Raw genomic sequence first — 57,671 nt, forward strand, 5'->3', positions numbered from 1 at the left:
AAAAAAGGAACAAATTCAAAAAAAGTTTGCAAATAGTAGACTTTCTCGCATATAATAGCCTTAAGCAGAACATGAACGGGGGATATTGCTATGAGCAATGAAAGGGATTTTAGCAAAGAGCGCCTAAAAGCACTTAGGGAGAAGAATAAATACAGCTCTACACAGCTAGCTGATAAGGTTGGTGTACACAAAAGTTCTATAAGTGCCTTTGAGGTTGGGAAACGGAAACCATCCCTTCATGTGCTTACGAAGTTAGCAGTAGCCTTAAATACAACTACGGACTATCTCACGATGATGAGGGATGATCCTAACCCATATATACCGAATGAAGAACTTGACTCAGTTCTTAAAGAGAAGAAGATTACCTATAAAGGTAAAGAACTAACTCCAGAACAAGCGCAGAAAATCGCTGAAATGATTGACGTGCTAATAAAGTAAAGTCAAGAGCAAGTTTTTACGCTTGCTCTTTTTCTATGCCTTCATTTAATGCGTCTAGCACTTTTGTAACATCATAACCTTTAGACTCCATATCCTCCAGAAGATCATCCAGTTTAATATCTTGACCCCCAATATGCTTATCTATTTTCATAGCATGACTTGAATATTTGATTAACTCGCTAACTTCTCCCATGTGACCACCTCGTTATATTAATAATTGGAATTAATTTCTTTAATTAATATTATCGCAAAGCGCTGGCGGTTTTGTTAACCCCCTATAAACGACCAATGGGTAGCACCCTCATGTGAGAGTACTACCCATTGGTTATTTATGTTTATCCAGCATCCGGTTCTGAACTAAAAAGATGAATTCCGTTTTCGATTTTTGGTTTTTCCTTAAGATCCTGCGCATTAACTGATATTAATAACAACGTAAATATACTTAATGTAACTATAATTTTTTTCATCTTGCTACAGCACCCCTTTTTCCTAAAGTGTTTATTGCTAATTCAGGGAATTTTTTTTGAAAGTAATCATGTCTTCCTTCAAAAAGACTAATCGAATTATTAAACTTACCTATCTTAGTGGCGTAATCCTTTTCTAAAAGTCCTTCTAAGTATTTTGAAAAAGGTATTTCTCGATCAGGACAATTAATTGTATCTAAGGTTTTCTTAGATAACTCCAAGTTACCTTGTTGATAATACAGAAAAGCTTTACCGATTTCAGTAATATGTTCAATTTTATCGAAGTCTTTTTTGTGAAAAACCCTACACATAGAAAGATGTTCTTGAACCATTTTATAATCGTGTTGTCTATCTAATTTCTTATATGTCCCTGAAGCTAATTCTATATATTTCTTAAAGGTATTATAACACTCGAAAAAGTAGGATGAACCATAGGTGAATATTATAGAAGATCTAATTCGTTGACCAATAGTTAAATCATCAATTAATGGCAGAGCCATACTTCTTAACTCTTTTAAATTATTAAGTTTTAATTCTACCTTCAAAAGTAAGTCCTTTACTCGTACTACATAGATATCTTGCATAAACACGCAATTTATATAGCTTGTTTTTTCCATAAGTTTATTCAAGGATATTTTGAATTCTGGATAATTCAGTATACTTCTTTCTCTCGCAGAAATGTTATATGTCATTAATAATTCAACATATTCAAAAAGAAACTTAACTTCTTTGTTGGAATAATTAGCTTTCGCCTCAACAGCTTCTCTTTTAATATCTTTGAAATCTCTGCTGTCATTTTTCGTTTGAAGAAGCAACTTATAAAAGTGGCTATATTGTTTGATTTTGTGTTTGCTGTTCCAAGTAACGCTTAATCCTAATTCGGTCAAAATTTCTAATTCCTCAAACATTTCCTGTTCAAAAGAGACTACCATTAGTATTTTTAAATTTCTGGGGGTTGCTGTCTGTGATGTATGTTCGCAAAGATACTTAGTGATATTAATAAGGTCTCTATCATCTTTCCGTTGCGAAAGGAGCCTGGTTAACGATAGTATGTATTCATACTTAGGTTGTTGAGTTGTTGTTCCATCTATCCAATCTGTGATTCTTTTAATCGTAGGTGATGAAACACCAATCAATTTAGCTCTGTGTCTTTTCGGTTGTCCAATACTCTTGTTTCCTTTAAATCTTTTAAAGTTTTCACATCGAACCCCCAATACAACCGTTATAATGCTTATCATTGACATTATAATAACATACATTTTTAAAAAATATAACTAATTTATTGATAAATATTGTACAATTATTCTATAACGATGTTAAGGAGTTACAAATAATGATTGAATTTACATTAGAAAAAACACTAAACGAATTAGAAATTACTGTTTATCGTTTATCTAAAGTCTCCAAGATCAATCCACATACTATTCATCGTATCGCTAAAAACGAAGCGCAGATGCTAGACGTTCAAAAAATAGATATTCTTATTGATTCATTAAATGAAATCGCTATAGATAAAGGTTTTAACCGCATATATGGAATTGAAGATGTTCTGATTCACAAATCGAACGTTCGTGATAATGACTAATTTTACACGAACACTAGTTCTTATTCAACATAATATTATTTCAAAAAATGGGTCAAGGGAATACTGACCCGTCCAAAAGAATCTGAAAAATAAAAATAGAGAGAATGACCTGAAAAATAATTTCATACAAATTTGTTATAAAAGGACGGTATAACGTTTGTAACTAATTGAGTTAAATTCGTTGACCTAGACATACTGATAATTTTACCATAGTTACAATTTGTAAGTCTATAATAATTTTCAGAATATTTGTCGAAGGGTGTCAAATGGATTAAATTACATGAGTTTTGTTAATTAAAAAGGAGAGATTTTGTTGATTGAATTGGTTGTATTTTTAGTTGTTTTTCTCATATATTTTTTATTAAGTTCATTTATGAATTTAATACTAAATACAAATAATAAAAAAAACTGGTACCTTTCTTTTGTAATTAGTCTAATTCTTACTCTTTTCTCACTCCCTTTTTTATTGTGAAATTCGGAAATGTGACTGAAATTTCAGGAATCAGACTCTTGAGAAGACTAATAGGTGCTGACAAAATGTCAGTATCTTATTTTTTTGCATAGAAAAACGCCCCGAAGGGCGCTTATTAATCTATATTAGTGAGCTGTATATGAGAACGATTTACTACCTTTATACCCTGTGTAATTACTATTCTTATAGAAATACATGTAATATTTGAATTTAAGACCATTACTTGTATTAGAATATATTTTGATTCTAAAATAAACGTTCATAGAATCTATCATAGTTGAACCTACAAGAGCTGTTCCAAAAGCCCACATAGCTGTTGTTGCCTTACCTGCCTTTGGGTTTCTTGAAACCAATATTGCTACAATTGTTCCAGCTGTAGCAGCAAATCCATTTAAGCTTCCAGTTTGGTTAACTTCCAACTTCCATGCAGACGTATCTGCTCCGTCAATAGGAACAACCGCTTGAGTTGAAATTCCACCAGGACGTGAAGATACACCAGGTAAAAGGTTTTGTGTATGAAAAGAAGGTTTACCCTCTTCCATAACTTCTCCATTTACTACCATTTCTCCAGTGGCGGTGTTATAACTCACAACTTCTTCGTTTATAGTAACAGTACGAATCCCGTCCATTTCATTTACTTCAACAGTATATGTTTCCCCATCATACTCAACAATATGTAAATTTTCACCTTCTACTTTAGTTGAATTTTGTGAATTAACAGTAGTATTGGCATTTGCAGGTGTTATCGTGAAAGCAAGCGTTGTTACAGAAATTAATAGTGCAATAAACAATTTTTTCATATTAATCCTCCAATATTTTAATGTTTTTTACAACAGTTACCTACTATACTAGTATTTTTATTTTATATCAATATTTAAATAAAAATTTAATATTTCAAAAAAGTGTGATATTATATAAAATTGAAGAATAATTAGTGATCGTGAGGTTATTAAACGTGAAAATAACTAAAAACAGAATATTAAAAATAACAAAATATTCAAGTTTCCTATTTCTCATATTATCCTTAATTTATTCAATGAATTTAATTTATATATTCGCAATATTGGGCGGTATACATTTTTGGATATTATCAACAGAAGGAAAAGGTTGGAGGTTTAATTCGTTAAAAATAGTTTCTATTTACTTCTTTTTCTGTCCTATCTATGTTTTAGTTAGATACTTATTAGATTTTTAATTTTTGAGGAGTGAAAAACGCCCAGAAGGGCGCGAGAGATGGATGTTCAATGTTCGGGATTGCGTTTGTTATATGATTCGTTAGTCATCTATGTCTTATGGGTGTATCTTCACCACTTTATCACACCAACACAATAAAGTTGAGTTAATCAAATTTATTTTACTTTTTCTACATATTTCGACAACATCCGAATAAACTTTTGTAATATAATCTCACGAGGGTTCTTTGGAATCCTCTCCTTTAAGATAGTTCGAAAAATTGTTAGGGTCGGGAGGCGGAAAACTCTCGGCCCACAAAAAACGCCCCAAACGTTAGTTAAATCTTTTTGTTGTGCATTTAATCCAAATTAGATAACATAGTGAAAGACTTCAAACCATATTAAATACAGAAGGAATGTTTAAATGGAAAATAAAAAGGATTTTTTAGCGTATTCTTTAATTATTATTCCCTTATTGGTATCACTATATTATTCATTTATTCCTGAAGCGCTGATCTTCCCAGGATATGAATTAGCTATTGACGGGTATGTTATTGCGAGAACTGCGACTATTATTTTTTCTTTATATTTGCTTTCTAAAATAGGATTTCTTTTAATAAATAAAAAAAGTTAGCTCATTATAAAAGCTAACCTTTTTTTATTTATTTATAATTTCTTAAAGCATATTCACCATGTAGAGGTTTTTTAAATGTGTACTTTTTCTTAGAATATTGTCTACCCGTCATCTTGTCATAAGTAATTCTATATCCCGTCTCGGTCTTATATCTTACTCTATAACCCATGTAAACTCTTTTATTTGGGCCGACATTCAATGTATACCCTTTGGAGCTACTTACAGAACCTCCTAATGAGAGATTCAAAAATCTCCATGCTCCACTTAATTGCGTGCTAAATGATACAGACTTATTAGCAGTTAAAGATCCGCCTTTACTTGATGTTTTTAGATTATCTGAAACCCGTTTATATGATGACCAACTGTAAGTTGTTTTAACATTAGACTTTTTATAGCCAATTTGATGACCTATCATATTTGTCGTTGCGCCATTATTCGGTTTATCTACAATTAACTTTTCGGCACTTGCGTTACTTGGAGAAACTAGTATTCCAAAAGCAATCGCAATTGTTAAAATAGGGAAGAATATCCTCGTAATATTTTTCACTGTTATCACACCTCTTCTTAGCAGTATATGTAACTATATTTCTAAAAAAATGTTAATATTTGCGCGCGCTTTACCATTGTGTGACATTAGACGTATAATGTCAATATTTTTTATTAAAAGTAAAAAACATATAATAACCCAATTGTGTAATCTTTTTAACATTTTCGAAAATAAAAAAACGCCTGCGATCAGCAAGCGCTTTAAAATTTATTTGAAAATTATGTTTGTTAGAGTTATGATTGATTTTAAGAAATATAAACAAAGAGATATGAAAACCGATATATAAATAAAAGTTTACATAAAAAAATAGAAGGCCTAATCCGCCCCGACCAAAGTTTGGATTACGCCCATTCATATGATATATAAATCTTAACCCAAAACGTGCGATTCTGCAAGAGGAAACATTTGTACCTTTTTGCCGATTCTTTGCATAGTTCTTTTCGTATAGATTTATAGAATGGATATGAGCGGACAGGCCTTCTAATAAAAATTAGGAGGTCTTTTTGATGTTTAAAGGTTTTGAAAGTCCAAATTACACGCAAATTCCAAATGAATATTTAGAGTACACGTTTTCTCATGAGTGCGATCTAACAAAGGTTGAAATGCAAATCATGAACTACATAATGAGATCCACTTTTGGATGGCAAAAAAGCGAATACTCCTTTGTATGCTCTGTATCAGATATACAAGTTTTACTAAACATACAAAAGCGTCAGGTCATCACCAACGCAATGAGTAGATTAACAGAAGAGAAAAAATTTCTAGAGAAGAAATTAGTTGGTGATCTACCCCAAGAATCAAGAACAAGAATTGAAGCGCAGCTGAAAAAGAAATTAAAAGCGAATCAATTTTTGTATCGTTTAAACATCATTGATAATCACATGCCATGGGATGTTTCAATTGATCCAACATCAAAAATAACGGACATGAATGAGCGTAAAGAATCCTTTAATGACAAGGGGAAAAGAGCAAAAAGCAACTAGGTACCAAACGGTAACTAGTGACCAAATGGTGCCTAGTACTAGTTACCAAACGGTACCTAGTATCGGTTACCAAACGGTACCTAGTGCAGAGCCTGAATCCGTTGAGCCAGTAAAAGAGCGAGAGTCCCTAAATAAAAGTTTAAATAAAGATTTAAATAAAAGTAATAATCTATCTATCATGGACAAGTTGAAAGAATCGAAAGAGATCCATAGCTTGATAGAAAAGTCGATAGATAGAATTACTCCTAGATTTTTAGAAACGATTGTTAAAGTCTATGAGCAAAGAAAAGATTTTATTACTGACGAGCAGTTTAAACGGGCATTGAGCAAGTGTATAGGTGTTAAACCTAAAAAGAGCTATGAGGCTATGCTAAATACTTATCTCGACAACGAACTACGTACAGATGACAAAGCTGAACAAAATAACCCTGTTGACAAGCCTGCTGTGAGACGCGAGAAATTGCCTAAATGGATGGAGAATGAGGACAAGAGTAGTAAAACACCTACTGACGATAAAAAGCCTGTAAACGCTAATTTTGAGCGTGAGAAAGCACAACTTGAAACAAAGTTAAAAGATTACTATGCAAAGAAAAAGAATAATAACCTTGTAGATCATGGATAAAGGTATTAATGCGCCCATAGAGTATATGTATCTATATATCCTTTAGAACGGAGGTAGAGCGTATGGATTTAGCATATACAACAAAAGAAGTAGCAAGCACTTTAGATATAGGTGAAAGCACTCTTAGAAAATGGTCTGTTGCTCTAGAGAAAGGCGGTTACCCGTTCATTAAGAACGACAAAGGTTACCGCTCGTATTTAGAGCGAGATATTATTGTGCTACGAAAATTCAAAGAGTTAGTAAAAGTGAAAAGTGTATCCCTAGAGAGCGCAACAGAACTAGTCATGGCAAGGGTTAATGAAGAGTCGCTCGCAAAGGGAACGGGTGTCGCTCTCTCTTTAGATTCGCTAACACAAGAACGCTCTCTAGCCGATCAAGGAGAAATCAATAAAGAATTGCTTGAGCATTTCAGAAAACAAGAAGAAGTGAATAAAAGGTTAGTTGAAATGATTCAAGAGCAAGGTGAAATGATCAAAAATCAACAAAACTACATAGACGAACGATTGAACAAACATGATCAGATGTTAGTACAGTCTATGAGGGATAATATGGAGACTCGAAAACAAATAGCAGCCGCCGAAGAACCGAAGAAAGGGTTTTGGGGGAAGTTGTTTGGGAGGTAGTATATAACTTTCTACCTTTAGATAGAAAAATGTAGAAAAATATATCTTGATATACCCAATGATTCGTAGTATTGTATACTCATAGATATATAAAAGTATAGAATTGTCTACCTTTAGGTAGAAAAGTGTATATTTAGGTATAAAGGGAGGAATATTAATGATCATTGGAGTTGAAGCAGCAAACAGCTTTGTGAAATTAAAAGCGCCTGGAGATAACGAAGATTACTATTTGAACACAAGAAAAGAGCTAATTGCTGAAGAAGAAGGTCATCTTTTAGGTGAAGATAAAGAGAAACAAACGGTATTTGAGATTGATGGTTCTCGTTTTATTGTAGGTGACCCGAAAGGTGTTAGCTCTACAGATCGGTCAGAAGAACGTTATAAAGATAAGAAGTATAAACATGAAACATTAGCAGCTGTAGCAACTCAAATATCAGACGGTCAAAAAGTTAGCATTGTAACTGGACTTCCTGCTGACCATTACAAAAAGAAATATCTACATGATGACGTGATAAATAACTTAAAGGGTAATCATACAGTATTTGTAGACGGAGAGCGTAAAAAGTTTAACATTGATCGTGTCCATGTCATGCTACAACCGTTAGGATCATTGATGTACTACATTTTTAATTTTGATGGGACTGTACGAAAAGGAAGAGAACACTTACTAAAAGCGAAAATCTTAGTAATTGATATTGGTTTTGGTACGACTGACGTTGTAGAAGTTGATTCTATGCAACCATCTGAATCAGAAGGAATTGACGTTGGGATGATAAACGCAACTAAGTTCTTTTCAACTATCATTAAAAATGAATTTCCTAGAATCAACGGACTTCCAGATGGATTACAACTAGATCAAACCATGAGATATAAGGATATGATCATGGCTGGTGGAGTCGAATATGACATCAAAGAAATGAAGAACAAAGCATATAGTTTAACTGCCGATGAAATTCTTTCTAAAGTTGGTGTTAAAGGATTCAACTTGAATCAATACGATCTTGTTTTGTTTACTGGTGGTGGCGTTGAAGCTCTTAGAGATCAACTTAAAATAAAATTAGAAGGTACAAATGCTAGACGACTTGAAAAGTCGCAAATGGCCAATGCATACGGCTATTATACGTATGGGGTGATTAAGCTTTGAAACAGCTCAATATCAAATTAAACGAAACTGAAGACAAAGACATAATTGATTACTTTGAAGAAAATAAGATTCCTAAAAGTTATCTTGTTAAGAAATTACTTAGGGATCATATTGGAAATAACAAAGGACCAACAAAAAAAGAAATCCAGCAGGAATCTACACAAGACGAGTCAAAAGTTGTTAAAGATTATGCAAATGATATTAACTTTTAAATAACTCTTGTGAAAGGAATGGGAGACATGTTAAAGAAGGGTGATAAAGTTGTAATGGTTGATTGCATCGAAGCAGAGCACTACAACGGCAAGGAATGGACTTGTAGAACTAATGAGTTTTTGTCATCCAGCAAAGAGAATGTTGTATTTCTTGAAGGTTTCTCTGGATTCTTTTTAGTCAAGTGTTTGAAAAGCGTTGAGGTGATCGAATGAATCTTGACCAAAAGATCAACGAAGTCCTAAGTTATGGTGAGTATGTCACACATGATGAATCAGATGCCAATGAAGTGATCAACGAAGCCACAAAGCGTGGATTGGCGTTTGAGAAAAAACTGTTTGATGCGAAAACGTGGGAATGGAACGTGTATCAGAAAAAGCCCTCTTAGGAGGGTTTGCTTTTATCGTTAATACAACAAATGATGTAATGAGGTGATACCATGAACATTGATGAAGTCTTTGAGCGTCTCCAAGAGTTGAAGATCACGACGAATAAGGAATCAGTTCGTAGGTGGCTAAGGCAGGGAAAAATCAAAGGTGAGATCCGCTCGAAGAAAGAAGGCTGGTTTGTTAGGGAGAGTGATCTCCAAGAGTTTATCGAGTCGAGAATGCCTGATAATTTTAAAACAATAAATGATGTAAAAGAAAATGCAAGAGCTGAAATGTGGTGGGAGATCGTCAAGAAAAATATCTTTGAGGGATACATCGAGATTAAGAAAAATCGATTGAAAGAGTGTATCGAGCATAGAAAGCACTCCAAGGATTTCTTTGATTATTGTTGGGAGCATGTCAATGAGCATAAACGTGGTTATGCGACACCACGAGTTCCTTATCTGTTAGATGCCTTTGTCTATGATGGATATAGGGTTAAATTTGATGAAAACTTTGATATCTTGGAGGAACAAATACTGTTTGCTCTCATAGAGCATCTAAGACTACGAAGAGTTGGGAAGTTATAAAATAATTGTTGTAATAAAGAGAAGGAGACACCATATGTTTTTTACAAAAAAAGAAACAGGTATCATTATGTTATTAGTTTTTTATTCAATTTCACCTTTTTTAATTAAAATGATGGACCTAAATTGGTATTTATGGGTTCAAGGGATGGTTCTTATCTTGTCCACTATTCCTATTTATAGCGATTATAAAGAAAAAGAACAAAAAGGAATGCCGATATTTATTTTAGTTATTCTATTAGTATCTGTTATAAGTGGTAAAATTTCTTTTTAGATAAGCTTATTCATGACCACAAATTCGTAGCAACTACAAGACCTAGTAACAAAAAAGCTAAAAACTTCCACACATGTAAACTTCCTATTGTATAATGTAGGCAGATTACATAAGTGGAGGTTTTTGCTATGAGAAAGTTTTATATACTTACATTGATGCTCTTATTTTCTATTAGTCTCGTTGGGTGTGTGGAGGATAAAACAAGCGACAATGTGAAGAAGGAAGAAGAACCAAAAGAAGGTAACCCGCGGATCCTAACAGAAGTTGGCCAAGTTTACGAGGACAAGGACTCGACAACTGAATTAATGGCAATCAAAGACGTAGATCAAACGGTAGACATGGGACCGCTCGAATTAACGGTAGATCAAATTAAAATCTTTAAAAAATATGACATGGACGAGCGCACTATAGATTTTTTTAGTAACTTCACCTCTGGGTATAGAGAAGAATTTGAATATGCTCAGATCACGTATAAGGTAGAGAATACAGAAGATCGAAACGTAAGTGTTGGTTATCCTATAGATGCGATCGTCTTGTCAACTGGCGAGCATATTGAATCTGCTACAAATGATTTCTTTGCGAAGAATGCAGGAAGAGAGTTCTCCGGAAAATCCTATAAAGAAGGCGGAATTAGCTTGATTTTTGAGAGTTCAACCGCCGAGGAAATAGACTCAATTAAGATCATCACAAACGACGTATTTGACGACGATACGGATGAAGTGATTGCAGATCCTCAACAAGTCACATTTGAAATGAAATAAAGACCCTCGTTTGAGGGTTTTTTATTTGTTCTGCGTTGATTTTCTTTTTTTAAAAAAAATAAATATTCTAAGGATAATTAATGAACCAAAATATGTATAAATCAATACATATAAAAATATAGGCAATTCAACAAAGACAAGAATTAATAAGATGATAAACGTTGATATGACATGATATTTATTTTCAATTAAATTCATAGTATTGAATATCCACCTTTTACGGTTAATTATATTAATAGTTTACATTTTTGGTATATATATGTTATTATTCTAATCGGTCGGTCAATTAATATAATTATAACATTGGAGGTATTAAATTGAAGAAAAAAATTTCAAAATTCATTCTTTCTTTATTAACGGTCACACTAATTGTAGGTAGTTTAGGAATTAACACAACACATGCATCTACACCTGAGTCTCAGCTACCAGAGAATTCTGAGGAGTTTATTCATGATGATTCTCTTAAAATATTAGAAGCTATTGAGAATATCCCTGATGAATTAGAGAATCAAGATATTAATAAAACGGTTGAATATTTTGAAGAATATACAGGTCTTGATTTCACTGCTAATGGAGATGTTATTGAACTTGTAGATGATAATCAGTCTAACGGTTTAGTTGAAGGAGTTAATAATAAAGGTGTGAGCCTCAATGGTGTTAATTATTGGGCTTGCGGAGGAGCTTTTTTAGCTGTTGTAGGTTCTTTCGGGTTTCCATTATCAAAAGTTTTTAAATTAAAGAAGGCGCTTAAAGCCGCTGGAGGAGTTTATAACTTCGTCGACAAAGCTATGGACTATGCCATTTATTACAAAAAAAGAGGTTATAGCAAGACTGCTGCATTAAAAAAAGGTTTTAGTAGAGCAAGCAAAAAATACAATTTATCTAAAGATATTCAAAATGCTATTTTAGATATTGCTGGAGTCTCAACTGTTATAGGAGCTTGCAAGCCATCATAAGCAAAACCCCGGTCTTTTTGGATCGGGGTTCTTACGTCCAGAAATCGTCTAAATCAACGTTGTAGCCTTCTTTTCTAAGTGACTTTATTATCTTATTAGCGTTTCTAACCGTTGGATTATAGTCCTTTTCAATGGATAGGCGACTTACAACACTCCGACTCACTCCGCTAATCTTACTGATCTCCTGTTGTTGGATTGAATTTTTATCAAGAAACTTTCCGAATTTAGACCGCTGCCTTTTAAAACTTAGTACCATTGTTCTCTCTCCCATATTGATATTTATAGCTTCATTGTTGACGAGAAATACATTTTTTAAACCGTTTAGATGTTTTATCTCGTATATGGGAATAATCCCTTAAATGGGATCATACAAATAGGTTAAGAGATAATAAGACAAGCACGAATAATGTATGAAAAATGCGAATAGTAATAGGTTATACATATAGACAAGGAGTGCCATTAGACATGAGCCTATAAGCACTCCTTTGCAATTGTTATGAAAAAAGGGGAAAAATTTCTTTGGAAATTTCCTCTTTTTTTTTGTTTTTTTTTATTATATAATCAAAAAGCAAAAAATAAACATCAGTGGAGGAAAATTCAATGTTAAAAAAAGTTAAAAAAGTCACGCAACTTGCATTGGTGAGTGCAACAGTGTTTGCAGCATCAATAGTTGGAGGAAATGTAGAGACCGTACAAGCAGCAAAAACAGTGCATAAGGCAAATAGTTATGAGTACATCGAAACAAATGATTTTCGTGTTATTAAGACACATGCAAGTAATATCAAAGCTCTAAAGATTGATACACCACTTATTAATACAAGATACTTCGGTATAAACGGAGGACTTTTTAATTTTCCTGAGGAAGAAAATGGATACAAATCTTCTGCATCAAACATTTTTTGGGAGAAAAGTCAGGTTGGAAAACCATATACGCTAAATGAAAGAAATACTGGTAATAATTATCGTGGAACCCTTGTTACTTTTAAGGATCCAATTGAGGGTACAAAAGCAGTTATTAAGAGTTATAGAAATACAAGTGAAGTTAAAGCTGACTTAGGTGCCAACTTAGATTATCGAAATATGCTTGGTGGAGGGAATTTATACTTAAAAAATCCACAATCTGTTTTTGATGCTGGGTTCAATGCAGAAGGATGGGACTCGAGATATCATCATCCAAGATATACAGGAGCAACTAGAACTGGTATTGGTTTGAAATATGAAAATGGTAAATCCTATCTCTATCTAATGGTATCTAAATATGATACTTCACTATATAATCTCAGAAATACTATGATTAATTTGGGATGTAATGAAGGAATCTGGCTAGATGGAGGCATATCCAGTCAAATGCGAGTTAATAATGGTTCTGGAATTTTCGAATTTGCACAAAAATATGAAGGTCAGTACCGTTCTATTCATCATGCTGTAACACTTATTAATACACATTAATATTGATAAATTGATAATTACTTATTTTCCAATCTTGAAAACTTGTAATCTTTAGATGGGTGTTCTTTAGAAAATACATGAATATAGTTAAGCCACACATATAAGCTCATGGCTAATGGTGTGGCTTTGCAATTGGTATTCTTCTAATATGTGAAATATTTTCTAATTCTGTGCTAGTTTTTTCATAGAAATGTAGCTTTTTTTATTATGGAAATCATTTTCATTTATTTCCAAACTGTCGCATGCGAACTCCAAATGTTCAAGCCAATCATAATCATGACATTCCAGAGCTTTTTCGCATTCTCTTTCAATATATGGAGTGCTAGTTTCTTTTCCGATATCTCTGAAAACTTCAATCGCATCTAAAGATCCGGGCCAGTTCCGGTCCTGTAATAACTCCGCTAATTTAGGTAGTGCTTTTTTGTTTCTTGGGTAGCCCATCCTGGATAAAATTTTAACTCCATTTTCCCAACAATTTTTTCCGTATTTAGGTATTATCAAATGTACTTTTTCATTATTAAGTTGAGAAAGAATTTCCATTGCTTCTTCTTGGGTTTCCTTGGGTAATTGAGAATTTAAATTGTAAACATAATAAGTAATTTCTTCATCTTCAAGATTTAGAAATTTTGTCATAATTATTCACCTCAGTTTTTTGAAGCGACAGATATTGCCTGAAGAATCTTTGTGAATTTATGCGGCTTTGAGTTAGCGTTAGACCTAGAAGCAATCCATCCTTTCATATCAGCAGAATTAGTAGGTTTAACTGAAACGTGATTTGTTCCATCGATAACCGCTTTTAGTACTTTTGTTTTATCAACAGCTTCTTTAGTTGTAGCGGTAAATTTACCTGTAGGCATTTTTCTATAATAAGACAATCCACCGGTATCTTTTTCTCTAGGAGTTAAGTTTGTACCAGTAGATGATCCACCCCTATAGATAATAGTAGGATTTTTCTTTTTCAATCTTTTCTCAAGTTCTGCTTTTACTTCATCTTTTGCAACCATTATAACACTAACAAGAGTGGCTGCAATCGCCATAGCAATTAAGTGTTCTAATACCCATGTTGCTATTGGAACCAAAATAATTGGAACAGCTTGTGGACCAATTGGAGCTTTAATTGAACCGGTGTTTTTATCAAACATTTTTCCTTCTATGGTTTGTTTTCTTTCAAGCTCTTCAATATCTAACTCTTTTCCTGTTGTCACGTCATACGCTTTAGATTCAAAAGTGCCATCAGCTATATAATAAGTCACTTCATACTTGATACCATCTTCAGTTTTGGAAAAAATTTGTTCTCCTGTGGTGTGTTTATAATCTATTCCTTCTGCTTCTAAATAAAGTTGAAGTTCAATATCAATTTCTTCTTTACTTAAATTTTTTGATGCAGATACACTTTGATTTTGGGGTAATAGTCCTAACAGTAGAATGGTAAATATTAGTATAAAAGAAACTGTTTTTTTCATTTTTTTTGCCTCTTCCATTTTTTTATTTTATAACAAGTTTTATCTTATTATAGTAATATTTTATTTTCAAGATATATTTTTCTACAAAATACGACACTATAATATCATATGATATTATAGTGTAATTGTTAAATAGTACTTATATGCTTTTGGGTTATAGGTTTTACGAATGAAAAACTCATTATTTATAGGCTAGATAAAATTAGAAATCTTTAGATTTGAGTCATAACGGACAAACACCCCCGCGTACCCTTTACTATCTCACCTGCATTTTACTCCATCTCCTTCTCTCTAAACAAAATCTTTGATTATTAATCTGGAAGTCTTAAAAGCTTGTTTTCTTTAGATGTGTGTTCTTTAGATTTATCTTTAGAAAAAACTTTATATTTCAGGGAGGAAAACAGCATGACTTACAGCTTTGTGGGGATTACGGTTGAATCGTTTTTTAACATGTCGCCGATGATGGCAGGTGGTTATGCCCTGCTGATCGGTTCTGGTGCAATTTGTATCTTAGGAGCTAGATTAGAAAAGTATTTGTATGGCGGAAAGCACGCTTATTTAGCTGAGTTCGCCAGCACGATTCTAAATATCTCTTTACCTGGTACATTTTTGTACATGGTTGTACGCTTCATATTTGGCTTGTAGGAGTGTTTTAACATCATGAGTATAAAAACCTTACTACAAAAGTTTAAGGCTAAAAGAGAGCTAGAATATGCGTTTAATGTGGGAGGAATCTACATTAGTAAGAAGAATTCTGGTGGTAAAGAAATTAAACGGATGCCCAAGATACATGAGGTGACTTTGTTTGATGATCGGACCAGATATACTTTTACATTGCCCAATGGCTACGATCCCAAAGAGATTGATAAAAAGGAATACGTTTTTAAACAGGTGTTTTGTAGATCGCTTGAGTTAAAAGGTGACTTAAAAAAATATGTACTAACCGTTTATAAGCATAAAATGACCAATGAAATTAAATACAACTTTTGTAGTATTAAAGGTGAAATCCATGAATATAAAATGCCCATCTACTGTGGCGCGGATCGTCTAGGAAAAAACATCATATATGATATGTCTACAAAACCTCACTTACTAATTGCTGGGGAAACAGGGTCAGGAAAATCGACTCAACTTCGCCAGCTACTTACAACCCTCATATTAAACTTTGATCCTACAGAATTAGAATTATATCTTGGCGACTGTAAGAAAGCTGAATTTCATGTTTTTAGGAATGTGAAGCATGTTAAAGCATCAGTGACAAGAGTACATGAAATTAAGGCAATGTTGGAATATATCCAAGACGAAATGAACGCACGATACGAATTAATTGAAACATTTGGAGTCGCACATATTGATGATCTACCAAAGGAACACAAGAAGCCTTATATGGTGGTTTGTATTGATGAATTTGTGATGCTACGCAAAGAAAAAGAGATCATGGCAGCGTTGATTGATCTAACTGCTTTAGGTAGAGCGTCAAATATTTATGTGGTCCTTAGTATGCAGAGACCAGTTAAAGAAGTTTTGGATACTACAATAAGATCAAATTTAACTGTAAGTATGGGTTTTAAAGTTAGGGATAAAATCGAATCCAGAATCATAAACACTCCTGGAGCCGAAAATATTGAAACTCCTGGACGGTTTTATATGAATAATAATGGTCGAATAGATGAACTACAAGCACCGTTTTTATCATTGGATGAATGTAAGAAGTTATTAGAACCTTATTTGGTAGCACCAGCTGAAGCGAAAGAAGTGTCTGAAGAAATCCTACAGATTGACCAACAAGACGAACTGCTTGGAGGATGGAAAGATGAGGAAGCGTGATCTTAATATCTTAGATGATCTCGAAAGATTTAGATGTTTGACTGCTGAGCAGATCGGCAGGATACATTTTAGTCACACCAAGAACAGTTATACGAATGCATCATTTGTTGTTAAACGTTTGAGGGATCGGGATTATATAGATTGTAATACTGATAGACGGCGATTTGTCTATTTTCCTAAGTCCAGCAGGATCAAAAAGAATGGCCAAAAAATAGATCACTTTTTAGCAATTGCAGATTTTTATATTGATCTAAAGCGAGCGAAAGGATTGCGATTTTATCATGTGGAGCCTAGTTATATGGACATCGTACGCCCTGACGCTTGCATGATTTGGAGACAAACAGCTTTTTTCGTGGAGATCCAAAAGAGCCATTACTCTACAAAGGTGATGGATGAAAAAATGAAAAGATATCAAAAATACTATGAAAGTGGACAATGGAGAGAATTACATTTTCAGAATAAAGATAAAGCGAGATTTCCGCGTATCTGGATTGTGGCCAATCATCAGTACAAAATTAATATAGATAGTCGGATCAAAGTCATACAGTGTAGTAGTGTTAAATCTTTATTAAGCCGATTGGAAAAATAATTATTTAATTTTAATAGAAAAAAAGGTTTTTTTGTATATTTAAGAGAATTAGTACAAAGAAATTGATTATTTTGAAAATGGAGGGATTATTTATATGAAATTAAAAGCAATGATTACTTTTTCACTTGCTGCTCTTATTCTCGTTTCAATCTTAGTTTTACCTACTTCGACAAAAGCCAATGTTAACAAAGCAGAACTATGGATGACCTATTCACTTAGTAAGCAAGACACACGTACACAAGTAGGTAGTACACTTGAGAATGGGTATGATGTTAGGGAGAAGATCGGCTATATTTTAGCAGAGCCAGATAGTTCAAAACCAACAGTTCCGTTATATATTGGCCCAAGTTTAGAGAGACCTGAAGATACAATAACTACTACTTATCCATTGCCTGCAAAAGAAACTTTAGGTTATATCTATGTTAATCAAGAACCTGGAACTATTCCGCTCTACCTGAAATATGACCAAAATCGAAATGACAAAAGGACTCAAGTTGAGGCTGAGTCACCAGCGGGCTATGATCAAGGTCGTATCCTCGGGTATATCTATCCGACAGAAACACAACAACTATACTATATGCCGGTAGTTCCAAAGCATGAAGTATACAATGATTCAGGCTCTGGTTCAGATAATGATGTGAGCATATGGAGAGCTGGTGATGATGTAATTCCTCCTGGGTATGTACGTGCAACACAATTAGCTAAAGGTAGTTATGGACCTCCAAGTAACAGTGAGTTCGTTTATCTATTAAAAGCTCATCAGCTTGAAGGGCAAGAACCGCTATTAAAAGCACCGAGTGATTATTTCTTTATGTGGAATGATAAAGGATCTGGAGGTACTCACGACGGATCAATTTGGGGAGTTAATTGTCCTTCGGGTTATGGTTCATTAGGGGATATAGCAACAGGTAATTACAGTAAACCTGCACTTTCAGAAACTATGTGCGTAAATATGGATTTGTTAACTACTTCAATGCCTACTCAGAACGATTGGATTTGGAGTGATAAAGGTTCTGGGGGGAATAATGACGTTACTTTATTTAGAGTTGGTAACGCTGGAGGATTTATTTCTCAGGCTGATTACGATGGTCCTAAGTGGTCGCTTTTTGGATTAAAGAAATAAAAATGGATTAAAGACCCACTCGCTTGAGTGGGTTTTTGTATGCAAAAAAATAAGCCCCGAAAGGGACCTATCTGAATGATTTAGCAGGTTTTAATTCTAAATCAATGTTCAGTTTTTCTAGTTTCAATTTATAATCTTCTTCATTTAACGGACCTATAGCTGTGATTGCATTCTTTTCAACAATCCAGTAATTCACGTCAGTTTCATCCAAAATCTCAAAATCAGGATCTTCTTCATCAGCTTTCATACCTAGTTGTTTAGCAATTATATAGTCATTATTATAATTTATTTCTACAACCTTTGCAGGAATTATTATCGGTGATAAATCTGAATTATAGGTAACCATAACATGTTTATTATTCGCTCTAACTAATTCAAAGTTTCCTCCTAATGAAATTTCATAATCACCAACTCCAGCGCAACTGGTAAGTAATATTAATATAGTTATGGTAAGTAAATGGTTTTTCATAAGTTCAACTCCAAATACTTTTAAAGTAAACTGTATCTTAACACCATAATTAATTTGAGTAGTTACAATAAAAGAACAAAAAATAAGCCCCGAAAGGGACTTAGTCATACATTACAATATAATATTCTCAAGGATTCCATTGTACACTATAATCAATTTAGGTCAAGGAAACGAGGGATTTCATTGAACGCACCCATCCCGAAAGAAGAGAAACATTTGATCTACGAGTACATCTATACGGTTAATATGGTGGGAATCTTGGAACATAAGAAATTTGAGAAATACGCTTATTTGATCCCTGTGCTTCGAACGGAACTAAGGGAGATCAAGGTTAAGATGAAGGACCTCAAAATTGAGGTTGAAGAACCTGTACAGGTTGATGATTGGTTTGTAGAATATCCTTATAGGGCACATGGGTATCATGGGACCATGCGATTTTGGAAATTTGCTATAAAGCTTGAATTGAATAAACGGTTGAAGAGATATATAGAAGGGTAGATGGATATGAAAAAGGTTTTAGGTGGATTTTTGATTGCTTTTATAACAATATTTGTTGCTTCTTCGCTACTTACAGTGTAAAGTAAGTGCTTAAATCTAAACATCTGAAATCAACTCAATTAATAAAAAGGTGTATTCTTCTTTACAGAGCTGGTTTTTCAACTTGTAACAGGTGGAGAATACTGAGCAAGCAATTGAACTCATTCCCTTGTCCGCCTTTGAAAATACTATATGATCATTCTAAATGGCGAAGAGCCTATTTGTTGCATTAATTTTAATTGGAGTTTTGTCTTGGGTAAGTCTAACATGGAATAATATACCTGATGAAGATAATATATTTACTATATACAAGAATGATGAAAAGATTGGAGAAGTTGAAGGTAATCAATTTGTAGATGAGAATGTTAAACCAGATACAATCTATAACTATACCGTCTTTGCAAAGAAAAAACTTCCAGAACATCGCATCGAAGAAATAAAAAAAGAAATGAAGGAAAATAATGAAACACTTACAGAACAAGAAATGGAAGACATATATTATGAACCTAAGGAAATAACTGCTATTGTTAAGACAACAAGTGCTTTTCAAGATATAGATAAGGGGTCTGACATATCTAAGGTGGCTTCACCTTCGAATGCACCACCTGGATATGGGTTTCTACTTACTTATAATGCCTTTATACCACTAAATGATGCAGTTAACCCTAATTGCGCACCCTTGGTAGTTGCTTGTACCACAGGTAACTTTAAATTTCACGGAGACGGTAGAGGGTTTTCGGTATGGGATCAAGATGGAAAATTTAGAGTTCGTTCCAGTGTGTGGTTAACAAGTACCCTTAGTGGGAAAAAGTATATTAAACAACGAAGAGAAATTGGTGAGACAATAGGATATGATATGTTTGGAAGAGTAAATGATAGAGATACAGCTCCAATTTCTGATATTCAACTAACTTACAAAAATACTACATCTAGTAACTGGTATCATAGAGTAGAGATTGCTTCTAATAATCCTCTTGTTCCTCTTTCACCAGATATTAATGTGGAATATTATTCAAGAGTAAATGTAAATGGGTCAGGCTATCATAAAGTTGTTCATGACAGAGCTCCTTCACATGAAATGTATCTTCACAATTATCCAGGAGATGATTATTATATACTACATCGACATTCTCATGAAGGATTTAGGTTTTTATTCCCTGTCTCTAGAAAAGAAGTCGAAATATATAATGATCCATTCTTTTAAAAGAGGGAAAGAAGATGACTATAACAAATATTTTAACTAGAAAATTTTTTGTAGGAATAATAGTATTAATATTCTGTTCTTCAATATTTCTTCTAAATAGTTTACTAATGGGGATTGATATTTTAGATGCTTTATTTTATATCGCTTTGTTTGCAATTCCAATTCTTTTGTTTTATGCACCTTTGTGGTCTACTATTTCAGAAATATTCGTAGACAAAAGAGTCAAATATAAAAAAAATAGTACAATGCTTATCCTGCATGCTCTTGGTGGGGCAGTATTACCTTATCTATTAGCGGCTGTTTTCAAGCCAGAAGACTTTTTGAATTTTCTAAAAAGTAGTTCTTCTATATCTGTAGTTCTTGTAGGAATTTTGTTTTCTCTATTATATATGCAGGTTGATCGCTTGTTTCTAAAATTCAAGCATAGATAGTGTTACTTTCCATGAAATCCGAGTTTCCACTCCTTTAAAAAATGAAGGATAGTGGTCACTCGGTTTTTTAATTTAGGTCTTGATAATGGAATAAAGTTTGATCAAAAATCTTTTAAATCCTTTTCTATTAGCATTTAAATTGGAAAATTATGTTTAAAACGGTTCGTCTTTTTTCAAAACGGATAAACTTTTATATAAACGATCAAACTTTATTACAAATGATCGATCTTTATTATAAATATATAATGTGTTTACAATTAGTTTGGTTAAATTCACCAGTCTATGTCCTATTTTTACACGTATCTCCCTGGTACCCCATATAAAGTTTTCATAAATTAAATTCCTCCTAAAATATCATTAATGTATTCTAAATTCGCCTTAGATTGCTCAGCGATCTTATTCCTTTGAGTCATATCAACTGTTTTTGGCTCTTTTATTAGCTGTTTTGGGACGTTTTTATAACGTTCTTTCCACTCATCACCTACAGATGCGACCATTTCATTGGCTTCAAGGACTACATCACAAAGACCATATTCATAGGCTTCATCAGCGCTTAACCAAGTCTCGGCATCTAGCATTTCTTTGAGTTTTTCTTCTGTTAATTTGTCGCCAGTCTTTTGTAAGTAGCTTTGGATGCTGGAATTATTCACTCTTTCAAGATCATCAGCTGCTTTTCTTAGTTCAGTAGCGTTTCCATATGCGAATGTCCAAGCATTATGAATCATCAACATGGTGTTTTTAGGCATGTGAATCGTATCACCAGCCATAGCAATAACGCTGGCTATACTTGCAGCCAAACCATCAACATAGACATTGACTGTAGCTTTGTGTCTCTTTAACATGGGGTCACGGTATCAATCGGAGAAAAATACACGTTTAGACACATTTTAGACACAATTCAACCGACTCCCTACACGTTAAGAAAAAGTTACTTTAAAATATGTTTTCAATCACTTAATAAACTCGTCGTAGTCTCTATGAGAATATGACGAGTTTTAGTATAATATAAATGTCCTACCCCGTGAGTGGGTTGGATTAACTATTAAAATATTCGTCGTGTTCTACATTGGAGGTGATTAAGATAAATAAAATAACCCTCGCAGATTATTTTGATCATTTAGAACTAAAAGGATTAAGTCAATCAACCATTCAGACGAACCGATCATCGATTTACCGATTCATTACTTGGATGAAAAAAGGAACCTCATCTTCTTAAGAATGATGAAATCTCTGTTTTACAAAAAGTCTTTCAGAAGAATATTAATCTATTTAAGAAAACGGCAGGGAAAGAAATGAACTGCAAAGTAGGAACGATCAACCTTACGATTCGCCATTTAAAACAATGTTTAGCTTGGTTACTAGAACAAAAATTGATCCCAGATAATCCAGCCGAAAAAATCGGATATATTCCTGAAGATCGGCTCAAAACAAAATGGATCACTGATCAGCAGGAACGACAATTGTTTGCTGAAACTTCGACTCCTTTTGGGTAACCAGAAACAGTATCGAAAGGTAATTCGTGAATATGCCATGATAGCCTTGATGTATTTTACAGGGATACGTGTTGAAGAATTATGTCATATCAAATTAACAGATATCCAAATTAATGAGCGTTCAGGATGGATCTACGTATACGGAAAAGAAAATAAGCAACGTAAAATAGATTTGAACAAATCTATTAGGAAGATATTATTTCAGTATTTAAAAGAGTATAAGGGAAGTTTAAAAGGTCCTTATCTGTTTGACTCTCAACGATCTGAGCAGGTGACCACTAGAGCTATGCAGCATGTTATTAAAAAGTATGAAAGACGACTAAATATGCCCAATCTTACTTGCCATGCTCTGAGACATACTTGCTTGCATAATTTAGTAAAGGAGGGTGTTCCCTTATCTACTGTTGCAGAGATTGCTGGTCATTTAAAAACGGATGGAACACCGAATGTTGATATGACTTTACGTTATATCAAGCCCAGTGAGGAAGAAAAAGCGAATGCAATGGAATTGATTAGTTGGGACTAATAACAAAAAGAGGATAATCTAGGAGGATTTATTCATTGGAAAAGAGAAAATTACTGACACCGTCTCTCCGTAAACAGTTATATGAAATCCCTGAAAATATGGACCAACGAGAGCTAGCTCGATATTATACAATTACCTCTGAAGAAAAATCTTTGATTCACCAACAACGTGGAGCTCCAAACCGTTTAGGATATGCGGTTCAAATCTGTTATCTTCGTTTTCCAGGTCGCCCATTGACGGCTGGGGAATTAGTACCGGACTCCGTTCTTAGTTATATTGCCAAGCAAATTGGGATATCTCCAGATGCATTAGAACGTTACACCAGTTCCAGAGGTGGTGAAACAAGACGGGAACATCTACGGAAAATTAGAAATCAGTTCGGGTATCGGACCTTCACTTCCACAGAGTACAGAGAACTCTCTCACTGGCTTTTACCAACGGCTATGAGTACGGATAAAGGGATTATTTTGGTGGAATCACTCATTACAGAAATGAGAAATAGAAAAATCATTCTTCCTGCAATATACGCTGTTGAGCATATAGGTTGGTCCGTTCGGGAGAGAGCAAAAAAAAATATCTATAAGCAATTGACCATGGGGCTATCAACAGAGCAATGTGAAAGACTGGATCAATTGTTAGTTTTGAGTGAAGGGGCGAAACAATCTTATCTCACTTGGTTACGTAAACCACCTAACTCTATATCTAGCAAGAGCTTTCATGAAATCGTGGATCGACACGACTTTATTCAGGAACTTCAATTACCATTGAACAATGGAAGAGATGTTCATCAAAATCGTCTATTGCAAATGGCTAGGAAGGAGCTCGTTACTCAAATCAACATATAGCTCGCTTTAATCCATTGAAACGTCACGCAACGATTATGGCCTTTTTGATTCATACCTATTCTTTTCTTATTGACCATGGGCTAGATCTGTATGACAAGTTAATCGGGAGAATGTTTAATCGTGGAGAAAATAAGGGCAATGAAGAATTTAAGAAAGATGGAAAGTCCATTAATGAGAAAGTTCGCCTATATGCTGAATTGGGAAGAGCGCTTATCGAAGCAAAAAAGCAAAACAGGATCCATTTGAAACCTTGCAATCTATTATTTCTTGGGATAAGTTTGTACAAACAGTAGAAGAAGCTGGTCAAATTGCGCGGCCTGTGGAGTTCGATTTTCTTGAGCTATTGGATGATCACTATAACAGCATGAGAAAGTTCGCCCCTCGATTGCTAGATACGTATATTTTTAAGGCATCACATCCAAGTGAGTCTCTGTTAAAAGCCCTTCACCTGTTAAAGGACTTAAATGACACTCGTAAAAGGAAGGTTCCAGAAGATGCACCTATCCATTTTGTGAAGCCGAAGTGGCAGAAGCACGTGTTTAAAGAGGATGGAATCGATCGCCATTACTATGAAATCTGTGTCATGGCGCAACTTCGTAATCACCTTCGATCGGGAGATATGTGGGTAGTAGGAAGCCGACAATATAAAGACTTCGAGGATTATTTGCTAACGCCTGAAACTTGGAATGAAGTGAAACAATCTAATCAAATTCCTTTAAAGATCTCTACAGATGTAAACCATTATCTTAAAGAACGTCAAGAAATATTAGAGAATGAATTAGAAAAGATCATTCAGTTGATTCAGAACAAGGAATTGCCTGATGTAGTCATTGAAGATCAACATATTAGGATTTCTAAGTCGAAAAAAAACGTTCCAGAAGAAGCAGAACTCTTAATCCGCCAAGTAAATGACCTATTACCTCGAGTTAAGCTAACCGATCTACTTGTAGAAGTAGATGGATGGACCCATTTTACAAAACATTTTACCCATTTGCATTCAAATTCTGAACCGAAGGAAAAATCCATCCTGTTTGCTGCTATCTTAGCAGACGGAATCAATTTAGGATTGTCTAAAATGGCTGATGCCTGCCCTGGTATTACATACGAACAGCTTGCTTGGGTGGCTGATTGGTACATACGTGAAGAAACCTATTCCAAAGCCCAAGCTGAAATCGTTGATTTCCATCATTCTCACCCATTCTCTATTCATTTTGGAGATGGAACAACATCTTCTTCTGACGGACAGGATTTTCGGGCTGGATACCAAGCTGGACCATCAGCACAAATTAATCCGAATTATGGCTCAGATCCCAGAGTAAAATTCTATTCTCATGTTTCTGATCAATATAGTCCATTCTTCGTCAAAGTAATCAGCTCTGCTGAAAAAGAAGCCCCACATATTATTGATGGATTATTAAATCATGAAACTGAATTGAAGATTGAAGAGCATTACACAGACACAGCAGGATTTGTGGATCATATTTTTGCCATGTGTCGGTTATTGGGATTTCGATTCGCTCCTCGAGTGAAAAGTATGGGGACAAACAAGATCTATACCTTTCAAAAGCCTAGCCAATACTCTGAATTATCTTTTCTGATGAGCAACCAAACAATAAAAACAAAACTAATTAAGGAGAATTGGGACCATGTCTTACATCTCACAAGCTCTATATTTCGTGGAACAGTGACGGCCTCATTGATTCTAAAAAAATTGAGTTCCTACCCTCGGCAAAATGGACTATCTACTGCCTTACGTGAAGTGGGAAGGATTGAACATAGTTTACATATCTTAGCGTGGATACAAGATCCAGAATTCCGTAAACGAGTCCAGATCGGTCTGAATAAAGGGGAATCAGCAAATGCATTAAGAAGAGCAGTTGCCTTTAACCGATTAGGAGAAATACGAGATCGCTCCTATGAAGATCAATCACATCGAGCGAGTGGCATTCAACTAGTCATCACGGCAATCATTCTATGGAATACGGTGTATATTGATCAAGTAGTAGAAGCCTTACGAGCAAAAGGGATAGATATTCCAGAAGAATATTTAAAGTACTTATCCCCATTGGGATGGGAGCACATTAACCTCACAGGTGATTATGTATGGAACCTGAAGCAACAAATACCTCTCGATAATTTAAGACCTTTAAGAGAAAAGAATTCTTTAAAATTATAGTAGTGCAAACGACCGACGATCCACTAACGTGTAGGGAGTCGGTTAAATTGTGTCTAAAATGTGTCTAAACGTGTATTTTTCTCCGATTGATACCGTGACCCCGTATAACAATCCCATTTACGTATTTTTCATTACCTAAGCTGTATCCCTATCATCTTTCCTAAAGCCAGATAGTCGTCGATATGTTTTACTTGTTCCCTTAGTGGGTTTTCTAAACCATTAAAAAATCTTGAACGGCTATTTGCCGTTCAAGATTAGGTGCCAATTATTTATTCTAATTCTTGATTTATTATTTCTAATAAAAACTGCCCAAAAGTGGGTGCAATAACTTCATATTTTTGTTTATTTAAGTCAACACCAGGAACAAAGGATATTACTTCAGGCTCATTTTCCAAGTTCTTTTTATCGAAGTCAAGACAAAATAAATCTCCACTACCTGTATCATATATTACAAGAAGATTTTCAGGTAGGTTACACTCTTTTCTTTCAGATAAAGTATACCAAATTGCATCTGGTACAGAAGAGTTTTCAAAATCATCATCTATAACTCCATAAATTTCTTGTGACCCATAATTCCCTGCTCCAAAACTTAATAAAAAATCCCTATATGAGCCTGTAATGCTTATGTTCAATACTTTTTCAGCTTTCTCAATTAATTCTTCTGAGCGTGAACCTACAAAATCACTAAGGTCTTCATCATTTAAAATAATTTTCTTTGCTTTTTTATAAGAATTCATATTAAGCATCTCCTCCGCTACCTATTTTTCCAATAATTCCTTCTAAAAGAATCAAATTCTTTTCTATCAATCCCTGATGGCGTTGTATTTGGATTTATATGAATTACACTGCTATTTTCTTTATGAAATGTTTGTGTTACCTCTGCTATAGAGCTGTCATTTCTTTGAGTAGTATGATGTAAATTAATTGACTTTCCATCTGGCCCTAATGGTGCAAGACCTTTCTTCATTCTCTCACTATTTGTTCTTCCTCGCTTATCTATTATATTAGGGTTTATTAAATCGTCTCTTTGATAAACTTTTTTTCCTCTGAACGTGGTGACTTTATTCCAATACTTCCTTCCATCACTAGCAAACCTTAAACCCTTCGCTGCACCTTTTGCATATTTTACTCCAGGGATCATGCCTGATGCACTTAAGGCGGCATTCTTATAGTCACCTTCTACTGCGTAAAGAGCTGCATCAACTCCTGCTGCAATCTGTCCCAAACCTGGAGCATATCCTGCAACATCGAGTGTTTTATGCGCTACATTACTTACTTTGCCCCAGAAACTTTTTTTCTTTGATTTTTTCGTCGATGGCTTGGTTTTATTATTTTTCTTAGGATTAGCCTTACCTCTACTAGAATCTGTTTTTTTAGATCCTGAATCTGGCTTAACACTTTTACTTCTATGACCAATAGCCTTTGCATATCCCATACCAGAATCAATCATATATACATGTATATGCCCAGTAGGATCTACGTAGTTTACTGGATTGTTCGTTGTATACGTATAGAGATGTTGCGTCCAGGGATCAAAAGCAGTTCCTTTATACGTATCTTGTGAGATAAAACGGCCCGTGTCAGAGCTATAATATCTTGCGTTCATATAATAAAGTCCAGTTGAAGCATCATGAACGGAACCTGTGAATTTCACATCATTTATAAACGTTTTATCTCCTGCCTCTTTTGGTTTCCCAAAATCATCATATTCGTATCCTTTCACACGCTTCGCATCAGAATCGATGATATTAGTTACACTACCTCGAATATCATAATGATAGAAAAAGAAATTATTTTTATATATCCCATCAAAACGTTTTGAAGCAGCAATGAAACCAGAAGGATTTAAGATATTTTCCGTAACCTTTTTATTATCTTTATCTGTTGAATACAATATTTCTTCATCATAATAATAATATTTCGTTATTAGCCCATCAACGTCACGACGAATACGCTGTCCATCTCCATTATAGAAACTTTTAGTTACAGAAGTATCTTTTCCTGGTGTTATAGTTTCCACTTTAGTAAGTTCATTGGCTAAGTTATAGGTGTATGACGTTTGTACATCCTTCCAAGAACCATCAATCTCTTTTTTAATCGTCTCTACCTTCTGATTTCCTCGCTCGTCATAAGTATATGAAGCATGAGCGTTTCCATTTTTCTTTGTTTTCTCTAACTGATTAAACTGATTATACGTATAAGTAAAGGCATCGCTACCTTCTTTCATTGCTGTCCTGTTTCCTACAGCGTCATATGTGTACGTGGTCGTTTTATCATCAATGGTTGACTTCTTAAGTCTCCCCACTTCATCATACTGATACGTTTTCTTAACCGTTTTACCTTTATCATAATCACTGAATATCGTTTCATTAATAACGTATCCACGTTTATCATAAGACATATCGAATTGCTCAAGTTTTATATGTCCTTGCTTTTTATATGAAATGGATTCAGTTAAACCAGTTGAATTATACGAATAATCGATTAATGTATAGTTCGATCCTTTTGTATCAAATTCAAGGAAATTTTTAATAGTATCAACTTGACCTGATCGGTTATATGAATACTCTTGGGCTGTATTTCCTTCTACTAAAATCGAAGTGAGACGGTTGTACCCATCGTATTTATATTCAATGTTCTTTTGTTGGTCACCTTCTTCCATTGGATAGGACAATTCTATGACATTATCACTCTTATCATATTTATAAGATATTTCTGATCCATCTTGAACTTCTTGTTTTAGGCGTCCTTTTGTATCATATGCATATGATGAGATAATGGTTTTCCCATCTTGTGTATTAACCATTTTAGTTCGATTACCATTTATATCGTATTCATAACTTGTCCAATGACCAGTTCCATAATCATCTTTAATTAATTGATTCAGTTCATTATACTCTTGTTTTACTATAGAGCCATCATTATGTGTTGTTTCAACAAGGTTTCCGTTAGCATCATACTTAAACATCTTGGTCATTTTTTTACTGTCTGAGGTGTTTCCATCATCCACTTCCTTATAAACTCTACCAAGAGCATTTAAATAGGTCACTTTTTCTCTTCCCATTGAGTCTATGACTTTATTTTTTACGTAATCGCCCTCTTTTAAGTCATAAACATAAGAAGTCGTTAATGATTCTCCACCAGTTTTTTGAGTGACTTTTTTTAGACGATTAATCCTGTCATACTCGTAGTTTGTTTGATGTCCTTCACCATCTGTGGATTGAAGAATATTTCCATTCAGGTCATATAGATTTGATGTTACAATGTTTTTTCCTGAAGGATCAGTGATGACTCTTGTTTGACGATTTAGTTCATCGTAAACCGATCTAACTTCACGACCTTCTCCATCCGTAACCTTAGTCATATTTCCAACAAGGTCATACTCATAGGTTGTAACGGTACCAGCTGCTTCTTCTTTTATCAGTTGCCCAATTGCATCATAATGCTTTGTAATAGAGCGACCTTCTCCATCCTTGGTAATAATTTTCTCATTATTATTAGAGGTATAAGTATAACTAATTTCTTCTGTATCTCCATTAGGGTGGATGGTTTTTTCTAATCTACCTACCTCATCATACTTAAATTCAGTTACTTCTCCTTTTGCATTGGTAGTATCTAGTAGGTTATGGTTTAAATCGTAAGTTCGTTTATGTTTATTCCCTTTTGCATCTGTAGTTTGAACTAATCTGTCTAATAAATCATATTCACTTATGGTTACATTACCATTAGCGTCTTTAATTCTTGTAGGATTTCCTTGTTTATCATACAATAGGAATTCTGTAACCTTCCCTAATGGTTCAATAATCTTCTTGACTCTACCCTTTGAATCATACGTATAGGATGTCATTTGACCAAACTCATTGATCATTGTTTTTTGCTTTCCATCATCATCGTATGTGTAGGAAACCGTTCTGCCTTCTGGGTCAATTTCTTTAACTAAGTTCCCCTTATCATCATACTTATATGTTGTTGTCGCTGTAACACCATTTTTAATTGGTTCTGTAACCTTCCCTACTAAATTACGATCATTGTAATCTTGATATTTAGTTACATTCCCCAATGGGTCAGTCATAGTAAGGATATTTCCTCTATCATCGTATGTATAGCGATGATGAAGAGTTTTCTTCTGCCCATTTACCACGTTATCGTAGTACATATGATTAACCAACATGTCTTCCGTATATTCATAGTAAATGGTTTGATTCAATGGGTTCGATTTGGATGTTACATTCCCATTGGAATTATACATGAAGGTGACAGTCTTCCCTTTATCAGAGGTGACTGTTGTCTTTCCATCTTGAAAAGAAAAAGTAGAATACTCACTGATTGGATCAGTAACCTTTGAAATTTTTTCACCTTGATACTCCATTTTTGTTTCATAACTTTTTGCATCAACAATGTTTTCCAAATTTCCTGATGTACTATCGTACAAATATTCTTCTGCATATTCTTTTGAACCGTCTACTATCTGAGAAGTTTTAAATAAGCGATCAGATTCATTATCATAGGCAAAATGATACTCTCTACCAGCGTGATCAACTACTTTTATTAAACGATCTCTTTCATCATAAGAAAGGGCAGTTGCATCTCCTACACTGTTTTTCACTTCAATTATATTTCCACGCTTTTTATCATAAGTAAAGACGAGTTGATTACCATTTGGTTCTGACAAAGACGTTAACTTTAGTTGTTCATCAAAGTGATATAGAGTTTGGTCTTTACGAATGATTTCAATTGACCCATCTTTGTTTTGAGTTAGCTTCATATGAATACCTTTAGGTGTATCATATGTGCCATTGGAATTCTTTTTAAAGCGATGTAAACTACCATCTCCATCTTTGAGAATTAAACCAATATCTTTGCCTTGCAAATCATACTCTTTCAATAATGCTGTATTAAAAGAAAAATCCCATCCGTATCCTAAAGATGTTTTAGTGGTTGATTGACTATTAAAACTTCTTCTCATGACCATCGCAAGATGAGGAGACAAAGTGACAAAATCTGTCGTTTGATAGACTAAGTTTCCACTGCTAATGTTAATGTATCCATCACCTTGAGCTGTTTGAAAAGTGCTATAACCCCAATAATCTTGTAAACCTAGACGTTTATCAATTTCATTCTGTGCTACTACTTTAGACCATGCTTCATTAGAAGGTAAGCTTAGACGATGTTGTCCGTTAAAATCCTTAACTGCTACTACTTTGTAGTAAAACTTCTGACCATAATTTAAGTTAAAATCATTCCAATAAGACTCTTTAATTTCTTCTGCAAGTAAGGTTTCATCTGAAAGGGTGAAGTTTTTTTCCTTGCTACGATAAACTTGGTACGTGACATCACTTGTCGTTGATGGTTCCCAACGTAATTGCGTCATATAATTGACATTAGGAGTAGCTGTGAGTTTTTCTGGTTCATCAATAAGTTTCACATCAAAGGATTGTCCTTTAGAATTGACATACACAACCTCTGGTTCCCATGAGTCGATTATTGGTGTATCCCCAGCTGTTGAACTAGTTAATATAGCTTTGATCTTCAAGTCTTGTCCTGTATGAGCAAGGGCTGATGTTTTACTTGGTTCAATTTGTTCCCAAGTCATGCCCCCGTTAGCAGATGCATAATAGGTTATATCTGTACCACCTACAAGCGCTGCTTTTGGATTTAAGTGAATGGTACTGATATCTCCTGCTAGTGATACAGTCTTATATTCAAAAGAACCCGTTTTAGATGAAGGTGATAGTATAATTTTTCCATCCTTTAAAGTGACACCTGAAAGTTTTTCTATATTATTCTGGTTATCAAATGTATCGACCGCTACTTTCTTTTGATAGGAATACGTACTGTAGTAGTATTCTCCAAGATGCTTACCTCTAATGTATATATTATTTTCGCTTCCTTCTTCAAATTGCAGCAAAAAAGCAGCATATCTAAAAACAGGCCTTGGGATGCTGTGATTTCTTGACTGACTATATTTGAATTAACATACAAATCTTCTATATAAGTGTTACCATCATTCCATGAAGACATAGGAAAACCTGAATCAGAAAATGAATTAATTGTCAAAGCAGACTTTAATTCTTGAATTGGTTTAGTAATAAGTTGATCCTTTTTTGGTTCATATATGTCAATATGTGGCTTAATACTCGTTGTATCTTCTGTTTTCACTACTTTTACATTCTCAGTGGTTACGTTACCAGCTTCATCAATTGCTGTGAATCTGAGTGTATAATTTCGCTGATCTAATAAATTACTTGTGACCCATGAATACTTAATTTCGTTTGAAGAACTAGTTCCTTCTTTGAGTTTTCTAAAATAAGTTGGCTCAGTTCCAAGGCCATACTCAAGAGTCCAATTATATTGACCCATATTTTCTTCATTTATTTCTACTAACTCAATTGAGTCAAACCAAGCAGTACCATAAGCATTGAGATTTGTATGCTCAACTTCCAGATAAAGAAGTACTTTTTCAGCATATTCATCTGTTGTAAACGTGAGATTATGCTTTTTCCAATCTTGATTTCCAATCATCTTCTTGTTTCTAGTATCATGCCAAGATATTGTTGAACCATCACTCCTCATAACTTTAATGTTTAAAAACGCATGAGAATTTTGTAATTGGGTCTTAATATCTCCACTTAACCGATAAGTAGTATTCGGTTTTACTTCAATTTCATTGGTTGAAGCTATATATCCCCAATTAGAACTTGTAGACATAGGATCAACCTTCAAAGATAAAGTTTCGTTAACTGTAGTTTCATTTGTTTCTGTATTCCAACTCGATGTATAACCTCCTTCAACTGATATTGTTCCATTATCAAGGTATTTAATATCTTTCCATCCATCTAATCCATCTGTGAAATCCCCATTATGAACCATATTAGTATCGATTGAATTAGGTAAAGAATTTTCTATATTTATTAAAACATCTTCAATACCTTTGAGAGTTTCGTTTTCTTTAGGATATTTAAAAGAAACAACCGGACTAGAAGTATCTTTATAAATTTTTGCAGAATTTGAGTAACCTTTATTACTCGCTCTATCAACACCTCTGATTTGGATGGTATGTATTCCATCGGGTAATTGTTCGGGAATTTTTTTAGAGCCACTAGAACTGTTGACTCCAAGGTCTTTCCATTGGTCATCATCTACAGGTTTATCATTTATTCCATTATTCAATCTATATTGGATGTTTTCTAAGGATCCTGTATCTTTAATTCCACTCCAAGAAACCGTATACTCTTCTTTGTTACTCCATGATGAAGGATTAACCGTCACAGAAGTTGGTGTACTAGGCCTTGTAAGGTCTCCGGTTTTTTCAGTAGAAGAGTATGAAAAAGCGGTGGAATTTCCTTTTTTATCAATTGCTCTTATCCTCATTGCAATGGAAGATTCACCTGGTAGTCCTGTTACAGTGTGCGAATAACTACTACCACCTGTATGTTTAACATTTGCAACCCATTTCCATGAACCATTAACATTTTTCTCTAATTCATAATGGTTAATACCTGAACTGATCCCAGAAGGAAGGTCTTTAACGGCATTCCATTTCACATTTGCTTCTGCTTGATTCTTATTAGGACCAACTCGATTAGAAATAGATATACTAGGTATATCTGGTTGATTAGGTCTTGTGCTGTCCGGAAGTGTAGGTGTCGCTGCAGGAGCTGAATATAAGCTCGTCGCCCTGTTATATTCTTTATTATAACCAATAATCCTGAACCAATAATTGTGCTTTTCTTTGTCTTTATAATATCCTCCAGAAGTGATGTACGTATCATCTGGATCATTAGGGAGTTCTGCACCTTTTCCATCTTTATGTAACTTATAGGATCCCTTTGATAACTCTGATGGAGTTGGCCAAATTCCTTTTCCTTTAGTTGACCATGAAGTACTCGTCCCTACATCAAAATACTCATAGTCCTTTCCGTTATAAATAGCCACTTGATAATGGGTAGCTCCCGCGATTTTATCCCATGAAAGATTAAAATAACCAGTCCCTGTGTTTTTTCCACTTGAGTACGCAGTTACTTTTGGAGCTTTAGCCGTTCCAAGTGGGGTATGGGTAATTTCAATTCTCGGTGCGAGATTTGAGCTTCCTTGAGACGACACGATCTTTTTCCAATACCCTTGACTTCCTTTAGTACTAAATCGAAAACCATAATTACTTCGGATACCTTTATGCCACTCTTTTACCGTACTTGTAACATCAAAATTAGCCCATTGATTACGGGTAACATTTACACTTGCTAACCTAGTGGTAGATGATGGTTTTTCATTCCAACTCAAGTCACGTTCATTCCAACTTTCATTCACGCGATCTAAATATAATACATTGGGATTATTATGGTACCAATGGTGGATAACGTACACTTTAAGTTCAGCTTTTTGTACCAAATAGTTTTCTAGATTTTTAGTATTAGGTTTGATGTACCCATAACAAGTCCCCGTTTCTCCATCGACATATCCTACCTTTAGAACCTCGTCATTCCTATAATTCGCATTTTTATATGCACTCATGACATAAGAATCTTCTATCATTCCCATATGAGGCTTGTCATTTGATACCGAAGGATCAATATAAACAGGGTATTGGCGCTCAGGATCTTCTAGCCAGTTTGGATCTGCCTTTAATTCAATAAGGTAACCACCGTCTGTTTCTTTTATCTCAAATTGAACGTCTTGAGATTCAGTATACTCTCCTTTACGGTCATCGTATTTAGAATCTCTCATAAAGGGCTTAGGGATATGGAAAATAACGTCTTCTTCCTGATTACTAAATTCGATCTCACCAAACTTAGTCAGTTCCGCTTTTAGGTCCGTCTCTACCTTGAATTGAAAGAGATGATATCCCTGATACTCATTTAAGATCAAATATTCTTTTGTGTGTTCTCCATATGTTGTATTCTGAAGATCAATGGAAGGGAATACACTTTTATGCATAATTTGATTTTCTTCAAAAATAGCTTCTACATCCGTCGCTTGCAAAGCTTCTTCATCTTCTCCTTTAGCCTCAAGAAGAGAATAGGTAAGGGTATAGCCATCATATTCAAAGGTGGCATACTCACCATTTCTCATTTTTTTAAGAAAAGAAGACTGTAAAATCGCATTCTCTGTTTCAACCTTATTTTCATCAGATGTATTTTCAACTAATTTCGTTGATACTTCTTCAAATGTATCGTCCCCTTCTTCTTTTTTATGAATAGGATCAAAATACACTTCTTCCGTGATCGTTCCGTCCTCATTATAAAAAAACTTGGACGTTTCGGTTCGCATATCAATAATTTCATCTCCAGCCTCTAATCCCTCAAATAAGGACTCATCAACAGGCTCTATCATTTCCATATCTTCAATATCCACTTCATCTACTAAAGTAGTTTGATCTGACTCTAATGTTTCTGTCTTATTGTTTTTTTGCAAACTTTCTGCCAATCCATTCATTGGTATTGATGAAAATACCAATAAAATAGTAAGCAATGTAGCAATAAATTTTTTTATTTGCTGATTTTTCACAAGATGTTCACTCCACTTCGCTGAAATTTATTTTTTAAATTTTACTATTTATTTAGTAAAATTTAAAAATAACCAAATATATTCTGAGATATTGGTATGCATATTACAATCAGTCTAAATCCTCAAATAGCACCTTTAGGAATAAATAACCTCTCACAAATTCAAGTGAATTATATAGTAATTGATGTTTATTTTTTTTGGAAATAATATTTATAAATAATAAAAATGAACTAGTTTAAATTAATTTAAGGGTTTTATTGGATTTATTATAGTCTTTTTATATGATAGATTAGATTCCAGATTTATAAATACGGTCCTAGCAGACCAACCCTTTTATGTAAGACTATTATGTCGTCTATTCCATATAAAACGCACGTTTCTACTTGGAAAAAAGCGTACCAAATAAAATAGCGATAATTGTATCATTTTATTTATCAGTCACAATGATCTTCTGAAAAAAAAATTTTCCTCTTCACTTGGACAAACTTGATGAAGGTGTTACCCCTTAAAATCTAAATTAAGAAGTACGTTTAATTAGTGAATTACTTTACAGATTTCCCGAACGGAAGAGACCACTTCCTTATATGTGGGATGATAGTGAGGTCACTTGCGGTGTAGGTTTGGCTACATTAAGCATCTGAAAAACGCTATACTTGAGTTATAGACAAAAACAAGTCTCTAAAACGCTAATGTGTTCTTTGAAAATACCATAAGCATGATGTTGTATAGCATAACTCCTACTAGGCCTAGTGACAGGGTAGCTGCTCTAGACCGCAAAGTAATGTCAAGCAATATAGAGTCAGAAGAGGGCAACTCCAAAATAAAAAGACGACCTTTTCAGACCGTCTTTGCAAGTTTATTCATTTCTTTAATCGCTTCTTTTTCGATTTTCTCTCTTAACTCTTTAGAACCTTCAAATGTAATTGTATAGTCAATAACCTGTCCATCTTGCAATACACATTCAATTCGACCTGATGAATCTCCGATACTTATCACTAACTCAGCAACTTTCTGATCGCCTAGTTCAAATACAGTTGATGTTTGAACCATTTTAGTCAACCCTTTCGTATCGTGTGGTATATGTACTTATTCTATGACACTACAAAATTGCCCTGCTCAAGATTAATGTTCATTGCTATCTAAATAACGATAAATCGTTGTACGAGACACGCCCCATTTTTCTGCAACATCTGTAATAGGTGTTCCATTTTTAATTAAAGATTTCATCATTTCTATGTCCCTAGGTCCATACTTACCTGGACGACCTCCTAGACGTCCACGAGCTTTTGCAGCTGCTCTCCCTGCAGCTGAACGTTCCTCAATCAAGTTCCTTTCAAATTCAGCAAATGCAGCAAACAAATGAAACATCAATTTTCCTGTTGCATTACTTTTATCCATCGTTAGATTTTCCTGCAAACTATGAAAAGCAATTCCACTTTCATTTAGATGGTTGACTATTTGAATTAAATCTTGCATATTCCGTCCTAATCGGTCTAATCTCCACACTACAATTGTGTCACCTTCCCTTGCATATCCAAGTGCTTCGTCTAAACCAGGACGTTGTCTTTTTGCACCACTCATTTTATCATGGAATATTTTAGCACAACCATGTTTTGTTAACGCATCTTTTTGTAAATCTAAATTTTGTAAACCTGTTGATACACGGGCATATCCAATCAACATTAAACATCACTCTTTCTCATTCTTCATTAAGTTTAGTGTAACATAAGATAAAAAGAAGAAGGTTTTAGAACATAGAATAATGAACAGAGTTTTGTTACACAAAAGATAGAAAAAAAACACTCCTTTTTATAAAAATGTGGAGTGTTCAAAAAAGGGTGGGTTTCTGAACAACTCCATTTTAAAAAGGTGTTTTTATCCTTAAAAGTAAAAATATTTAGATGTGGCGGTTGAATCCTTGAATCGTTCACGTACCACTTTTTGATACGTTTAACCTTTGTTTTTGTTGATATTATTAACACATCGAGTTCTTTTTTAGGATATTTTGGGTAGATTGCACTTTATCGTTCAGTTGCTGATTCTACCCCGTATAGCCAACTAAAGGGTTAATAGAGAAGATTTTATTAAAAAAAGACGCATAAATTTGCGCCCATTTTCCGATTCTTCTCGTATTTAATTACATCGTCTTCTAAAAATATCGGCATCCTACCGTTGTCAACTCGGCAATACTCTGGCGGAAAGTCGCCCAATTATTCACGACCTGGCGACTGACCTCCCACCTATTTGCAAGATCCGACTTTGCTAGCAACTTCATCGTTAATTCTTTCGGTTACTTATTAACAACAACTAGTACGGTTTCTTCTTTTTCATTGCGATAAACATAAAACATATCGCCGTCTTGATTATAAGCTGGCTGTTCTATAATATCGGTGTTTTCTACTTCTATGTCCTTACTAGGTAGCTGATCGTTACTTAAGAAGGTTTTTATGTGGTTTTCATCTGTAGTAATAGTAACATTTTGATTGTTCACTGCAAAATAGTCGAGGTATTCATTTTTTTCTTTAGAGAAGAAAGGTGAATACTCTTTTTTATTGATGTCAAAATAACCAAACTCTTTATTTATCCAGTCTGATTTATCGTTAAAATGGAATGCATAAATCTTATCATTATCTATTTTAGAATAACCAGGGTATTTAAAAGGTGAATCAAAAATAGAGATTTTCTTACTGTGTAAATCATACACCTTATATACTCCTTTATCGTTAACTGTATCTGTCCATACCAGTTTATTATCATCCATACTGACAAATACATTGTGCATACCAAATTCGTTAATAGTATCAACATCAATTGTTTCTTTACTATTTAAATTATGTAGTTGTACAATTGCTTTTTCTTTACCCCCACCTTGACTCGTATCAAGATATACCCACGAGACATACTCATTATAAAGTGTAGGGATATCTAATGTTAGATAATCTGAATCTGATTCAGTGAGTTGGCTTTTTTCTTTTGTTTCTTTGTTATACGCGTATAATTTAGTATAATAACCGTCTACAGTAGAGTCCAAAAACACTAAAGCATTTTCATTGGATAATACATTTTGAAGAGCAGACTCTTTAAACTCACTCTTATATATTAGTTCTTCTTCTTTGGTTTTAACATTGAATCCTATTAAGCAAACTTCTCCATTTTCTTTTTCAAAGCTTCCATAATAAATATTATTGTAAAAAAAGCCATTTATTATATTTTTGTAGGGTAATATATACTCGGTTTTATTGTCCACTATTTTTTCGCTTTTAACAGTCCGCTCTGTTACATCTATGTCAGACGGCCCCTTGTCTTGAACTTTATTCTTTACACTTTCTTGTTCATTTTGGCAACCTGAAATTAGTATAACGATAACAGTAAGAATAAGAAATCTTTTCATTTTATCTATCCTTCCCTAGAAAAAGAAGGAGGGGCTTCCTCCTTCTTTAAATCATACATCTACTAATATACCATTACTGGATTGCTTCCTTCTCTATCTGCTTCATAAACAGCCTTAACTACACCGTTTGAAGTTGTAGAACCTAATGGATCCCAATGAGCTCCTCGATATGTTGAGCTGTAATGCGGATCTACCATTTTAATACTTTTTTTACCTGTGCTGTAAGAATATGAATAAGCAGATATAGTATTGTAATGTCTAATATCTTTACCACCGTACCTTGGTAAAAATTCTGAAGTTATAAGTACAATTGGAGCATTTATTTTATTACTAAGAACATATTTAATTCTACTTTCAAATTTACTAGTCGGGTTAGAATAACCTGCTATATCAGCAGTACCGTAAGGATTAGAGCTGAATTTGTATGTGCTCTTATATGCGTTCAACGCATTTTTTAGCCCATAAGAAGAGCTTCCAGCTGTAGATGTACCGGCTTTACTAGCTAAAGTAGATTGGGATGGTAAAGAAGCCGATGATCCAGATTTACTTTTGTGGAAACTTAGACTTTGTCTTACTGCAGCTGGTCCACACCAGTAAGTTCTTTCTTGCTTATAGTTTGATACTGAAATTGAGTAATATTGACCGCTTGCATTTGCTTTGTTTCCATTTTTAATTTTATTTTTTTCCCATTCTTCTGCTGCTTTATCTTTTTCAGCAATAAGTTCATCGTTTTCTTGCTGTTCAAGATTAGATATAGGTACGTCTGTTAACGCACCGTTTTCGCTCGATTCAGCAAAACTTGTTGCGGGTGCCATTAATAATGAAAGTCCTAGCGCTAATGGAATAATATTTTTTTTCATATACATAACCGCCTTTTTGATTTTTTTCTAAAAATGTATTTAACCACCGGTGGTTAAATTATTAGAAAAACATTTTGCGCAAGTACTATTTTAAGATAATTATGGTATTTTTGTAAAGACATTTTGTGTTACTTTTTTATATTTTTTTGAAAAGTTTATAATAAGTCAGAATCGCAATTAAGCCGATTCCGTGCCGTTAATCTCGTCCTTTTTGCCCAACCCCCTAATGGACTATTTCGGGGGTTGGGCAAAAACATCCAACATAGATTGATAAATTCATAATCTAAATTCCGATTTTATTTTACAAAAAAGAACATATTAATTACTTCTAACATATGGATAAATGATAAAATAAATAGAAAAGGAGGATAAATATGCTTAAGGATAAAAATAAGTCTAAGAAAGAAGAAATAATAACAAGACCCAGGTTGCATAAATTAACGATTAAAAACTTCAGAGCTATTGGGAAAAAACCTGTAACAATTGACCTTGATGAAATAGTTGTATTGGTTGGACCAAATAACGCAGGTAAGAGCTCAATATTGAAGGCATACGAACTAATCATGTCTGAGGGATCAAAAAATGCAGAAATAACAATTGATGACTTTCCAAATAAAATAGTAGATAAGGACAATTTACCGGAGATAGAACTCTTTTCGATTGTTAACTCATTAAATTCTCCTGGTTCAAAATGGATAAATCGTTCTACTGGTGAAATGATTGTAAGAGAGAGATGGATATGGACTGCTCCAGGTAAACCTATAAGGCAGGGATTTGATACAGAAATAAATGATTGGAGAAAAGAAGTCCCTTGGGGTGCAGCCAATGTTGCAAATTCTAGGAGACCTGAACCACATAGAGTAGATGCATTTGAAGATCCAGAAAATCAAGCAAAATCATTAGTTAAGATTTTAGAGACTATTCTTAAAGATAAAGTTAATGAAGTCACAGAGAAAATGGAATCTGATGGGAGTGACAATGAATATAGTTCCTTATTGGAACAAATTAAAAGTATTCAAAAAAGAATTGTAAGCGAATCAGAGTCTCAAATTAACTCAGTAGAGATGGAGCTAACAAACTCCATAAAAGGAGTTTTTCCTGGTTATGTAGTTAATTTTGATGCAAAACCTGAGGAAAATCTACAGCACACAATCAGTTTTTTCAAGGCTTCACCACAACTACTAATGGGTCCAGAAAATGGGTTTAAAAGTGACATAGGGAGACAAGGTAGTGGCGCAAGGAGAACTCTACTATGGGCCGCACTAAGATTCATTTCAGAAAACGGTTATCATAAAAAACCCAAAGAACGTGAAAGTTCTTTAAAAAGATCTAATATACTATTAATTGATGAACCAGAATTGTGTTTACACCCTAGTGCTATCAGAGAAGCTTGTAAAGTCCTATACGATCTACCTAAATCTAAAAATTGGCAAGTGATGGTAACTACCCATTCTCCTTCTTTTATAGATTTATCAAGGGATAACACAACAATTATTAGAGTAGAAAGAACTTTAGAAGGAGAAATACAAGGTACTACATTATTCAGACCAGATACCGTTAGATTAGATGATGATGATAGACGTCTATTAAAATTGTTAAATCAGTTTGATCCATACGTAGCTGAATTTTTCTTTGGTGGACACACAATTATAGTTGAAGGTGATACAGAGTATACAGCATTCAAACACATTATTCATAATGAACCCGAATTTTTCAAGAATATACATATAATTAGGGCAAGAGGTAAAGCTACTATAGCTTCCCTAGTCAAGATATTAAATCATTTTAATACATGTTATTCAGTATTACATGATAGTGACACACCTTTGAATAAGAACAATGGAAAAAGTGCAGCTTGGGGAACAAATAACAGGATATTAGGAGCGGTTCAACAACACCCAAGACCAGGAAAAGTGAAATTAGTGTGTTCAATTAAGAATTTTGAGGCTGCATTTTTAAGCAAAGAAGTTACTAGTGAAAAACCTTATAACGCTTTAATGGAGCTTACCAGAGATGATGTGGTTTACCAGAATATAAGAACATTATTACATTCTTTATACGATCATTCGCAAAAATTACCTACTGGGGCAATAGAGTGGGATGATATCTCTCAGCTTGAGGAAGTAATTAAATAGTATTTAAAGATCGTTTAGTTTAAAGTATGTAGAAATAGATATATTTTAAAAACAGGAGTGCGGTATCATCTTTAAGGATGATATCACACTCCTGTTTTCGTTTTATAATTTAATTACCATAATTTTTTTAGAAAGGAAGATTTACATCAACATTACGATTATTAAAAGCTTACTTCGTAAAGCACTTCTTTATAGACTTTTAACAAATATAGAGAAAACTGTATCAAACGCTAATCTTTCTCACCAAGAAGTTAGTCAGAGTACAGGGAGAAAAGGAAATTGGTTTAATGATGTGTTTAATAATAGTGAAGACATCAAGATATCAACTCTAGCAAAAATATTAACGGTTGTTAATAAGCATACCCCCATAAGTGACTATAAACTAACGGATTTGTTCGATGAAAAAGTGTTAAGAATTTCTAATACTATTGCTAGTTTGTCAGATGAAAGTCCTGAAACAATAATAAAATTTATAGAGTCTGAGAATGAACTATTTATGGATCTTATAGCTGATTGGGGATCATTACTTTCTAAAAATAAACTATCGGATGAAGAACAATTATATCTCAAGGATTTGAAACAATTAATACACACCTTCACGAATAAAGGGGACAATACATAATGAAAAATAGAAAAGTTTGGTTTATAACCAGACCAGAACGTGATCCGAAATTTCATAGATGCTTTAAGAGCACTCCAAAATGCTACAGATAATTTTCAAACAAAATGGCCTAGAAATCGTGAAGCTCATAAAAGATACGAGGAGGTATTAGGAGAAGAAGGATTAAAGCGAGATAATGTTAGTGTAGACGGATCGGGAGGTAGAACATGGGCTGCCATGTTACGTACTTTTGGATATGCATATATTAACTCTAAAGGATATCTAAGCCCTACCAAAGTGGGGATTTCTATACTCAAAGGGGAAAAAAGTAAGAGAAAATATATCAAAACAAATCTTAACTCTGCAAATTCCTAATGCTTATTTTTTAGAAAGTGGATTCCGTCCCAAGTACGAAGAAGGTTTTCAAATTAGACCAGCAAGATTCATTGTTCGATTGGTTAATCAACGAGAGCTTGATTATTTTTTAACTAAAGAAGAAATCACTTTTTTTGCTCTGACAGCTAAACGAGATGACGAAATTCGAGCGATAACTAAAAAGATTATTCATTTTCGAAACAGTAATGTAGAAGAAAAAAATCAGATCAAGAATCAAATTGCAAATACGTATGACCATCGACAACGGTTAGATAGTGGTGCTAGAGACTTTGTGTCTGCCCATGGTGATGTAGCGCATACTCTAATGATACTCTGCGATTATACTGGACTTGTAAGCTATATACGTGGTGATGCACTAAGGGTTCCTATTGAAAAGCAACAAGCAACTAGTAATCAGCTCATTGAATTAGATCATAGATACCCATTTAACAAACGATATTTAATATCATTACAACGGTTTTCAGAAAACGCTGGTCTTGATATTGATAGTTACAAAGCTAGTGCTTATGGGGAAATTAGTCCTGCTACAAATAAAAGTAAAAGCATAAAAAAAATGCATCGCCTACTTTCTCCTTATCCGTTAATACAAAGCCTTTCTCAAAATGAAATCATTTCAATTTTGGAAGGAGAATTCTCTACAAGTGAGGCTAAGAAATATGCAAGTAACTTGAAATCCTATAAATACACCTCAATGAACGAAGATTTTGTTGAGTCGTATCTTTTCGAGGAAAATGATTTAGTTTTTGAAGAAAAAACGGCTGAAATTTTAAAAGCCATTGGTTTTAAAGTAGATTTGAGACCCAAACCTATAGATCAAACTATAAAAACTGAAATTGAGTTACTGCTTCATGTAGATGATCATACTATTTGTATTATTGATGCTAAAAATTACAAAAAGAAATTCACTCTTTCTGCTCAATTAGCCTCCCATATGGGGTCAGAATATATTCCGAATTATAATGGTTATGAAGGAAAAAAAGTTCGATATTTTGGGTATGTTACTGCTAATGATTGGGGTGGAGAGAAGAACTTACTTAAAATAAGTGAGAAAGCCCAAAAGGCTGACTCTGTTTTAGTAAGTAAAGGAGCAATATTTTCTGCAAAAGCTTTATTAGGTTTTTTAGATTACTGTATTGATAGTAATTTTAATGAAGACCAAAGAAAAAAACTGTTTATTAATTGCTTTACTAATAAAGGATATAAAAACGTTTCTGACATGATTTAATCATTCAGAAACATTTTTTGCTGCTTTTTTATTGAAAAAGGTGTAGAATAAATAGCATACTAGTATGCAAGAACGTATTTTCGTTTTGTTTATTCTAATACCAAGGAGTGAAATGCAACATGATTTTCAAAAAAGGAGAACTTTTTAATGGCCCTGGTGGACTTAGTTTAGGAGCTAAAAATGCAAGGGTGATACATCCAAGAACCGGAGAAGAATGGCGCATCGAACACCTTTGGTCAAATGATTATGATGCAAAAGCTTGTGAGACTTATCGGCTGAACATATGTGAAGACATTGAGGATTCTTCTGTACATTGGGGACCAGTAGAAGATTTACCTATAGGAAATAAGGATGTTCTTGGTGAAATAGATTGTTTTGCTTTTGGTTTTCCATGCAATGATTATAGTCAAGTAGGAGAAAAGCATGGGTTAAATGGTACATTCGGTCCTTTATATTCTTATGGAGTTAAAGTATTAGTTGATTATCAACCGAAGTTTTTTGTTGCTGAAAATGTTGGAGGATTACAGAGTGCTAATGAAGGGAAGGCATTTATTCAAATCCTTACAGAATTAGAGGAGTGTGGCTATCAGTTAACACCACATCTTTATAAATTTGAAGAGTATGGTGTCCCTCAGGCTCGCCACCGTATTATTATTGTGGGGATTCGCAATGACTTGGCAAAAAAAGGCATCGAATATAAAGTTCCAGCGCCTACGAGTCTTTCCTCCATAGATTACACAACTTCTTATGAAGGGATAACAAATCCTCCTATACCAGAAGACTGTGCAAATCATGAAATGCCTAGACATACACAAAAGGTAAAAGATATGCTCTATCACATTCCTGCTGGAGAAAATGCATGGTATCCAGGGATTCCAGAACATTTACAACTTAAAGTTAAAGGTGCACGTTTAAGTTCTATTTATAAACGTTTAGATCCGAATCGTCCAGCTTACACAGTTACTGGAAGTGGAGGGGGCGGAACTCATATGTATCACTGGGAAGAATTAAGAGCTTTAACTAATAGAGAACGTGCAAGGCTTCAAACCTTTCCCGATGATTTTGTGTTTTGTGGTAGCAAAGAGCAAGTAAGGAAGCAAATAGGTATGGCTGTACCTCCAATAGGTGCTCAAATAGTATTTGAAGCGATTTTAAAGACTTTTGCAGGTATTGAGTACAACTATGTTACTCCTACTCCTAAATTACAATTAGAAAAACTTAAAGGAAAAACAAAAAAATTAACAGATAGAAAATTTTTAAATAAACAACAAGATATTGCCCTCGTATGATTGGATAATTTCAAAGGAGGTGTATCTATCTTATGGCTAAGCATTCTGGAGGTAAGATTGGAAAAGCTGGAAAAACGTTATCTAACCCCAAATCATCTAAAAGTCAAAAAAGCAAAGCTGCAAAAGTACTTGTTAAACATAAAAATAAAATGCATTAAATATTGATGGAGATAGATCTTTAACCAATAAGCCGAATATACAAAATGAACATTCTGTTGTATTCGGCCTTTTTTATAAAACAAAGCCACTTTTCTTATTCCAAATTTTCAAAAATGAGGATTATATTTGCTGATATATGAATGAAAATTAGTTAAGACACTTTCATTTTAATTGGTATCCTTTGTTCCATATTTAGTTTGAATGTCCCATATGGATTAACATGGTTGTAAAACAAAGGAGTTAATCCCCTGAAATCTTCAGTAGTCATCTTTTTCAACCAATATTGGTCGTTATCATATAGAATCTCTTGAACCATTAATGTATTCATATAGACAAGACAATTCTGAAGTAATTGCAAAGAGAGTACAGATACCTCCTGATCTTCTGTGGAATTGGAACGGAGTTCACTATTCTTCCCATAAAATATATAAGTGTTCACCGAATTCCAATGCTCAACTGTATTCAATCCTTCATGTATCTCTCTACGTACATCTTCAGAGTGCAAATACTCACATAAGAAAATAGTTTTTATAGCTTTACCTAGCTCACATAAAGCACTATATGTGGGGTGTTGTGTATCTCGTGTAAATCGTTTTAGAATCGATTCTGCAGAAGCTGTACCTAAACGTAGTGCTGTTGTATACTTGATGATCTGGTCATATTGTTGGCGAATTAATTCCCAGTTAATAGGCTTACTCAATACATCATGTAAATGAGGATATTCTTCGTTCATACCTGATTCAGGCCTGTATAACTTTTGAGAACCAATATTTTTAAATCGAGGCATCAATTTAAATCCAAGAATATGACAGAACGCAAAAGCAACAACACTTTGCCCATGTGTATCAACATAGTTTCTATCAATTTCCATATCTGTACAGTGATGAAGAACTCCTTCTATCATGGATGCTACCTCTGAAGAAAGGCATGACTTCAATTGAGAATAAATGCAGGCTGACTTTCGATCTGTGTGCCAATAAATCATGACGCCATGCTTTTTATAACGAGGATGCCATTCAGTAAGAAGATTTTGATCCCAAGAACCAAAATGCTTTGAGTCGGAAGCGCAAGCAGTAGTGGCTTCGCCCCATATATCCTTCATACGATGATAAATAATATGATTAGTCACTTCTGCATTGGCTTTCCGTAAATGATCCTTATGTATAAATTTATTTCTAATGTATCTAAGTTCTCTATAACTATCTGAATTACTGCCAGCTGATACAGCTTTTAAACCCGTATTTGTCCCTAGTGCGAATAAACTGAGTAAAAGACGACGTTGGATGGTTTGTCTGTCTAATATTTCTCGCTCAGCTGTTGTCTTGAAGTGCTTAGAGAATCCTGTATGAAAGTCTGTTTCTTTCAACAAGTCCAATAAATTAATATCGGTCCATTTATTCTTGATGCCTTGTTTGATTTGACTTAAATGTGGAGGATCAGGCTGTTTTTCTAGAGGTGAAACTCGAATCCATCCTTTATTGTTTTTAAGAACAATCGATACTTTGTGGTTGCTTTTATCTTCAAACCCTTTATTTAAAGTGCTTAACCGTTCTTTCATTAATTTTTTGATGTCTGAAATAAATAAGTCAGCTTCTAGAGGTACTTTCAATGCCTGAAAATGTTCTTCTTTACGTTCTTCAAAATCTTGAGGCAGGTCTTCATCTGGATTTCGATATCGATTGGCTCCCTCAATCCAAACTTCTTTACATCGAAGTCGAGTTCGAAGGGATTGTAGAACAGCAATTTCATAATTGATACGATTGACTCTTTCAATTCCCTTACTATCCGTTTCAATAATTATATCCTTCCATTTTGATTGAATGACTCCATCAATAGGAACTTCGTCACCAATAGCAAAATAGCGCTGGCCACTTTCGCCATATTCTCGAATAAGTTTAATAGCTTCAACAACAGGTTGATGGAACTGATTATTTGAACGAAAGGTAAGACTCTCTAAGATTTTAGAAAGCGTTTTTCGATAATGACCTTGATAAGAAGAGTGCATTTTTGTATAGATTCTTTCTTTATATTCTCGATTATTTCTGGTCATTTCTTTAATAATATCTTGAATTAAATCTGAGCTGACGATAGGAAAAAGTGTGTCTTGAATAATTCCATCTGGATGAGTAACCGCTGCTTCTAACAAGTTAATAATGTGCTTATTCTTGCCTTTAACTCGTTCTAATTCTTCTATAGCTTCTTTACGGGTTGTATTTTTAGCTCTGTTTCCAAATTTCAGAGTAATTTCATCCATAAAGTCAGCTAAAGAATCAATAACTTCCTCATGACGATATGAAAATAAGATGGCTAATAAAGTGTAGCGAATGGGTGATGGGTGTGCACGCAATTCCGTTATGGTCTCCGTAGCTGCTCGTAGTTGATATTTTTTTTATTAATTTTGGAGGCAAATGATGAAATAGTCTTGGAGGAATATGCAGATGTCGGATTGCTAACAGCTTTTTAACTTCTATTTCCATAGCGTTCACACTTGGTTTACGAGGAGAAGATAAAAGCTGACGGAATGATAAAATATCAGATTCTACTTCGTTATGAATTTCTTCTTCAAAACCATCTTCCCAATCTTCATCAGAATACGTTTCCAGTAATGAATCTAATCGTGAACAAGTTTTTGTAGATAACTTCTGATATGTCGTTTGAAACAAATTTGTTTCAAACGAGTCAATGGTAGAATCAATCATTCGTTTCAAACTTCCAATCGAAGGTGGTTCGACCTTCCACTTGCGAAATAGATTGTACGCTTGGCTTTTTAAATAGTCGGTATCATGTATGTACTGAACGTGTTCATTTAACCACTCTGTGAAAAGTTCTTTATCTTTTGAAGATAATTCACGAAAACCGAAAAATTCTCTAATTTGTTTTCGATGGTAGGTAAAATTTCTCTCGTTTGTTCCCCAACGGTATTCATCAAAAAGCGATGCTGATAATCCCAATTGACTGGCTATATGTTCAATTACTGCTTTAGGTATATCTTGCTTCTTGTCTGGAAATTTGGCCTCAAGTTGAAAATACTTTAATAATGCTGTAAAACCTAACCGGCTTGCACCTGTTTTATTACCTATCAATTTCTGCTCAACTGGCAATATTATGAAATTTTCTAATAACTCATCTTCATTCCAATTTCGTTTCATGAATTCACTTCTCCTATTCATATAATAACTACTATTTTGATTGTAAGCTATTAATAATAGGATGAAAAGTATACTTTGCGGTCTAGAGCAGCTACCCTGTCACTAGGCCTACAGGTTCGACATATGTTGAATCTAAAGGTAACAGGTTCATCACTTGACCACGCATATCTCTTTCAATCAAGGCATAAGCGTTACCCGTTTCATTTCTGGCTACTTCAAGGTAATTAATAAACTCAAAGCTCGTCATATTTTTGTTAGGTTCATAGATTAGTAATTCTGCTACATGATGATTTGTAACAGCGTTATAGTCTTGATATAGCTTCAATGGCAACGATGATAAGCTATTACTTAGCTTAGATATCGCGCTGAAAATCGTTTCATTTGTCGCTAATTTAGAGTAATCTATACCCCAAAATGTGCGACCATTCCACGTTGAAAAATCATATCCTTGTCCTGACCATGATTGCTGTGGATCTGTTTTATTTCTCTGTAGTAGTCGATTCCACCATTTCAAACTCTCACCACCTTTCAAGTTATCCAAGTAAGTCTTTCATTGATAAGACTTCAATATTTCCTTCACCCTGCTGTTCCACAAACATTTTCATCACTTCTGTATGCGAGTTAAGCGATGCGGCAAAGCCATCTATTTTTCTGTAGCGATTTTGTTTTTTAGGTAACGGATTTCGGTTGCGATCTTCTTCGATCTTCACATTGTTGATATACCAGCGATACAATTTGTTTTGATTAAAGATCACTTTGCCATCTAAAAATAATTCCTTTATATCGTTAACTGCTGGACTCAATGTTAATGGTCCCTGCCTTACAACCTCCGTTTCAAATCCATAGTTCTCAAGGTCTTTCACCAATCTGTAGGCTTTCGCAGGGTCATAAGTGATCTTTTTTATCTGAAATCGCTTTGATTGCTCCACAAACCAATCAAACACATACTCATATTTGATGTATTCGCCTTCGACAATCGTCAGCCAGCCTTGTTTTTCGTACTCTCTGTATGGGATTTTTTCATTATCTAGTTGTACCTTTTTGTATGGCACCCATGAATGAGACAAAATAAAAACCTCCCCCGTATCTTGGAGAGGAAACTCTAAACATGCACTTGTGAAGTCTTCTGTTTCAGATAAATCAAAACCACCAGCGCACGATTGCCCTTCTAATTCTTTTACATCAATTGTTTTATTATTCTTTTTGATAATTTGATAATCCAAAAAGGATTGATCGGATGCATCTACAAAGAAATTAAATTGCTTTGTAATAAAGTCATTTCGTTCAGCTGGTGTACGACTATCTTTTTTCCAGTCCTCAATAAGTATGGATAGATCAAGCGATACACCCATATTCGGATTCGCTTTGATCCAATTTTCGGGTTGGTCAAACTCTTCTTCGGTGTCTAGTTCGGCCATAAAATAAAAAGTTCGATCATCATCAATCACACCCTCAAGCACATCTGTAGATTGTTCGTAATAGTTAACCAATGGACCATCTAATTGGTAACCGGCAGTTGTGATATAGACAATTAACGGTTGTTTTCTCGATCCACGAGACTTTTTGATAACATTGATTAGTTTATAGTCTTTAAACTCGTGTATTTCATCGAAAATACCTAAGTGAGTATTTAATCCGTCTAATTTATCACTGTCGGATGCTCTGGGCTCAATCTTCGAATTTGATTTATCATGAAATATTCCTTTTTGATTTTCTCTAAAATGTTTGCGAAGTTGCGGCGACGATCTAACCATCGCTCGTGATTCGTCAAACAATTCTCCTGCTTGTTGCTTAGAGTTGGCCAAGACATAAACCCTACTACCTGGTTCGTTGTCTTTACTGACAGCGTAGTTAGCGAGTCCGCTAATCATAGTCGTTTTTCCATTTTTTCTTCCGAGAAATACCAATCCTTCACGAAAACGTCTTATCCCTGTATCCTTATGAACCCATCCATACAAAGAACCAATGATAAAATGTTGCCAAGGTTGTAGCACTAACTTCTTAAAATCGCCCTTACTTGGTTTACAATACTTCTCCATAAATCGAATCGGTCTATGACCTTTCGATTCGTCAAAAATATACGGAAATTCGTCTGTTCCTTGTCTTTTCAAGTCGTTTAAGTGCCTTTTAGCAGCTAAAATAACCTTTTTACAGGCTTTTATTTTGCTATTTACGACTTGCTCAGCGTACCAAGTTGTTAAAATCGTCCCTGAAGAGTCGTCTAAAATATGATTCAATGAAACTTGCTCGGCTCTCCATTTTTTGTACCACCTTTCCAGCTCAACTGGATTAGAAGTCATCAAAGTCGTCGTCATCGTTCTCCACTACTTTCTTCCGTTGAGCAGGTGTAAGGCCTAGCGATTTTAGTAGGTTATTCAAAGTCTGAACGGTCTTTTGCAGTTCGATAGAAAGTGGATTTTTAACTAAATTCGTAGCACCCGCCTTGTTCGTATATTCGTACATGAGATCACTTTTGTCTATTGCTTTTTTTAATCGCCTATAAAATTTGTGCGTTTCAACATATAGTTTTATGATTTCATCGTCAGATTCTTTGTAGGATTCTCCAAGATATTCTTTTACCTTTTCAAAACTAGGAACTGCCATTTTATGGTGTTACCCCCCTTCATAAAAAATTACTTGAGCGCAAAACGAAGGAGGGCATCGGTCTTTCGCTGAATCCCTTGATACAATTGAGGTGAGGGGGCTATGTCCATTCTCTGTTAGATTTTGCCTTCACCATTTTGACCCTCGTTTTACTCCGTTTTTGAGTGTTTTTATTACCTTTTTCTGGATGTTCTTTGCCATGACATGTATTACAAAGACTAATTAAGTTTGATTCATCGAGTCCTTTGCTTGGGTCGTCGCGATAATGTACGATGTGATGCACCATGTCAGCTGGTGTGATTATCTTATCTTGTAGGCAATGCTGACATAGGTAATGATCTCTCTTTAAAACATTCTCTCTACATATCTCCCAAGCTTTACTGTTATAAAACCGTTTAGCGTCTTGATCTCGATGGTGTTTATCATAGTAAGATTGGTTAGGCATGATTATAACTGTTGATTGTACTCGACTTTTTTAATAGACTTGCCATCACTTGCACTACTATGTTCAAGACGGATAAACGGTTTAGACTTTTTATCCAAGGTATCTGTTTCCCAATCGAAAGTAACTCTCGATTTATTTTCAATCTCTTCTCCTTCAAAGCGGACAATCGGGACACTGTCCCAATCATCTAAAGTAATAGTGAACAAAGGTTTTTTATTAGGTTTATATATTGGATATTTGTCAACCCACGTATTTCCTTCTCGAAACAAATAACCAGTTGGACAAGAATATGAAGAACATTCTATACAACTCATGCCATCTTTTTGATCTGTATCTTTCACTAGAAACTTATGATTATTTAAACAATGGTATAGCAAATAACTCATCAGTATCATCCCTTTCCATAATAAAAAGCACCCGTTAGGATGCTTCAATCATTTATATTCTGTTTGCCAATTGTTCCATCTCTTGTTGAGCTTCCTTTGTTATTTGTTCTCTCAATTCTATCGGACCATCAAACATAATCGTATGATCCACGACCTCACCTTTTTGTATGACTGCTTCGACTGTTCCAGATCCATCACCGACTACAACCTTAAACTTAGCTACCGTTTGATCTCCAAGCACAAAATACTCTTTCGCTTGCACCACAGGAATCAATCCTTTCATCGTGTTTGTACAGTCTATTCTAGGTGGTTGAATGATATTCCTGCAATGACATTTGTTTGACTAACTCGTCCAAGCTCTCATCTATTGAATCTTTGATCATCTGCAACTCTCGTCAATGACCCACAGCTAAAGCAGTGGGCTTGTAAGTAGCGCTTACGCGCTCCTACGTTCGGCTAATTGACGATAGCCCTTCTCTCGAATATTAAGAGAAGCATTGTAGTCTGCATGGGCAACGTATCCACACGACGTACAAATAAATTCAGATTGAGACTTTCTGTTTTCCTTATCTGTATGACCACATTCAGAACAAGTTTGGCTTGTGTATGAAGGGTCAACAAATAAAACAGGAACGCCTGCTTTTTGGGATTTGTATTCAATAAACTGACGCAATTGATAAAACGACCAATTGGATAGTAGTGTACGTTGCGACTTGCTAACCGTCTTTCTGTTCTTTTTTTCCTTTAGCTTAGAAATATTTTTTAAATCTTCTAAAGCAATGGCGGAACAGTGCCTTGAAGCCTTTTCTACTATCTTTTTGGACATTTGATGGTTCATGTCTTTAACCATTCGTTTTTCTTTCTTAGAGCGTTGTTTTAGTTTTCGCTTTGCTGATTTAGTTCCTTTTGCTTGTAGTTTTTTACGAATACGTGCGTAACGTTTTCGAAGTCTATTAATCTTTTTACCACTAAATATTTGTTGGTCGCTATCGACTGCAATATTGGCAATACCTAAATCAATCCCTAACACCTTTTCAGTTTCTTTTAAAAGGGTGTCAGGAGTCTCGAACACAAGCATTAAATAAAATTTGGAGTCGACAAAGATAAGGTCAGCTTGACCTCGAATTTTTTGACCTTTCATTACTTTTTGATGGTACGGACTAACCACCATAGGGACATTAATACGACCATACAAAGTAGATATGGAGGCTGATTCTAACCCTTTAAAAGAAAGGACACGTTGGTCATAAACAACAGCTCCAGTCGAACGAAAAGTACATTTAGTCTTTTTACTAACTTTATAAGCTTCAGCTACTTTAGCAATCGCACGAATAACTAGCTGTGCTGATAGCTTAAATTCATTCCGAATTTCATAATAACAAAGCTTTTGAATTTTAACTTTAGAGAATGTTTTATTTTGAAAGGCGATTTCACTAATGCGATTACATGCCTTATTAAAACAGTGCATAGTCTCTACCAAATATTGATGTTGTTCTGCATCAGGTACGATTTTAATTTTGGCTGTAAGTAACATTAGAAACACCTCCCTTATGAACCATTTTAAGGGGTAAATCAAAAATAAACAATTAGAAAGGAGGAAGCGGAACTGTAGGAACATTAACGTACCTAAAGGTACGCCTGTTCCTAGCGTCATTTCCTCCCATCCCTAAAGGAATGGGCTTCCTTGACGCAAAGTTCTGTGATGTGTTCAGTGCATCGAGTGTCTTTTCCAACTCTTTGACTTCCTCAATCGCTTTTTCAATTTGCACGAAATCACATCCGCTTTCTATTTAGTTCCCATATTCTTAACGTATTCAGGAATATCAGTGTAGTCCGTTAAAATATCAGTGACAACATCAATTGCTCTTTGTAGAGCTTCCTCTTTTGTTTCAAAGTTCATATTTGGTTGATAACCATACTTTTCGTATATCTCCATGCATACCGAACTTCCGTGTTTAAAATCTTGAGGAATATGTTTTTTTAATCGTGTATCTTCTAATTTGAAATCAAATGCATAAACACCGTTACCTTCTAACAGATGAGATAAATATATAGTTGCTGAGTGATTCCCTAAATATCTAAAAGTGTACTCTTCTCTTTTACACAAAATATCGCCCTTATGTTTATAATCAAATTTCAAAATCAACCACTCTCCTAATCTTGGTTTTATCTTACATAATCTATTCTTCTGTAAGATAATTGTTTTTCCTTCCAAGATTAGATAAAATTCATCAATCTAATTCCCTCCACTTGCGATAAAAAGCAGCCTGACTAACTCCAGTGATTGAGCATATCTCTTTTACTGTTTTATCAGTCGTTTTCCTAAGTTCAATCGCATGATTCATACCAGCGTGGTTCTTGTGATACTTCTTTAATCTCCCACGATACTTACCCTTTTGTTTAGCAAGCTCGATGCCTGCACGTTGTTTCTCTTTGATCATTTCTCGATCTAATTCGGAAAAGGCAGCCATAACAGTTAAAAAGAATTTACCCGTTGGCGTCCTGGTATCAATGCCAAGATTCAAAATGACAAAATGAATATCTTGTTCTTGTAGACTTTCGACAAGTTGAAGCAATTGCACTGTGCTTCTGCCCAACCGATCCATTCGAGTAATCACTAATGTATCACCATTAGTAAGATTTTCGATCAGATCATCAAGCTGTTGTTTCTTCTTGGATACTCCACTAACCTTTTCACTTACAATTTCATCGACGCCATATTCTTTTAACTTCTCAATCTGGCTGTCTAAATTTTGATCTTTAGCTGATACCCTTGCATATCCATATATCATACAATTTTCGTCCTTTTAGCTATGTAATTTTGATAAGTGTTATTGATAGTATATCAAATTAATAGCATCAAGGACTATCATTTAAATCAATGCAGTGCACCCTATTGAAAGAACAACGTGTGAATAAATAAAGCAAGGCCAGCTATAAATATAAACCCATAACTAATCAATGCACCCTTTTTTCGTACTTCATTAAACATTTCAAGAACAAATCCACGTAAACTAAAAACGATCCAAAACAGGAAAAGCGCATGGCCAGAAAGATCAACTAAGAATTGATTTTCTTCATAATGCAAGAACAACGCCGTAAAAAAAAGTATAACAAGTACTATTTGAAAAGAACGATCTGTGTACTTTTTCTTTTTTTCAATATCCATAACAAAAACCCCTTTCTTATCCATTATACGACAGAAAAGAAAAAAGGTTTCATTCCTACGAGTAACGCTTAGTATGATTTATTAAATTAATTCCAACATTTCATTCCCTTAACCTATCGCCAGAACAAAGAGTGAAAATATAAAGTAAGACAAACAAACTAAAAATAGTAATCCATTGAAAATTAACGATCCTTTGTTTCGTTCTTCATTTAACATATCGAGGACAAATAGACGCAAACTATAGATAGCACAAAAAAGAATAAAAGTATATTTAGAAATTAGAACTAGGTTTTGATTTTCTTCAGAAATCCAAAAGAATGATATGAGCCCAAGTATAATAAGTACTATTTTAAAACTACGATCTGTGTATTTTTTCTTTTTTTCATTATCCATTTAAAAAACTCCTTCCTCATCCATTATACGACAGAAGAGAGAAAGAGTTTCACACCTACGAATAAAACGTTAGTTAGATTTAGTTTGCATAATATCCCCACATCATCACACACTACTAACAGAGCCACCACAATCAACATTGTTTTGTACAACTAAACCTTCATGGTGGCTCGCACAAAAAAAGCACCCTGCTGGATGCCCGATCAGGCTAACCCCGATCCCTATTTATTGCACACTACCATATTATCATGGTTCTTTTGACAAAAAAACGACACGTTCGCGACATCGTTTTCGATTATATCATTCTCCTTCAATATATCTTTTATTAATTGAATAATAAGCTGGTCGTACTCCCTTAATGGTTAACAGTCCAAATCCATCTAAAACATCTAGTGCTTTTCTAACACTCTGTTCAGATTTTTGTACTATTACAGATAATTTTTTGACAGTTAAATCTTTTGTGATTGAGAAAAAATAATTTTGCCCTAACACATACATAAGAGCATAATATAAGTCATTGTCTTTAAGTCTATCATCTGTTTCTAGTTTTTCTTCAAAATCCTTTAAATGTTCCTTCTTAATTTTGATTTCTTGAATCATCTTCTTTTGTTCGTTTGAAATGACTTCAAAAAAGCTGTCTATAAAACAGTTTAATTCGCCACGATTAGCGATACTATTGCTATGTTCAAAAGCGGTTAAATATATGTTTCTGTAATCATTACATCCTCTAGATAACGATATGGCAGTTAAAGGACTTAACTCAAAGCTTAAATACATACTACTGATGAATCTTGACGTTCTTCCGTTTCCATCGTAAAAAGGATGTATATAACCAAAATAATAATGTCCTATAGCTATTTTCACTAATGGAGGCGCATCAAATTTGTTCATAAAATCAATAAGGTTATTTATGCTCTCAATAATCTTTTCTTCAGGTGTTATTCCTCTATGTATTTCTTGACCAGATCCACTTTTTTTATAAACATAGGTAGTGTCTGTTCTAAATAAAATTCCATCTGGTTTTTCTTCCTTTTCGATCTCTTCTTCAACTATGTGATCGTATATCGTTCTTATATCTTCTGGTTTGTCTAGTCTTGTCAGCTCTCCTGATAGCAACTTATTGTAAGAAGAAATCATACTACTAAACCTTTTCTTCTCTCTTGTGGATTTAAGTAATCTTGCACTTCTAACGATTTCCTCTTTAGAACTTCTAACACCCTCAAGATCATTAGTATGGTATAACTCTTCCATTAGGCAATCAAAAATGAAATCCTTTTGTGCAAATATTGGTAAACTTTCATTTAAACTGTTAAGTAAAAAGTCTTGTTTATATATTTCATTGAGTTTGTCGATTATTTTATTGGTTGGAATATAATAAAGAGGAAAGGTTTTAGATTGCTTAATAGGTTTAATCGAGAAAGGTAATTTACATGTAGTATCAGAATTCAGCCTTCTTTCATAATGTAATTTAAATTCATTTGAATCTAATTCTCTAAATATCTTATATATGTATCTCATGAAAATCACCCCAATATTACTTTTAACATTATAATACAACATAAGAAATAAAAAAAACAGAATTATGTTATAAAAAAAGCTGATTTTATAACATTGATCTGTTTTATCGGTTCCTATATAGCTGATAAGATAAATTTTCTATTTTGAAATTCTAATTATCCAACCACAATCACAAGATCGATAAGTATTACTACCGTTTATTATCTTTGATTCCCTCACACTTCTACCGCAGTTATCGCACTTTAAGTTGGTGAACATTATCCAATTATAACTGGAGCTTCTAGTCACTTTACCACCTACTTAATCCGAATATATACAAATAATATTTTGTGTTATTAATAAATATGCCCAATAATATTAATAAGCATTCAAAACACTATCTTTATTTAGTAGGTGAACAGTGCGAAACTTCTACAATTTCATCTTACAAATCTGATTCCATCGACTCCGAATATCAGTGAAGATAGCGTATAAA

At 34.2% G+C, this 57,671-nt stretch carries 56 protein-coding genes and 3 pseudogenes (1 of these 59 running past the window's edge); 29 read left to right on the top strand and 30 right to left on the bottom strand.

The genetic code is table 11. The features are described from left to right. Nucleotides 1-90 precede the first annotated feature (90 nt). Complete coding sequence (locus tag LC087_RS18770) at nt 91-438, top strand: helix-turn-helix domain-containing protein (RefSeq protein WP_226540711.1); 348 nt, start codon at nt 91-93, stop codon at nt 436-438. A 16-nt stretch (nt 439-454) separates the two neighbouring features. On the opposite strand, the gene LC087_RS18775 is transcribed toward LC087_RS18770, so the two are convergent. Beyond that, on the bottom strand, nt 455-631 hold the full coding sequence (locus LC087_RS18775; protein ID WP_226540713.1) for a hypothetical protein: 177 nt from the start codon (nt 629-631) through the stop codon (nt 455-457). A 270-nt stretch (nt 632-901) separates the two neighbouring features. Beyond that, on the bottom strand, nt 902-2,146 hold the full coding sequence (locus LC087_RS18780) for an AimR family lysis-lysogeny pheromone receptor (RefSeq protein ID WP_226540715.1): 1,245 nt from the start codon (nt 2,144-2,146) through the stop codon (nt 902-904). Nucleotides 2,147-2,235: 89 nt separating this feature from the next. Between LC087_RS18780 and LC087_RS18785 the strand changes: the two genes are divergently transcribed. Continuing rightward, on the top strand, nt 2,236-2,487 hold the full coding sequence (locus LC087_RS18785; protein ID WP_226540717.1) for a hypothetical protein: 252 nt from the start codon (nt 2,236-2,238) through the stop codon (nt 2,485-2,487). A 597-nt stretch (nt 2,488-3,084) separates the two neighbouring features. On the opposite strand, the gene LC087_RS18790 is transcribed toward LC087_RS18785, so the two are convergent. Beyond that, nucleotides 3,085-3,759, bottom strand: coding sequence for a hypothetical protein (locus LC087_RS18790; RefSeq protein WP_226540719.1), 675 nt, complete (start codon nt 3,757-3,759; stop codon nt 3,085-3,087). Between the two features lie 796 nt (nt 3,760-4,555). Here LC087_RS18790 and LC087_RS18795 point away from each other — a divergent pair. Beyond that, a complete protein-coding gene (locus LC087_RS18795) occupies nt 4,556-4,765 on the top strand; it encodes a hypothetical protein (RefSeq protein WP_226540726.1) in 210 nt (69 codons plus the stop codon). 28 nt (nt 4,766-4,793) lie between these two features. Here LC087_RS18795 and LC087_RS18800 read toward each other — a convergent pair whose 3' ends face one another. Further along, entirely contained in the window at nt 4,794-5,321 is a 528-nt protein-coding gene (locus LC087_RS18800; RefSeq protein ID WP_226540727.1) for a hypothetical protein, read from the bottom strand. 497 nt (nt 5,322-5,818) lie between these two features. On the opposite strand from LC087_RS18800, the gene LC087_RS18805 reads away from it, so the two are divergent. The 10 genes from LC087_RS18805 to LC087_RS18850 all read left to right on the top strand — a co-directional run bounded on the left by LC087_RS18805 (nt 5,819) and on the right by LC087_RS18850 (nt 11,840). Beyond that, nucleotides 5,819-6,295 (top strand): replication protein, encoded by a 477-nt coding sequence (locus tag LC087_RS18805; protein WP_306020958.1) that lies wholly within the window; start codon nt 5,819-5,821, stop codon nt 6,293-6,295. After that, nucleotides 6,264-6,917: a hypothetical protein gene (locus LC087_RS18810; protein WP_306020959.1), complete on the top strand. Its 654-nt coding sequence runs from the start codon at nt 6,264-6,266 to the stop codon at nt 6,915-6,917. The genes LC087_RS18805 and LC087_RS18810 overlap by 32 nt, the downstream gene beginning before the upstream one ends. A 62-nt stretch (nt 6,918-6,979) precedes the next feature. Next, the gene (locus LC087_RS18815; RefSeq protein ID WP_226540729.1) at nt 6,980-7,540 is read left to right on the top strand and encodes a MerR family transcriptional regulator; all 561 of its coding nucleotides are present in this window, start codon (nt 6,980-6,982) and stop codon (nt 7,538-7,540) included. A gap of 157 nt (nt 7,541-7,697) precedes the next feature. Beyond that, a complete protein-coding gene (locus LC087_RS18820; protein WP_226540730.1) occupies nt 7,698-8,684 on the top strand; it encodes a ParM/StbA family protein in 987 nt (328 codons plus the stop codon). Next, a complete protein-coding gene (locus tag LC087_RS18825; RefSeq protein WP_226540731.1) occupies nt 8,681-8,896 on the top strand; it encodes a hypothetical protein in 216 nt (71 codons plus the stop codon). The genes LC087_RS18820 and LC087_RS18825 overlap by 4 nt, the downstream gene beginning before the upstream one ends. A gap of 209 nt (nt 8,897-9,105) precedes the next feature. Continuing rightward, nucleotides 9,106-9,282 carry a hypothetical protein gene (locus tag LC087_RS18830; protein ID WP_226540732.1) on the top strand — a complete coding sequence of 59 codons (177 nt, stop codon included), beginning with the start codon at nt 9,106-9,108 and terminating at the stop codon, nt 9,280-9,282. A 51-nt stretch (nt 9,283-9,333) separates the two neighbouring features. Then, a complete protein-coding gene (locus LC087_RS18835; RefSeq protein ID WP_226540733.1) occupies nt 9,334-9,852 on the top strand; it encodes a helix-turn-helix domain-containing protein in 519 nt (172 codons plus the stop codon). A 34-nt stretch (nt 9,853-9,886) separates the two neighbouring features. After that, nucleotides 9,887-10,123, top strand: a complete 237-nt coding sequence (locus LC087_RS18840; RefSeq protein WP_226540735.1) for a hypothetical protein — start codon at nt 9,887-9,889, stop codon at nt 10,121-10,123. Between the two features lie 128 nt (nt 10,124-10,251). After that, nucleotides 10,252-10,884 carry a hypothetical protein gene (locus tag LC087_RS18845; RefSeq protein WP_226540737.1) on the top strand — a complete coding sequence of 211 codons (633 nt, stop codon included), beginning with the start codon at nt 10,252-10,254 and terminating at the stop codon, nt 10,882-10,884. Between the two features lie 317 nt (nt 10,885-11,201). Then, entirely contained in the window at nt 11,202-11,840 is a 639-nt protein-coding gene (locus tag LC087_RS18850) for a hypothetical protein (protein ID WP_226540738.1), read from the top strand. A gap of 31 nt (nt 11,841-11,871) precedes the next feature. Here LC087_RS18850 and LC087_RS18855 read toward each other — a convergent pair whose 3' ends face one another. After that, nucleotides 11,872-12,096 carry a helix-turn-helix domain-containing protein gene (locus tag LC087_RS18855; protein ID WP_226540740.1) on the bottom strand — a complete coding sequence of 75 codons (225 nt, stop codon included), beginning with the start codon at nt 12,094-12,096 and terminating at the stop codon, nt 11,872-11,874. A gap of 344 nt (nt 12,097-12,440) precedes the next feature. Here LC087_RS18855 and LC087_RS18860 point away from each other — a divergent pair, with 344 nt between their 5' ends. Then, a complete protein-coding gene (locus tag LC087_RS18860; RefSeq protein WP_226540742.1) occupies nt 12,441-13,289 on the top strand; it encodes a phosphodiester glycosidase family protein in 849 nt (282 codons plus the stop codon). A gap of 162 nt (nt 13,290-13,451) precedes the next feature. Here the strand turns inward: LC087_RS18860 and LC087_RS18865 are convergent, their stop codons facing one another. Both LC087_RS18865 and LC087_RS18870 read right to left on the bottom strand, forming a co-directional pair. Then, nucleotides 13,452-13,922, bottom strand: coding sequence for a hypothetical protein (locus tag LC087_RS18865; protein ID WP_226540744.1), 471 nt, complete (start codon nt 13,920-13,922; stop codon nt 13,452-13,454). Nucleotides 13,923-13,933: 11 nt separating this feature from the next. Then, nucleotides 13,934-14,752 (bottom strand): hypothetical protein, encoded by an 819-nt coding sequence (locus LC087_RS18870; protein ID WP_226540746.1) that lies wholly within the window; start codon nt 14,750-14,752, stop codon nt 13,934-13,936. Between the two features lie 333 nt (nt 14,753-15,085). Here LC087_RS18870 and LC087_RS18875 point away from each other — a divergent pair, with 333 nt between their 5' ends. From LC087_RS18875 to LC087_RS18890, 4 genes are all read left to right on the top strand, one after another. Then, complete coding sequence (locus LC087_RS18875; RefSeq protein WP_306020960.1) at nt 15,086-15,397, top strand: hypothetical protein; 312 nt, start codon at nt 15,086-15,088, stop codon at nt 15,395-15,397. A 15-nt stretch (nt 15,398-15,412) separates the two neighbouring features. Beyond that, nucleotides 15,413-16,579 (top strand): FtsK/SpoIIIE domain-containing protein, encoded by a 1,167-nt coding sequence (locus LC087_RS18880; RefSeq protein WP_226540753.1) that lies wholly within the window; start codon nt 15,413-15,415, stop codon nt 16,577-16,579. Next, complete coding sequence (locus tag LC087_RS18885) at nt 16,566-17,168, top strand: replication-relaxation family protein (RefSeq protein WP_226540755.1); 603 nt, start codon at nt 16,566-16,568, stop codon at nt 17,166-17,168. The genes LC087_RS18880 and LC087_RS18885 overlap by 14 nt, the downstream gene beginning before the upstream one ends. A gap of 94 nt (nt 17,169-17,262) precedes the next feature. Next, nucleotides 17,263-18,291, top strand: a complete 1,029-nt coding sequence (locus LC087_RS18890; RefSeq protein ID WP_226540756.1) for a Vps62-related protein — start codon at nt 17,263-17,265, stop codon at nt 18,289-18,291. Nucleotides 18,292-18,358: 67 nt separating this feature from the next. On the opposite strand, the gene LC087_RS18895 is transcribed toward LC087_RS18890, so the two are convergent. Next, entirely contained in the window at nt 18,359-18,760 is a 402-nt protein-coding gene (locus LC087_RS18895; protein WP_226540758.1) for a DUF3997 domain-containing protein, read from the bottom strand. A 183-nt stretch (nt 18,761-18,943) separates the two neighbouring features. Here LC087_RS18895 and LC087_RS18900 point away from each other — a divergent pair, with 183 nt between their 5' ends. From LC087_RS18900 to LC087_RS18910, 3 genes are all read left to right on the top strand, one after another. Further along, nucleotides 18,944-19,258 (top strand): YhjD family protein, encoded by a 315-nt coding sequence (locus LC087_RS18900; protein WP_226540760.1) that lies wholly within the window; start codon nt 18,944-18,946, stop codon nt 19,256-19,258. A gap of 286 nt (nt 19,259-19,544) precedes the next feature. After that, on the top strand, nt 19,545-20,501 hold the full coding sequence (locus tag LC087_RS18905; protein WP_306020961.1) for a fibronectin type III domain-containing protein: 957 nt from the start codon (nt 19,545-19,547) through the stop codon (nt 20,499-20,501). A 14-nt stretch (nt 20,502-20,515) separates the two neighbouring features. Beyond that, nucleotides 20,516-20,932: a hypothetical protein gene (locus tag LC087_RS18910; protein WP_226540764.1), complete on the top strand. Its 417-nt coding sequence runs from the start codon at nt 20,516-20,518 to the stop codon at nt 20,930-20,932. Nucleotides 20,933-21,267: 335 nt separating this feature from the next. On the opposite strand, the gene LC087_RS18915 is transcribed toward LC087_RS18910, so the two are convergent. Beyond that, nucleotides 21,268-21,774, bottom strand: coding sequence for a head maturation protease, ClpP-related (locus LC087_RS18915; protein ID WP_371932724.1), 507 nt, complete (start codon nt 21,772-21,774; stop codon nt 21,268-21,270). Nucleotides 21,775-22,224: 450 nt separating this feature from the next. Between LC087_RS18915 and LC087_RS18920 the strand changes: the two genes are divergently transcribed. The 3 genes and pseudogenes from LC087_RS18920 (at nt 22,225) to LC087_RS18930 (ending at nt 25,972) form a co-directional block, all read left to right on the top strand. Further along, nucleotides 22,225-22,425 carry a hypothetical protein gene (locus LC087_RS18920; RefSeq protein ID WP_306020964.1) on the top strand — a complete coding sequence of 67 codons (201 nt, stop codon included), beginning with the start codon at nt 22,225-22,227 and terminating at the stop codon, nt 22,423-22,425. After that, the gene (locus LC087_RS18925; protein WP_306020966.1) at nt 22,397-22,951 is read left to right on the top strand and encodes a tyrosine-type recombinase/integrase; all 555 of its coding nucleotides are present in this window, start codon (nt 22,397-22,399) and stop codon (nt 22,949-22,951) included. Before LC087_RS18920 ends, LC087_RS18925 begins: the two co-directional genes overlap by 29 nt. 35 nt (nt 22,952-22,986) lie before the next feature. Further along, nucleotides 22,987-25,972 (top strand): annotated as a pseudogene (locus LC087_RS18930) (Tn3 family transposase). A gap of 269 nt (nt 25,973-26,241) precedes the next feature. Here the strand turns inward: LC087_RS18930 and LC087_RS18935 are convergent. The 7 genes from LC087_RS18935 to LC087_RS18965 form a co-directional block, all read right to left on the bottom strand. Then, complete coding sequence (locus LC087_RS18935) at nt 26,242-26,709, bottom strand: SMI1/KNR4 family protein (RefSeq protein ID WP_226540645.1); 468 nt, start codon at nt 26,707-26,709, stop codon at nt 26,242-26,244. A 17-nt stretch (nt 26,710-26,726) separates the two neighbouring features. Then, nucleotides 26,727-31,880 (bottom strand): HNH/ENDO VII family nuclease, encoded by a 5,154-nt coding sequence (locus LC087_RS18940; protein WP_306020969.1) that lies wholly within the window; start codon nt 31,878-31,880, stop codon nt 26,727-26,729. Further along, entirely contained in the window at nt 31,781-35,476 is a 3,696-nt protein-coding gene (locus LC087_RS18945) for a DNRLRE domain-containing protein (protein ID WP_306020971.1), read from the bottom strand. Before LC087_RS18945 ends, LC087_RS18940 begins: the two co-directional genes overlap by 100 nt. An 837-nt stretch (nt 35,477-36,313) precedes the next feature. After that, on the bottom strand, nt 36,314-36,526 hold the full coding sequence (locus tag LC087_RS18950) for a hypothetical protein (RefSeq protein ID WP_226540647.1): 213 nt from the start codon (nt 36,524-36,526) through the stop codon (nt 36,314-36,316). A gap of 72 nt (nt 36,527-36,598) precedes the next feature. Beyond that, nucleotides 36,599-37,159, bottom strand: a complete 561-nt coding sequence (locus LC087_RS18955; RefSeq protein WP_226540648.1) for a recombinase family protein — start codon at nt 37,157-37,159, stop codon at nt 36,599-36,601. Between the two features lie 607 nt (nt 37,160-37,766). After that, a complete protein-coding gene (locus LC087_RS18960; protein ID WP_226540649.1) occupies nt 37,767-38,867 on the bottom strand; it encodes a hypothetical protein in 1,101 nt (366 codons plus the stop codon). Nucleotides 38,868-38,929: 62 nt separating this feature from the next. Next, the gene (locus LC087_RS18965) at nt 38,930-39,727 is read right to left on the bottom strand and encodes a C39 family peptidase (protein WP_226540650.1); all 798 of its coding nucleotides are present in this window, start codon (nt 39,725-39,727) and stop codon (nt 38,930-38,932) included. 374 nt (nt 39,728-40,101) lie between these two features. Here LC087_RS18965 and LC087_RS18970 point away from each other — a divergent pair, with 374 nt between their 5' ends. The 5 genes from LC087_RS18970 to LC087_RS18990 all read left to right on the top strand — a co-directional run bounded on the left by LC087_RS18970 (nt 40,102) and on the right by LC087_RS18990 (nt 45,531). Beyond that, nucleotides 40,102-41,862 carry an ATP-dependent nuclease gene (locus LC087_RS18970; RefSeq protein ID WP_226540652.1) on the top strand — a complete coding sequence of 587 codons (1,761 nt, stop codon included), beginning with the start codon at nt 40,102-40,104 and terminating at the stop codon, nt 41,860-41,862. 292 nt (nt 41,863-42,154) lie between these two features. After that, nucleotides 42,155-42,484, top strand: coding sequence for a hypothetical protein (locus tag LC087_RS18975; protein WP_226540655.1), 330 nt, complete (start codon nt 42,155-42,157; stop codon nt 42,482-42,484). Nucleotides 42,485-42,917: 433 nt separating this feature from the next. Next, the gene (locus tag LC087_RS18980; protein WP_371932722.1) at nt 42,918-44,084 is read left to right on the top strand and encodes a restriction endonuclease; all 1,167 of its coding nucleotides are present in this window, start codon (nt 42,918-42,920) and stop codon (nt 44,082-44,084) included. 119 nt (nt 44,085-44,203) lie between these two features. Beyond that, nucleotides 44,204-45,373, top strand: coding sequence for a DNA cytosine methyltransferase (locus LC087_RS18985; protein WP_226540659.1), 1,170 nt, complete (start codon nt 44,204-44,206; stop codon nt 45,371-45,373). 32 nt (nt 45,374-45,405) lie between these two features. Next, the gene (locus LC087_RS18990; RefSeq protein WP_264189923.1) at nt 45,406-45,531 is read left to right on the top strand and encodes a hypothetical protein; all 126 of its coding nucleotides are present in this window, start codon (nt 45,406-45,408) and stop codon (nt 45,529-45,531) included. Between the two features lie 152 nt (nt 45,532-45,683). Here LC087_RS18990 and LC087_RS18995 read toward each other — a convergent pair. From LC087_RS18995 to LC087_RS19060, 14 genes and pseudogenes are all read right to left on the bottom strand, one after another. Continuing rightward, nucleotides 45,684-48,681, bottom strand: a pseudogene (locus LC087_RS18995) (Tn3 family transposase). Between the two features lie 112 nt (nt 48,682-48,793). Continuing rightward, nucleotides 48,794-49,195: pseudogene (locus LC087_RS19000) on the bottom strand (phage portal protein); the annotation flags it as partial. A 19-nt stretch (nt 49,196-49,214) separates the two neighbouring features. Further along, nucleotides 49,215-50,996 (bottom strand): terminase large subunit, encoded by a 1,782-nt coding sequence (locus LC087_RS19005; RefSeq protein WP_226540664.1) that lies wholly within the window; start codon nt 50,994-50,996, stop codon nt 49,215-49,217. After that, a complete protein-coding gene (locus tag LC087_RS19010) occupies nt 50,971-51,285 on the bottom strand; it encodes a phage terminase small subunit P27 family (protein ID WP_226540667.1) in 315 nt (104 codons plus the stop codon). The genes LC087_RS19005 and LC087_RS19010 overlap by 26 nt, the downstream gene beginning before the upstream one ends. Nucleotides 51,286-51,385: 100 nt before the next feature. Beyond that, on the bottom strand, nt 51,386-51,730 hold the full coding sequence (locus LC087_RS19015; protein WP_226540668.1) for an HNH endonuclease: 345 nt from the start codon (nt 51,728-51,730) through the stop codon (nt 51,386-51,388). 2 nt (nt 51,731-51,732) lie between these two features. Then, nucleotides 51,733-52,116 (bottom strand): hypothetical protein, encoded by a 384-nt coding sequence (locus tag LC087_RS19020; RefSeq protein WP_226540669.1) that lies wholly within the window; start codon nt 52,114-52,116, stop codon nt 51,733-51,735. Between the two features lie 52 nt (nt 52,117-52,168). Continuing rightward, entirely contained in the window at nt 52,169-52,381 is a 213-nt protein-coding gene (locus tag LC087_RS19025; RefSeq protein WP_226540670.1) for a hypothetical protein, read from the bottom strand. A 171-nt stretch (nt 52,382-52,552) separates the two neighbouring features. Continuing rightward, nucleotides 52,553-53,650 (bottom strand): RNA-guided endonuclease InsQ/TnpB family protein, encoded by a 1,098-nt coding sequence (locus tag LC087_RS19030; RefSeq protein WP_226540671.1) that lies wholly within the window; start codon nt 53,648-53,650, stop codon nt 52,553-52,555. Between the two features lie 252 nt (nt 53,651-53,902). Beyond that, entirely contained in the window at nt 53,903-54,256 is a 354-nt protein-coding gene (locus tag LC087_RS19035; RefSeq protein WP_226540672.1) for a hypothetical protein, read from the bottom strand. Nucleotides 54,257-54,347: 91 nt separating this feature from the next. After that, nucleotides 54,348-54,908 carry a recombinase family protein gene (locus LC087_RS19040; protein WP_226540673.1) on the bottom strand — a complete coding sequence of 187 codons (561 nt, stop codon included), beginning with the start codon at nt 54,906-54,908 and terminating at the stop codon, nt 54,348-54,350. Between the two features lie 101 nt (nt 54,909-55,009). Beyond that, the gene (locus LC087_RS19045) at nt 55,010-55,285 is read right to left on the bottom strand and encodes a hypothetical protein (protein ID WP_226540674.1); all 276 of its coding nucleotides are present in this window, start codon (nt 55,283-55,285) and stop codon (nt 55,010-55,012) included. 108 nt (nt 55,286-55,393) lie between these two features. Then, on the bottom strand, nt 55,394-55,678 hold the full coding sequence (locus tag LC087_RS19050; protein WP_226540676.1) for a hypothetical protein: 285 nt from the start codon (nt 55,676-55,678) through the stop codon (nt 55,394-55,396). Nucleotides 55,679-55,978: 300 nt separating this feature from the next. Further along, complete coding sequence (locus tag LC087_RS19055) at nt 55,979-57,196, bottom strand: Fic family protein (RefSeq protein WP_226540680.1); 1,218 nt, start codon at nt 57,194-57,196, stop codon at nt 55,979-55,981. Between the two features lie 419 nt (nt 57,197-57,615). Next, nucleotides 57,616-57,671, bottom strand: partial view of a hypothetical protein gene (locus LC087_RS19060; protein ID WP_226540682.1) — the end only. Its footprint extends 487 nt past the window's final position; only the last 56 of its 543 coding nucleotides appear in the window; the start codon falls outside the window, past its right edge; its stop codon occupies nt 57,616-57,618.

Origin of the sequence: Bacillus carboniphilus (assembly GCF_020524035.2) — a bacterium.
GTDB lineage: Bacteria > Bacillota > Bacilli > Bacillales > JAIVKR01 > Bacillus_CC.

What these genes read in the sequence shown, in the direction of transcription:
- LC087_RS18770 (WP_226540711.1), top strand. Translation starts at nt 91, where the DNA reads ATGAGCAATGAAAGGGATTTTAGCAAAGAGCGCCTAAAAGCACTTAGG.
- LC087_RS18775 (WP_226540713.1), bottom strand. Translation starts at nt 631, where the DNA reads ATGGGAGAAGTTAGCGAGTTAATCAAATATTCAAGTCATGCTATGAAA.
- LC087_RS18780 (WP_226540715.1), bottom strand. Translation starts at nt 2,146, where the DNA reads ATGTCAATGATAAGCATTATAACGGTTGTATTGGGGGTTCGATGTGAA.
- LC087_RS18785 (WP_226540717.1), top strand. Translation starts at nt 2,236, where the DNA reads ATGATTGAATTTACATTAGAAAAAACACTAAACGAATTAGAAATTACT.
- LC087_RS18790 (WP_226540719.1), bottom strand. Translation starts at nt 3,759, where the DNA reads ATGAAAAAATTGTTTATTGCACTATTAATTTCTGTAACAACGCTTGCT.
- LC087_RS18795 (WP_226540726.1), top strand. Translation starts at nt 4,556, where the DNA reads ATGGAAAATAAAAAGGATTTTTTAGCGTATTCTTTAATTATTATTCCC.
- LC087_RS18805 (WP_306020958.1), top strand. Translation starts at nt 5,819, where the DNA reads ATGTTTAAAGGTTTTGAAAGTCCAAATTACACGCAAATTCCAAATGAA.
- LC087_RS18810 (WP_306020959.1), top strand. Translation starts at nt 6,264, where the DNA reads ATGACAAGGGGAAAAGAGCAAAAAGCAACTAGGTACCAAACGGTAACT.
- LC087_RS18815 (WP_226540729.1), top strand. Translation starts at nt 6,980, where the DNA reads ATGGATTTAGCATATACAACAAAAGAAGTAGCAAGCACTTTAGATATA.
- LC087_RS18820 (WP_226540730.1), top strand. Translation starts at nt 7,698, where the DNA reads ATGATCATTGGAGTTGAAGCAGCAAACAGCTTTGTGAAATTAAAAGCG.
- LC087_RS18830 (WP_226540732.1), top strand. Translation starts at nt 9,106, where the DNA reads ATGAATCTTGACCAAAAGATCAACGAAGTCCTAAGTTATGGTGAGTAT.
- LC087_RS18835 (WP_226540733.1), top strand. Translation starts at nt 9,334, where the DNA reads ATGAACATTGATGAAGTCTTTGAGCGTCTCCAAGAGTTGAAGATCACG.
- LC087_RS18840 (WP_226540735.1), top strand. Translation starts at nt 9,887, where the DNA reads ATGTTTTTTACAAAAAAAGAAACAGGTATCATTATGTTATTAGTTTTT.
- LC087_RS18845 (WP_226540737.1), top strand. Translation starts at nt 10,252, where the DNA reads ATGAGAAAGTTTTATATACTTACATTGATGCTCTTATTTTCTATTAGT.
- LC087_RS18855 (WP_226540740.1), bottom strand. Translation starts at nt 12,096, where the DNA reads ATGGTACTAAGTTTTAAAAGGCAGCGGTCTAAATTCGGAAAGTTTCTT.
- LC087_RS18860 (WP_226540742.1), top strand. Translation starts at nt 12,441, where the DNA reads ATGTTAAAAAAAGTTAAAAAAGTCACGCAACTTGCATTGGTGAGTGCA.
- LC087_RS18865 (WP_226540744.1), bottom strand. Translation starts at nt 13,922, where the DNA reads ATGACAAAATTTCTAAATCTTGAAGATGAAGAAATTACTTATTATGTT.
- LC087_RS18870 (WP_226540746.1), bottom strand. Translation starts at nt 14,752, where the DNA reads ATGAAAAAAACAGTTTCTTTTATACTAATATTTACCATTCTACTGTTA.
- LC087_RS18880 (WP_226540753.1), top strand. Translation starts at nt 15,413, where the DNA reads ATGAGTATAAAAACCTTACTACAAAAGTTTAAGGCTAAAAGAGAGCTA.
- LC087_RS18885 (WP_226540755.1), top strand. Translation starts at nt 16,566, where the DNA reads ATGAGGAAGCGTGATCTTAATATCTTAGATGATCTCGAAAGATTTAGA.
- LC087_RS18890 (WP_226540756.1), top strand. Translation starts at nt 17,263, where the DNA reads ATGAAATTAAAAGCAATGATTACTTTTTCACTTGCTGCTCTTATTCTC.
- LC087_RS18895 (WP_226540758.1), bottom strand. Translation starts at nt 18,760, where the DNA reads ATGAAAAACCATTTACTTACCATAACTATATTAATATTACTTACCAGT.
- LC087_RS18910 (WP_226540764.1), top strand. Translation starts at nt 20,516, where the DNA reads ATGACTATAACAAATATTTTAACTAGAAAATTTTTTGTAGGAATAATA.
- LC087_RS18915 (WP_371932724.1), bottom strand. Translation starts at nt 21,774, where the DNA reads ATGTTAAAGAGACACAAAGCTACAGTCAATGTCTATGTTGATGGTTTG.
- LC087_RS18920 (WP_306020964.1), top strand. Translation starts at nt 22,225, where the DNA reads ATGAACTGCAAAGTAGGAACGATCAACCTTACGATTCGCCATTTAAAA.
- LC087_RS18935 (WP_226540645.1), bottom strand. Translation starts at nt 26,709, where the DNA reads ATGAATTCTTATAAAAAAGCAAAGAAAATTATTTTAAATGATGAAGAC.
- LC087_RS18950 (WP_226540647.1), bottom strand. Translation starts at nt 36,526, where the DNA reads ATGGTTCAAACATCAACTGTATTTGAACTAGGCGATCAGAAAGTTGCT.
- LC087_RS18955 (WP_226540648.1), bottom strand. Translation starts at nt 37,159, where the DNA reads ATGTTGATTGGATATGCCCGTGTATCAACAGGTTTACAAAATTTAGAT.
- LC087_RS18960 (WP_226540649.1), bottom strand. Translation starts at nt 38,867, where the DNA reads ATGAAAAGATTTCTTATTCTTACTGTTATCGTTATACTAATTTCAGGT.
- LC087_RS18965 (WP_226540650.1), bottom strand. Translation starts at nt 39,727, where the DNA reads ATGAAAAAAAATATTATTCCATTAGCGCTAGGACTTTCATTATTAATG.
- LC087_RS18970 (WP_226540652.1), top strand. Translation starts at nt 40,102, where the DNA reads ATGCTTAAGGATAAAAATAAGTCTAAGAAAGAAGAAATAATAACAAGA.
- LC087_RS18985 (WP_226540659.1), top strand. Translation starts at nt 44,204, where the DNA reads ATGATTTTCAAAAAAGGAGAACTTTTTAATGGCCCTGGTGGACTTAGT.
- LC087_RS18990 (WP_264189923.1), top strand. Translation starts at nt 45,406, where the DNA reads ATGGCTAAGCATTCTGGAGGTAAGATTGGAAAAGCTGGAAAAACGTTA.
- LC087_RS19005 (WP_226540664.1), bottom strand. Translation starts at nt 50,996, where the DNA reads ATGACGACGACTTTGATGACTTCTAATCCAGTTGAGCTGGAAAGGTGG.
- LC087_RS19010 (WP_226540667.1), bottom strand. Translation starts at nt 51,285, where the DNA reads ATGGCAGTTCCTAGTTTTGAAAAGGTAAAAGAATATCTTGGAGAATCC.
- LC087_RS19015 (WP_226540668.1), bottom strand. Translation starts at nt 51,730, where the DNA reads ATGCCTAACCAATCTTACTATGATAAACACCATCGAGATCAAGACGCT.
- LC087_RS19020 (WP_226540669.1), bottom strand. Translation starts at nt 52,116, where the DNA reads ATGAGTTATTTGCTATACCATTGTTTAAATAATCATAAGTTTCTAGTG.
- LC087_RS19030 (WP_226540671.1), bottom strand. Translation starts at nt 53,650, where the DNA reads ATGTTACTTACAGCCAAAATTAAAATCGTACCTGATGCAGAACAACAT.
- LC087_RS19040 (WP_226540673.1), bottom strand. Translation starts at nt 54,908, where the DNA reads ATGATATATGGATATGCAAGGGTATCAGCTAAAGATCAAAATTTAGAC.
- LC087_RS19045 (WP_226540674.1), bottom strand. Translation starts at nt 55,285, where the DNA reads ATGGATATTGAAAAAAAGAAAAAGTACACAGATCGTTCTTTTCAAATA.
- LC087_RS19050 (WP_226540676.1), bottom strand. Translation starts at nt 55,678, where the DNA reads ATGGATAATGAAAAAAAGAAAAAATACACAGATCGTAGTTTTAAAATA.
- LC087_RS19055 (WP_226540680.1), bottom strand. Translation starts at nt 57,196, where the DNA reads ATGAGATACATATATAAGATATTTAGAGAATTAGATTCAAATGAATTT.